Below are 57,671 nucleotides of genomic sequence, written 5' to 3'. Positions count from 1 at the left end.
CTGTTTATTGGGTCATTGCCCACATACGCATAGAGGTTGGTGTTGTCATCATAGCCAATCGGATCCGTCTGCAAGAACCTCCCCAGCGTCGCCGAATAGAACCTCGCCTTGTAGTGATACAGCTCCAGCTCCGCCAACCAAATTTGCCCCGTGTACTGAAATCTCCCTATGTTGCCGGCCCCAGGTCGGCCGGGCACGCCATAAGCATCATAGGCATTGACCCCAACCACCCCACCATTCGCGTCGGCCACCGCCACGATCGAACCCTGATGATTGGCGAAGAGACCGCGTCGTGTGGTGAGGCCCGCGCCTTCGTACCATAGCAAGGGCTCGTCGACTCCGGCGCCGTGCACATATCGGCGCATCAGGGCGCCACCGCTGTACTCGGCCACAAGCTTGTCACCGTCGTACAGAAACTGCGTGGTGCTACCTCCGCCCGAAATCTGAAATAACCTTCCCATCGGGTCATACGCCAACGTTGCGTTCTTCGCACCGCTCGCCGACACCAGCCGGTTCTCAGCGTCGTAGACAAAGTTCGTTACGCCCTCTGGGGTGAGATTGCCTGAGGTGAGATTGCCATTCAGGTCGTACGTGTGAACCGAACCAGCGACACTCGTGTACTGGTTGAGGCCATTGACGTTGTAGCTGCGAGCAGGCGTATCCGGCGTAATGTTCACGTAGGCATCGTTGCTCTCGCCTCGCGTGATGACCTGCGATGCTGGGTTGTAGCCGAACGTCAGAATCTGATCGGCCGCCGTGCCAGAGAGTTCATGCGCCAGCGCCGACAGACGTGAGATCGAATCGTACTCGTTGCTCATCACGGCGCCGCCGACCCACGCATCTGCGCGCCGGCCCAAGTCGTCGTAAAAGAAGTCGGCTACCGTCGTCGCGCCACTTTCGAGAATGCCGGTGAGCCGACCTGCCCCATCGTGGTTGAAAGTGAAGTAGTTGCTGTCGGGGAACGTCAACCGGTTGCGGCGACTGCCAGCATCGTAATCGGAGGTGAGCATGCGGCTGACGCCGCCCATGTTGTTGGTGGACGTCCGAAGCCGTCCAAATCCGTCATAAACATTGGTGATGCCGACTCCGGAAGTCGAGCCGAAACGGGCGAACAATTGCAGACCATCCACGTCGTATCCGTAGTGGACGGCATAGCCCGCCGCCCCGGTGGCTGAACTCGGAACAGTCTTCAGCGAGACTCGATTGCGGCCGTCGTAGTTATAGGTCAGCGTCTGACCATCGCGCTTCCTTAGCGACAGGCGATTGCCCGCGGCGTCGTACGTGTAACTTTCGTAGTCGCTCTCGTTGACGGACCCAGGTGTCGTCTTAGACGGGAACACCCAGCGATTCTGGCGATCATGCCCGTCGTAGCGCATTTCTGCGCGATTGCCGTTGGCGTCAGTAACAGTCGCTCGTTTGCCGTTCGCACTGTACGTGTACGTGGCGTAGTTCTGCTGGAGCGGAGTGCCGTAGGCTCGCTGCACAACGAGGAGTTCGCCCGCGGCGTTGTGAACTTTGCGCGTGATTCGGTCCGGACCAAAGCCTCCTTCAGTACCCAGCGTGCAAGCGCCAGGTAACGACGTGAAGGCGGCAGGATTCATGCGACGCGCTTCGCACTCGGGCCGCCCGGCATCGTCGAACGAACGCTGTATCAGGCTGTATGTCGTCCCGGAAGCGGAGATTGCCTCGCTCGACGGATTGCGACGGCTGTCATAGGTCACGTCAGTGCGGGTGTAGACGGTGAGCGATGTGCTTGAAGGATCGGTGACCGTACCTGACTCGGTGTAGAGCAGTTGGTCGTCCGAGTTGCGATACTCGAAGTAGCTTGCGTTGCGCAGCCCGTTCGAGCCAGCGGGCCCGATTTCCCACTTCTTGCGACCATGAACATCGTAGCGGAAGTACTTCGCATCCGAAGTTCCCGGCAAGGGGCCATCCTCGCTCAGCATTCGCCCCGCCGCGTCATACGAGTAATGGGTTTCGAGGCTCTCGCTGCGTGCCGCATCGATGCGGCGAACGACGCTCGGAAGCAGCGTGTTGCCCCAGTATTCGTACTCCGTGCGCGCCTCCGCTGGCGTACCGCACGTCGTCGTGTCACCGCAGACTCGAACTGCCTCCTTGCGGCTCACGCCTGTCGACGTCTCGTACTCGATATACGTCTTACGCCTGACCCCATTGGCGTCGGCCGGATCGGTTCGCTCCGTTAATTGACCAGCCGCGTTGTAAACGAAGTCGGTCTGCTTATTGCGGGCATCCCTGAACCACACCGGCCGATAGCACAGCGGGCCACCGGAGACGACGGCGCAGCTAGTCGTATCGTAGTAGGCGCTTTCCGATATAGCTGCCAGCCCGGAGCCAGGCTTCGCAGTCAAAGTGCGCGAAGTGATGTTCCCGTAGTCGTCATATGCAACGCTTGCTTCGTTGCTTTCCGGGTAGACAGCACGAATCACGCGATAGGCGAAATCGTAGTGGTAGGCCGTAGAGCGCCCGATCGAATCCGTGATGCTGCTGAGCGCGTTACGCTCGTGGTGATCGACCATGTTGTACGCAACGTTGTAGCCATTCGGACCGGTCACCGTCAGTCGGTCGTACAGATACGTCTGCAGCGTCGTGGCATTGCGTAGATTGGTATAGGTGTAGTTCCACGTAACGCCATCTTTCGTCACCGAGGACACGAGCGGCTTGCTCGGCACGTTGACGACTTGCCGCGACGCGGTTCCCTCGCCCGGGAGTTGGAACATGCCGCTGGCGGTCTCGAGGTAGGTGTGCATCGAGTTGATGCAGCCCTGGCAGTAGTACGTCCTGCCACCCAGATCGGTGATCGTAGTAGTCCCGTTGGAAGTGGCGTAAGTGAGTCGCCCCAGGGGCGTCGCGGGGTCAGCACTTGCATATATGGCCGCCACACTGGGGCTGTTCCAGTCGTCGACCCCTATCGTGTTTCCATGGTAGGCAATGGTGATGAAGAATCCGAGGTTGCTCGTGATCTGCGTCGGGCGGTAGTAAGTCAGCCCACCCAGCATCGCCGTGTCATAGGTGAAGGTGATCGTCTCGCCGTTCGGGTAGGTGATGCTCGAGGCGTAATACAGCACCGTGTTCGGATTCGAACCGGTCGTCTTGATGTGCTTCAGGTTGAAGAAGAAGACCGCACCGGTCTTCGTCTGGCGAAATCTGAAAGGACCGTTACCGACCAGCGTGGAGCCGGTTCCGGTGACGCTCTGGCACGCGTCATCGAGACACTGGAAGCCTTCTGAGGTACCCGTTCCTGTCTGAACCGAATAGTTGCCGTTGGCATATTCGCCGACGCTGCCCGACATCTTCCCTTTGACGTAGGGAGTCACGTTCTGGACCCGATCGAACTTCAGATTCGGTGCGCCCGGCACTGACAGAACCGGAACATCGATGGTCAGTTTGCCGCCGATCACATTCACGCCGTTGCGATCTGTCTCCTCCCGCAACGGCGAGATGACGTCAGGAACGTCGACGACCTGAGCGCGCAACGCCGTGCTGAACGCCATCGCAGCTGTAATGACTGCCAGGACTTTCGCAGTGTGACGATTCATCTTCTTGTCCATCCTTAGCCGCACCAAGCTTTCTTTGGATTCGAGCCCGAGGAACTTGCCGCTCATTGCAGCGTGTTCATCACGAAGTTCACCGTGACGTTGCTCTGCCCGGTGTTGCCACCACCGTCGGTCACGAGACAACGCCACACAGACGTGTACGTTGCGTTGATGTACGGGACCGTGCGCGACCAGCGAGTGTTGTTCGACGTCGGAGAGATCGCTGACGTCTCCGTGTCTCCAGAGACCCACTGCCACGCATAGGTGTAGCCGGAGCCGGTGCCGCCGGAACCGGTGCACACGACGGCCGCATCGATCTGCGTTGGGTTGGATCCGCGCTTCAACCAGCGCCAGGTGCTCGTGCTCAAAGATGCGACCACCGGCGGCAACGTCGTTGCACTGGCGGTATTCGACTCACCCGAGGCGTTGCCCGCGTTGTCGTACGCAGCAACGGTGTAGGAATAGCTCGTGCTGGCAGCGAGCCCCGTGTCGCTGTAGCTCGTCGCCGCAGTGCTCGTGACCAGCGAACCGCCGCGGTAAATCCGATAGCCCGCAAGACCAGAACCGCCCGTGTCGCTGGATGCGCTCCAGGACAGATTGATTCGCGACGGGCCCGCTGCTGCAGCGGACAATCCTGTCGGCGTCGACGGAGCAGTCACGTCCGGCGTCGCAATGTTCTTCACAGCGGACTGACCCGAAACATTTCCGGCTGCGTCATGAGCCGCCACTGTGTAGCTGTAGGTCGTACTGCCGACGACTGTCGAGTCCGCGTACGAAGTGGTAGCACTCGTGCCGATCTGGCTGCCGCCGCGATAGATTCGATAGCCAGTGACGCCTACGTTGTCCGACGAGGCCGACCAGCTCAGGTTGACTAGTGACGCGGATGCTGCCGAACCAGTTAGCCCTGTGGGAACGGAAGGAGCAGTGCTGTCAGGTGTCGTGGCCGACACCGTGCCCGACTGCGCGGATGCGTTGCCGGCGGCGTCGTAGGCCGCCACGCTGTAGCTGTACGTCGTGGCAGGCGTGAGCGAGGAGTTGGAGTACGAGTTGGTTGCACTCGTGCCAATCAGCGACCCATTGCGATAGATCCGGTAACCGGAAAGACCGGACCCGCCAGTATCGGTCGATGGCGACCACGAAAGGTTGATCTGCGTCTGCGATGCCGGCGTCGCGCTCAGTCCCGTCGGCACCGATGGCGCGATGGAGTCCGGGGTGGTCACATTCCTTGCGGCGGACTGCCCGGACAGATTCCCGACCGCGTCGTATGCAGCCACGGTGTAGCTGTACGCCACGGTGCCAGAGACGGTGGAATCCGTATAGCTGGTCTGACCCGTCGAAACCAGCAAACTGCCGTTTCGGTAGATTCGGTAGCCCGCGACAGCGACGTTGTCCGTCGATGCGGTCCAGCTCAGATTCACTTGCGTAGACGATGGAGCCGAGCCTGCCAGTCCCGTCGGCACCGTCGGAGCCGTCGCATCAGGTGTAGTCGCAGTCGCCGCGCTCGACTGTGCTGACAAGTTGCCCGCGATATCGTAAGCCGCGACGCGATAGGTGTAGGTCGTGGCGTCCGTCAGCGGCGAATCCGAATACGACGTGGTCGGGCTCGTGCCGACCTGCGATCCGTTGCGATAGATCCTGTAGCCGGCAATGCCGGAACCTCCGGTATCCGTCGACGCAGACCATGAAAGGTTGACCTGTGAGGCTGATGCGACGGTAGCGCTCAGGCCAGTCGGCGCGGATGGTGCAACCGATTCCGACTTCGACGTTGTCTGCGTGCGATTCCCCGCAGCGTCGTAGTCGTATGTAGCGACAGATCCCTTGGCGCTGCCGGTGACAGTCGTCAGGCGCCCCAGCGCGTCGTAGGTGTACGTCGTGGTGTTGCTGGCGAATACGCCAGGCGCGCTCATGAAGGCGACGAGCAGCGCGACGCCCCATGCTGCTTTGACAACAGACGCACGAGTGCGTGGAGCGCCACTCCATGAGGATCGCGAGATCATCAGAACCTCCCATCGATGCGCTGCACTTCCGTGAGCAGGACAGCGCTCCGTAGCTTATTCGTCTTGTTCCCTGGATAGCCGCACAGCGCGAGCTGATGGCGGCTACCAACTGTGGGCGCGAAAGTGCTATGGCGCGGACAGGAGTGTCAACGGAATTATTTTTCCTTCGCTCGTGAGGGAATTGCGCGTGAAGCGGGTTGCTCCGCTTCAAGGCATCGGGGTTCTCCTCAGGAAGAGGAATGATCAGGCCGCAATCCCCTGCGACCGCAAGTACTCATCGTAGCTGCCCTTGAAGTCGACCAGCGTGCCGTCGGCGCGGACTTCGATGATGCGATTCGCCAGCGAGCCCACGAATTCGCGGTCGTGGGACACGAAGACGAGCGTGCCGGGATATTTTTCGAGACCCATCTGCAGCGACTCGATCGTTTCCATGTCCATGTGGTTCGTCGGTTCGTCGAGCAGCAGCACGTTCGGTCGCGACAGCATGAGCTTGCCGTAGATCATGCGGCCTTTCTCGCCGCCGGAGAGCACGCTCACGGATTTGCGGATCTCATCGCCCGAGAACAGCAGGCGCCCCAGCGTCCCACGCACGACCTGATCGTCATCGCTCTTCGCGCGCCAGTCGCTCATCCACGTGAACAGATCGACCTTCTTGGCGAAGTCGGCCTGCGGGTCCTGCGGCATGTAGCCGACGTTCGCGTTCTCGACCCACGTGATGCGACCTTTTGTCGGCGTGAGGTTGCCGGCCAGCAGGCGCAACAGCGTCGTCTTGCCGACGCCGTTCGCACCGACGATGGCAATGCGTTCTTCCGCTTCGACGTTGAGAGTGACGTTGTTGAAGATCGGAGTACTCGCACCGGGATAGGTGAATCCCATGTGCTCGATCGTCACCGCGTTGCGATACAGCTTCTTGGTCTGTTCGAAACGGATGTACGGGTTCTGTCGTGACGAGGGCTTGACCTCCTCGACCTTGATCTTCTCGATCTGCCGCGCACGCGATGTCGCCTGTCGCGCCTTCGATGCATTCGCCGAGAAGCGCCGGACGAATTCCTGCAGTTCGGAGATGCGGTCTTTCGCCTTCGCGTTCGCAGCTTCGACTCGCGCACGTGCCTGCACGGATGCGAGCATGAAATCGTCGTAGTTGCCCGGCCAGATCTTGATCTGACCGAAATCCAGATCGGCCATGTGCGTGCACACCTGGTTCAGGAAGTGCCGGTCGTGACTGATGATGATCATGGTCGTGTCGTACTTGTTCAGCACGTCCTCGAGCCAGCGGATCGAATTGATGTCCAGGTTGTTCGTCGGCTCATCGAGCAGCAGCACGTCGGGATTCGAGAACAACGCCTGCGCCAGCAGCACGCGAACCTTGAGGCCGGGAGCGACTTCGCGCATCGGGCCGTTGTGATACGACTCCTCGATACCGGCGTCGACGAGAATCGCAGCCGCACGGGACTCGGCATCGTAGCCGCCGTACTCGGCGAACTTCGCTTCGAGTTCCGCCGCCTTCATGTAGTCCTCATCGCTCGCATGCGCATCGGCGTAGATGAGGTCGCGTTCCTTCATTGCGTGCCACATCTCCTGATGACCCTGCAGGACGACGTCGAGGACGCGCTCGTCTTCGTACGCAAACTGGTTCTGATTCAGCTTGCCGAGACGCAGGCCGGCCTGAAGCATCACTTCGCCGCTCGACTGCTCGAGCTCGCCGCTCAGAATCTTCATGAACGTCGACTTGCCGCTGCCGTTCGCGCCGATCAGTCCATAGCGATTGCCATCGCCGAACTTGACCGTGACGCCCTCGAAAAGCGGTTTCGCGCCGAACTGGATGGAGACGTTGGAAGTAGAAAGCATAAGGAGAAGCGGTTAGCGGTTGGCGGTTGGCGGTTAGTGGGAAAAGAGGAACTAACCGCTTTTGCGGCTGGTGTCTCAGCACAGGGGGCGCGGTCCGAGGGACGCGCGGGGGTGCGTATGCTACATGGAGCGCCGGCTGAGGTCAGCCAAGGAATCGGGGCCGGCGCCTGTATTGAGTATCGGCCCGTTTCCTATCTGTTCGGTCTCTTGCTAACCGCCAACCGCCAACCGCTAACCGCTACTCGTCGCCCATATATTCAGGCTCCCATCCAGCGCGTAGCGGTCGATTTCGGCCAGTTCAGAGGCGTCGAAACGCGTGTTTTCCAACGCGCCGAGGCATTCCTCGATCTGGGCCCAGCGGCTGGCGCCGATCAGTGCACTCGTCACGGTGGGTCGGCGCAATACCCACGAAATTGCGAGTTGCGCGAGCGTCTGCCCGCGGCGGCGCGCGATGTCGTTGAGAGCGCGAACGTTCGACAGGTTGCGTTCGTTCAGCAATTCCCTGCTGAACGAGCCGCCCTGCGAGGCGCGTGAGGCGTCGGGAACGCCGTTGAGATAGCGATCGCTCAGCAGGCCCTGGGCCAGCGGTGAGAACACGATGCAGCCGACGCCTTCCTCGTCGAGCACATCGAGCAGGCCGTCTTCGATCCAGCGATTCAGCAGTGAATACGACGGCTGATGAATGATGAATGGCGTCTTGAGATCCCGAAGAATCGCCGCGGCCTCGCGCGTCTTCTCCGGGCCATACGAAGAAATGCCCACGTACAGCGCCCGGCCGCTGCGCACCGCTGTATCGAGCGCGCCCATGGTTTCTTCGAGCGGCGTATCGGGATCGACTCGATGCGAATAGAAGATGTCGACGTAGTCGAGCCCCATGCGCTTCAAGCTCTGGTCGAGGCTCGAAAGCAGATACTTGCGCGAGCCCCACTCGCCATAGGGGCCGTCCCACATCAGATAGCCGGCCTTCGTGGAGATGATCAGCTCATCGCGATGGGACGCGAGATCGGTTGCGAGGATGCGGCCGAAGTTCTCTTCCGCCGAACCGGGCGGCGGACCGTAGTTGTTCGCCAGATCAAAATGCGTGATGCCGCGATCGAACGCCTTCAGCACCATTTCGCGGGCGTTGTCGCGCACCACGCTGCCGCCGAAGTTCTGCCACAACCCCAGCGAGATCCGCGGCAGTTTCAGACCGCTGCGGCCGCAGCGGGCATAGGGCATGCGTTGTTGATAGCGCTTCGGATCGGGGTGATGCATGGGAGAGTCCCGGCGATGAGTCCTTCAGACTCTGGCCGCAACGCCGGGACGGGTCAAGCAGGCTCAGCGCTCGTCGACACCCCCGCTGACGCCAATGCGCGTCATCCCATTGCGCTGGGCCAGGGCCAGCACTCGCGCCACGGTGTCGTACTGAGCGCGGCGATCGGGACGGACCTGTAGATCCGGCGGCGTGGCTTTGGCGCCTTCGTGCCGGAAGTAACTTTCGAGCTCGTTGAAGTCCCTGACGAGCGTGCCGTTCCACACGATCGCCCCGTCGAAGTCGATGTCGACGTAGACGGTCTCCGGAACAGGCCCTCCACTGATGCCCTGGAGCTGGAGCGATGTCGAATGCGTCAGGATCGGCAGCGTGATGATGAACATGATCAGAAGGACGAGCAGCACATCGATGAGCGGCGTCGTGTTCATCTCGATGATGGGATCGCCTTCGACAGCAGCACTTGCAGTCATTGCCATGATCGGTACCTCCGCATCTTGTTTCTGGAATCGGGCAGGTCACACACATGTCACTTGGGCTGTGACATCGGCGTGTCACCACTCGTTCATTTCGTTGCGGAATTCCCTGAGTACCGTCGAAATATAGTAGGCTTCCGCTCTTCATCCATCGGCGTACGGCTCGTACCTCCAGGACCAAAATGAAGGCACTGCTGGCCACGCCGCTGCACACCGGTAGTGCAGAGCGAGAGTTCATCAATGGACTGCTCGAAGCCCACGGCCTCTATGCCGGATGGACCTGCCTCGAAGGTCAGGCCAACATTTCACGCGCCCGCGACCTGCTGGCCGCACAGTTCCTGGCCTCGGACTGCACGACCCTCGTCTTCATCGACGGCGACATCGGATTCACCCGCGCCGACCTGGAGCGCCTGCTGGCCTCACCATTTGCCATAACGGGCGGTCTCTACCCTCGCAAGTCGGCCTCGCTGAAATGGGTGTGCGCGCCGCAGCCCGAAGATCTGCCGCCCGTGCCGGGCCACCCCGACTACAGGCGGGTGCGCCGGATGGGTACCGGCTTCCTTCGAATCGAGAGGAGCGCCTTCGAGAAGATGGTGGCGCACGGCCAGATCCCCGACTACCCGATGAACGAAGGCCGCATTCGTCACTTTTTCCCTACGGGGATGCTCAACGGCGAGTTCCTTTCGGAGGACTACTACTTCTGCGAGCTCGCCGCCCAAGCGGGGCTGGGTGTCTATTTGGACACTCGTATCCGCCTGAGACATGTCGGACGATCCGTTTATCGGCGTGCCGATGACGCTGAACGCTGATTGCGTTCGAAAAGAATCAATTCGAATCGATACGGGAGAACAGGAACAGTGGATAAGCCCAAGAAAGGTGCGGAGCTGACCAAGGCCATCCGCCGGACGCTGGTGGCTTCAGCGGCCGTCGCGCCGATGTACTTCATGTCCCCAACGGCTTCCGCCCAGGTCGCCGAAGCCGGCCCAGACCAGACCGTGCGCGACACCGACGGCCTGCCTGGAGAAGGTATAACGCTCGATGGCCGCGCATCGCAGTCATCGGTGCCGGGCCAGACCTTCATCAGCTCATACGTGTGGACGAACGCGCAGGGGGTGCAGATCGCCACGGGTGCCAACCCCAACGTGCGCTTGCCGGACGGCGTAAACCAGATCCTGCTGACCATTACCGAAGACGACGGCAGCTCCTCGTCGTCATCGAGCACCCTCACGGCGACGGATCTCGTAACCATCACGATCCAGGCCAGCCAGGCACCCACTGCCAATGCCGGTGCCGATCGCACGATCGTGGACACGGACAGCCAGCCGGGCGAGCTCGTGACGCTCGATGGTTCGGGGTCCACCGATCCCGACGGCACGATCACGACGTATCAGTGGTTCCGCGACGGCAACACGCCGCTCGGCACCAGCGAGAGCCCCACGCTTCCCAATGTCGCCCTGCCGGACGGCGTCAGCCAGATCACGCTGGTCGTTACGGACAATTCGGGCAATACGGCCAGCGATACCGCAGTCATCACCGTGGGTGCGGCCGCGCCTCCGCCCACCGATCCCGAACTCGCGGACCTGAACCTCAAGCCAAACGAGCGGGAGGTCGCCAAAAATCTCGATGACCTCTGCGTGCGACTGGAAGATCTCAGCATCGGCCAGGGCGAAGGCGGATCGGAACTCTCTCCGGAACAGGAAGACCTGCTGAACCGGTGCCGCGGCATCATCAACGACGAGAGCACTGCGAATCAGCAGCAGGCCCTCGAAGAGCTCGGCGCGCAGGACATCAACGCCATGCGCACGCAGGCGCTGCTGTTCTCGCAGACCCAGTACCAGGGTGTGATGGATCGCTTGCTGTCGCTGCGTGCGGGCGAGCGGGGAACGTCCGTTGCCGGCCTTAGCCTGCGCATCGGCGACAAGTACGTCTCCGCAGAGCAAGTCACCGAAAGCCTCAAGAAAGTTTTCGGCGGCGGCGCCAGCGCGGATGAGCCCGGCGGCCTCCTCGACAACCGCCTTGGTTTCTGGCTGCGCGGCAACTACGGCAGCGGCGAGAAAGACGAGACCGCCTCCGACGACGGCTTCGAGTCCGATCAGTGGGGATTCACTGGCGGCGTCGACTATCGTTTCGGCGAATCCGCAGTCGCCGGCCTGTCCATCGGCTACGGCCAGTCCGATCTCGATTTCGCCTCGGGCGGCCAGGGCAATCTTGAAACCAAGGCCCTGAGCGGCTCCGTTTACGGCTCGGCCTACCTCGGCAACTTCTACTTCGACGGCGTGTTCAACTACACGGATGCGGACTACGACTCGGTCCGTCGCATCGCCTATGAAGAAAGCGGCACGGACATCGATCGCAATGCGCTGGGCTCCACCAGCGGCCAGTCGTTGAGCGGCGGTGTCTCCGTCGGCTACGACATCATCGCCGGCGGATTCACGATCTCTCCGACGTTGGGCTACTTCTACGTCGACACGGATATCGATGCGTTCGCCGAGACTGGCGCAGGGGGTCTCAACCTGGCGTACAACGACCAGGACTACGAGTCGGCAACGGGTAACGCGGGATTGCGCGTGTCGTATGTCTTCAAGACGAGCTGGGGCGTCCTGATTCCGCATCTGCGCGGCACGTTCGTCCGCGAGTTCGAGGATGCGACCGAAGTGTTCAGCGTGCGCTTCGCGGCGGATCCGTTCGCGTCCTCCGCCGATCCGACACCGCCGATCATCGTGATCACGGATGAGCCGGACGATTCGTACTTCCGTATTGCGGCGGGCATGTCCGCGCAGTTCCCGTACGACATCTCGGGCTACTTCGAGTATCAGCGCCTGGAGGCGTACGACGCGGTCGACTTCCAGGATTTCACGATCGGATTGCGTATCCAGCATACGTTCCGCTGAGAACCTCCAGAACAACGAAGGCGGATTCGAGGGAATCCGCCGCATCAGGGATACCGACATGAAATACACATCGATCCACACGTCGATCAAATGGCTCGCGGTGGCGACGTTGTCCGTGCTGCTGAGCGGCTGCGGCGACGAAGGCGAGACGACTGAGAGCACCGGCGTCGACACAAGTACTGGGACAGGCAACGGCGGCGGTGGCTCGACGCCGCGCAACCCGGGGCAGCTGCAGTTCAGCGCGCCTTCCGTTTCGATCAACGAGAATGCCGGCAACGCGACCATCACCATCACTCGAACGGCCGGCTCGGACGGCGCTGTCAGCGTGACGGTGAGCAGCACGAACGGGACAGCGACCAGCCCGGCGGACTACGCCGCTGTGAACAGCACCGTGAACTTCGCCGCTGGCGACAGCGCCGCGAAGACCGTCACTGTCGCGATCGTCAACGACACGACAGACGAGCCGGATGAGACCCTGCAGCTCACGTTGTCGAGCCCGACCAACAGCGCCGTCCTCGGCTCGACGAGCCAGGTGCTCGTGACGATCGTCGATGACGATCTCTCTCCGCCTGCCGCTCCCCGCGCTACCCTCAGCAGCGAATACAAGACCCTGCGGGCTGACTGGACGTCGGTCACGGGTGCTACGAGCTATCGCATCATGAAGGATGCGACCGGGGGTGGAACCTTCGCGCAAGTGGGAGCGGATCTCCCGGCGAGCGCGAAGACAGCCAACATCGACATCGTAGTGTCTCTTGAGGACTGGGCGGATGCCGGTTACGCGATCGCCGCCTGCAACGCGGCCGGGTGCACTCAGTCCGCAACGATGACTCTGGCCGGCTTGAGTGTGCCTCTGATCGGATATCTGAAGGCTCCAGAGCAGCGGGACTACGCCTCGTTCGGAGTAGCTGTGGCCCTGAGCGCCGACGGCAATACACTGGCCGTGGGCATGCCATACAACGGCGCAACTGCCACGCCTTACTCGGGCATCGTGCTCGTCTACACCCGCACGGGCACGACCTGGTCTGTTCCGGTCACCCTGACTGCCTCCAATGCACAGGACTACGACGAGTTCGGTGGATCGGTGAGCATCAGCGCAGACGGCAATACGCTGGTCGTGGGCGCGGCCTTCGAAGACAGCGGTACGGGCAATGAGGCGGACAACTCCGTCGTGAGCTCCGGCGCGGGGTACGTCTTTGCGCGCAACGGGACGAGCTGGACGCAAACCGCGTATCTCAAAAGTGCAGCTCCCGCGATCTCAGATCGGTTCGGATCCGCGGTTGCGATCAGTCCGGACGGTGCCGCAGTGGCGGTGGGTCTCCCCTACTACAGCATTTCCGGCACGACGAGCTACTCCGGTCAGGCACAGGTATTCACCCTGGCATCCGGTAGCTGGAGTCGTGTCGCGACAGTTGCGTCGCCGACGCCCTCGGACTTCGCATACTTCGGCACGACGCTGGCATTGAGCAATCAGGGGACCACGCTGGTCGTGGGCGCGTCGGGCCAGGATGTGGGTATGGAAGTCGATATCGGCGCTGTGTATCGGTACACGCGATCGGGCGGAAGCTGGGCATACAGCGACACCATCACCGCCGATACCCCTGTGCAATACGCATCGTTCGGCTCTTCGGTGTCCATATCGCATGACGGAGCGACGCTGGCCGTCGGGGCCCCCAATCAGACTGTCCCTGGCGCGAACCCAGGCGATCCGGTGCAGCAAACAGGCGCTGTCTTCCTGTTCAATCTCGCGGCAGGCGCACCGGCGCTGTTGACCACGGTCGTCGGCACGGATGTCGGCGAGTTCAACTCGTTCGGCCAGGTGGTGGCATTGAGCGGCGATGGCTCGACGTTGCTGGTCAGCGCACCCTACGACGACAGCGGCACAGCCGGCCTGGGCACTGTGCGGGACACCGCGCAATCGGGATCGGGCGCTGCATACCTCTTCACTGGCAGCGGAAACGCCTGGACGCAGCGGAACTACATCAAGGCATCCAACCCCGAGCTCGGCGATCAGTTCGCCTATGACCTGGCCATCAACAGCAACGGCAGCTCGCTGGCCATCGGTGCACCGGACGAGGAAAGCGGCGCGACTGGACTGAACGGCAATCAGCTCGACGACTGCAACGGTGCCGGAAGCAACTGCAGTCAGGGCTCAGGAGCCGTCTACATCTACTGATGCGTAAAGGTGCCCGGAACGCCCGGTTCCGGGCACCTCGACCTGATCTCGAGTTGCAACGCATTCGGCGCACAATCCACGGCCAGTGCGTACTCGTGAGTGAACTCCGACACTCCGATCGAAGCCTCGTACAGGCTCCGCAGCACGCTCCCCTGCGGCGGCAGGACGTTCTTGTCGAACTGGATCCTGCGCAACATTTCGTTCCACAGGTGAATGCACGCCGCTGAACGCATGCGATTCAGCACATCGGCTGCGCGACGCGGATCGAGGACGGCCCAGTAGTGCTGCCAATCCACGGGATAGAAAACTTCCGGCGGAAAAGCAGTTGCATCGAGCCCATGCTGCCTCATGAGCCGGGTCAGCAGGTCGGGGCCGAGTTCACCCCATTCGACTTCCGAAGACTTCGTCTCGCACGCGGAACGAGCTGCCGCGACCACGGGATGTCCCGCCGGCGCCCGCAATATCGCGCTGTTGATGATCGTGGGTCCCTGACGACCCACGACAAAGCCTGCGTCGGGCAATGAATCGGTGAGACAGAAAACGTCGAGATCCACCCACCACCCGCCATGCCGGTACAGCAGTTCATAGCGGAAGCAATCCGAGAATGCTGCAACGCTTCCCCGCCCTACGCCGGCGCTATGAGCGAACACTCGCTCGCGCGGCAAAACCTCGGCAGCATCCAGCACGCGACAGCCGTCCGGCACACCGGGGATCTCCTCGTAGGTAAAGAGATCGAATTGATGTCCCCGGGTGAGGAACGACGCGATGCACGCTCGCTCGAGCGGCGACAACGGCGACCCAATCCACAACCCGCTGACTCGCGCCATCGTTGGACGCGCCTCAGCGCTGAATTACACGCAAGCCGAGTTCGTCTGGCGGGCAATCCGGCGCCAGCACGTACTCCTGCGTGAACCCATCCGTACCGATCGTCCATTCATAGAGATTCCGCAACAGGCTGCCTTCGGGTGGGAGAATCGACAGTTGCAGCGTCGAGCGACTGATCATGTTGTTCCACAAATGAATGCATGCGGCCCGGCGAATCATCTCAGCTGCCGTCGCCGTCCGCCTCGGATCGAACACGATCCAGAACTGCTTGTAGTGAATGGGATAGAAAACGTGCTTCGGAAAAACGGCTTCACCCAGATCGAAGCGCAGGGCGAGTTCCGATAGCAGCCTCGGCCCAGTGTCGCCCCATTCCACATCGTCGCCACGCCGCGCGCACTCCTCGTAGGCGAGGCGCAGGACCTCGTGCCCTGCCGGGAACCGCATGATCGCGCAGTTGAGCCCCTGGGCATCCTCCTGAGCCAGGACGATGCCAGCGTCCGGCAGCGCGTCAGTGAGACAGAACATGTCGAGATCGCTCCACCAGCCGCCGGACTCATGGAGCAGCTTGTAGCGAAACATGTTCGCAAAGAGGGCGACGCTGCCTTTACCCGGCCCGCGTGAGTAACGAATGATGCTGCTTTGGGGGAGGACTTGCGCGGCGTCGCGCAGCACGCACTGCCCGGGCACATTAGCGACGGACCCATAGCAGTACAGATGAAAGCCGTAGCCCTTGACGAGGAAGGACTGAACGCAAGCTCGCGCCAGCGGCGACAAGGCGTCGCCGATCCACAGGCCGTTGATGACAGTCATGCCGCCCGACCGGGCTTGCTGCCGCGTGCATCACTGCTGATGCACGCGACCTTGCAAACGATACGAGCCGGAACGCGGCCCACCATCACTCGAACTGGTATGCGAAATCTCCGTTCGCGACGCTGACAGCGACCTTCTTCGCCGCCGTGCCTTCCATCATGCGCGTCAGGAATTCCTGGCTGATCCGCGGCAGCATCGTGTTCGTGAGGATCGCATCGATCATGCGGCCGCCGCTCTCGAGCTCCGTGCACCGGCTCGCGACGAGCTTGAGCACCTCGTCCGTGTACGTGAACGGGATCTTGTGATTGTGCGCGATGCGCTTCTGGATGCGGCCGAGCTGCAGGCGAATGATCTCATGCAGCATCACATCCGACAGCGGGAAGAACGGAATCGTGACGATACGGCCGAGCAGCGCCGCCGGAAACACTTTCAGAAGATCAGGACGCAGCGCCTTCGCGATCGCATCGGGTTCCGGCACCAGCTCGGGATCCTTGCACATGTTCATGATGAGCTCGGAACCGACGTTGGTCGTCAGCAGGATGAGCGTGTTCTTGAAATCGATCATCCGCCCTTCGCCGTCCTCCATGACGCCCTTGTCGAAGACCTGGAAGAAGATCTCGTGGACGTCCGGATGGGCCTTCTCGACCTCGTCGAGCAGCACGACGCTGTACGGTTTGCGACGCACGGCTTCAGTGAGCACGCCGCCTTCGCCATAACCCACGTATCCCGGAGGCGCGCCCTTCAGCGTGGAGACGGTGTGCGCTTCCTGGAACTCGCTCATGTTGATGGTGACGACGTTCTGTTCGCCGCCGTAGAGCGCTTCCGCCAGGGCCAGTGCGGTTTCGGTCTTGCCGACGCCCGACGTGCCAGCGAGCATGAACACGCCGATCGGCTTGTTCGGGTTATCGAGGCTCGCCCGTGAGGTCTGAATGCGCTTGGCGATCATGTCGTGCGCGTGGCGCTGACCTATGACGCGCTGACTCAGGATCTCGCCGAGGCGCATGACCGTATCGATCTCGTTGCGGGCCATGCGGCCCACCGGAATGCCGGTCCAGTCCGCGACGACCGATCCGACCGCCTGATAGTCGACGCTCGGAAGGATCAGAGGACGCTCACCCTGCACTTCGGAAAGCTGCTTCTGTAGATCGTTGAGCTTCGCGAGCGCATCGGTGCGCTCCGCATCCGAGAGTGCGGGAGCTACGGCCGCTTCGGCTGCAGCTTCGAGTTTGCTGCCCGTGCCTTCGACCTTCGAAGCATCGCCGCGCAGGCGTGACCGGATTTCGAGAATCTGGTCGACGAGATCCTTTTCCTTCTTCCACGCCGCCTCGAGCTTCTCGAGGTTCGCTTTCTCCGCGGTCAGCTTGCCGCTCGCTTCCTTCTCACGCGCCTCGACGTTCACACCGACGGACTTCTCGCGGCCGATGATGCTGAGCTCAGTTTCGAGTGCGACGATGCGCTTGCGGCTATCGTCCACTTCGGCCGGCACTGCGTGCTGACTGACTGCCACGCGTGCACATGCGGTGTCGAGCAGGCTCACCGACTTGTCCGGGAGCTGTCGTGCGGGGATGTAGCGATGCGAAAGCTTGACTGCTGCCTCGAGCGCCTCATCCAGAACCTGGACGCGATGGTGTTTCTCCATCGTCGAGGCGACGCCGCGCATCATGAGAATCGCCTTCTCTTCGCTCGGCTCGTCCACCTGCACGACCTGGAAACGCCGGGTCAGAGCGGGATCCTTCTCGATGTACTTCTTGTATTCGGCCCACGTCGTGGCGCCGATGGTGCGCAGATTGCCGCGAGCCAGTGCGGGCTTCAGCAGGTTTGCCGCATCGCCAGTGCCCGCTGCGCCGCCTGCGCCTACGAGTGTGTGTGCCTCGTCGATGAACAGGATGATGGGCTTCGGCGAGGCCTGAACTTCCTCGATGACCTGACGCAGGCGGTTCTCGAACTCGCCCTTCATGCTGGCGCCGGCCTGCAGCAGACCAACGTCGAGCGTGCGCAAAGCAACGTCCTTCAACGGAGGCGGAACGTCGCCCTGAACGATTCGTTGTGCGAAGCCTTCGACGACCGCCGTCTTGCCGACGCCGGCTTCACCGGTGAGGATTGGATTGTTCTGGCGGCGACGCATCAGGATGTCGACGACCTGCCGGATCTCGTTGTCGCGCCCGACGATCGGGTCCAGCTTGCCTGAGCGCGCCTGCTCGGTGAGATCGATCGTGAATTGTTTGAGGGCTTCCTGCTTGCCGAGCTGGGCAGAAGGCACCGCGCCGCTCACTTCGCCCGGAGCGGCACCGCCACCCATTGCGAACCCATCGCTCGCCGTCTGAGCATCCTCCGGTGATCCGCCCACGACCTGGGCGAAGTTGTCGCTGAGATGCTCGAGCTTGATCTTGTCGAACTCAGCAGAGACCTGGCTGAGCGCATGACGCAGATGGCGTGTGTTGAGAATGCCGACGATGAGATAGCCGGTGCGCACCTGCGCTTCGCCGAACATGAGCGTCGCGTAGACCCAGCCGCGCTCGACTGCCTCTTCGACATTCGACGACAGGTCGACCATGTTCGCGCCGCGAGGCAACTTCTCGAGTGCGTCGGTGATGCCCTCGGCGATCCGCGACGGATTGCAGGCGTACTGCTTCAGGATCCGATGCAGATCGGAATCCTGAAGCTGCAGGATCTGATGGATCCAGTGCGTGAGCTCCACGCTGGGATTGCCGCGCAACTTGCAGAACACTGTTGCGCTATCGATGGCCTTGTATGCGACCTTGTTCAACTTTCCGAACAAGGCTCCACGACTGATTTCCGCCATTTTTCGCTCCCGATTGCTTTGATTCCGTGATGACGGGTCCCATCCGAACCAGTCACCATCCGCTATCCGCTATCTACTTCTCAATGCGGCTGTTCCGATACGTCGATGATCACTTCGTCGAGATCCGCGCCGTCATGCTCCGGCGCCATCCACGTCGTCCAGCCCAGGTGCCCGAACTGCCCGAGCTTCGCCCCGGGAACATGCGCCCGACGAACGATGAACTGCAGATCCCACGCATACTCGAAACCCAGGTAGTTCATGACTGCCGCGCGCAGCCGGTTCAGGCTCGGGCTGCCCGGTAGGTACTGCAGCAGGTCGCCGAGCTCGATCGGTCCGATCACGAGCCGAATCTTGTGCTGCACGCTCCACACACGGGCGCCGAGGACGCTCTGCCCGAGCATGCCCGTCTGCGGATCGCCCAGTCGCATCTGTTCAGGCCCCACGACCGAAAGCCATTCGCCGACGCATTCTTCGATGCTCACGTCAAGATTGAGGTATTCGGAAAGCAGCGACTCGAGTCCGGTCTTGGTCTTTGCTCCCGCCGCGAGCGAACCGGCGAAATAGAGCTTCGCTCGGTCTGGCCATGCATCGGCATTGCGCAGCGCCGGGCTCGCAAAACCCGCGAGTGACGCCACATAGGTCGCAAACTGGTCCGTATCGGGACGATCGAAGTGCACCGTCGGCCGCACGTTGGCCCACGCCCGATAAAACAGCTCGAGCATGCGGTGATGAAACACATCAGAGAACGCAGCAACGGTGTTGTCGCGCGAATTCGTGATGCGGTCGTGGATGTATTCGGTGAGATGCAGCGGCAGCGGACCGTTCGGTCCGTAGAGACCGAAGAAATAGCCCAGCACCTTGAGCCGGTTGCCGTGCGTCGTCTCGACGCTCGCGAGCATCGATGGAGGGAAATCGAGCGAAGGCTGCTGGCCCAGTCGAACGGGTTCGTCCGTGGGGCGCGTCGCCGTACCGAGACGTGGCATATCGCGCCACGCGCATTCGACGCGCCGCATCGCTTCGAAGAAGTCGAAGGCGTACGGTCGCTCCTGCAGCGCCGACAGGTCGCTCAGAGGATTTGACGCTGGCCCTGTCTCGCTGGCCATCTCATCACCTCGCCGCGATTGAGCGTCTTGAGCGTCAGACGCGTGAAACTGTTCAGCGCCACGTGCCGGCGCAGGAACTCATCCAGCACGGCACCGAGCACGAACGGGCCCTGCCCCTGAAACGCTGCATCCTCACAAGTCAGCTGGATATCGAGTCCTCGCACATAGGAGACCGGTCCGCCGGCCGGCAAGCGACCTGTCGTCGGCCGCGCATGGATCTCACGGACACCGTCGATCTGCCGCTGAACAGCAACGTCGTGCGGATCGCTGTACAGCAACAGCATCTCTCGCAGCGCCGTTGCGCCTTCCTTCGAAGCCGACTCGAGCAACGACAGGTAATTCAGTGACAAGTGACTGAGCACGCGCCACGCGTACTCACCATAGACAGTCGATTCGCGCGGCTTGGTCGGGCCCGCAATGCAACGGATCGAAGTCAACGGCGCACCGATATCGACAGTAAAGTCCGTCTGGCCTTTGCCGATCGGCATGTGCAGGGGCAGATCGCGATTCGTACACACGACCTCTAGGCCCAGCTGCCGCAAGTTGCTCGCATACGGCGCCTGATCGGCATCGACGAGGGAAATGAACACCTCGCTGCCGATGTAGCTCGACCGTGGCCCTTGTGCCCGCTGCTTCGACGAAAGGGCTCGCGGCTCGCGACGTATCGTGAAGAACGCTTTCTGGCGCCCGTGCCACGTTGCTTCGGTGCTCGAGTAGAACGGCTCGAAGAAGACTTCGGGCTCGGTTCCCGATCCATACCCTTCCGCGCGCACGACATCGTAGATCTCGAAGTCCACGGGCCGCGTGCGGTCCGCGACGATCTGATACTCGTGCTGCACGCCATCCAGATGGATGCGGTCGGCGCGTTTGTCGACGAGATTGATGATCGGCGTACAGAAGAGCCTGAAGTTGTCGCCTGAAACCGCCGCCTCGAGCCAGGCGAGCGCGCGATTCAGCAGGATGACGACTTCGAACTCATTGCCGGGCAACGCGCGAACCGCGGTGCCGAGCCCGTTGAGCGTGAAGAACAGGAACCGCTCCGGGAACGCGAAGTACTCGTGCAGCAATCGATAGCCCTGGAACGATCGCCGGCCGTAGGGAATCAGTGCTTCGGTATCCTCGAAGCCGCATCGCTCGAGCTTCGTTCGGTCCCGCGAGTGAATGCCGGTGCGGCTGTTGGGCGCGCGAACCGCGAAGCCCTGGTTGTTCGCGAAGATCGCTTCATACAGCGTGCCCGGCAGTTCGTCGGCACCGCTGATATGCAGCGTCAGGTTGTCGAGCGCCAGCGCAGACAGCGGTACACCAGCCGTTGCGCGGAACGTCAGGCGCAAACCGGCACGAACGCCCTCGGGTGGCGTGATGCCGATCGCGGCCAGACCCGCCGTCGAACTGAAGTACTTCGCCTCCTTCACCTCGAGCGGCCACAAATTCAGATCGTGCGCCGTGCGGTAGTCACAAGGAGTCCGGTCGTCCTTGCCGATGATCGACCGCATCGCCGTACCGCGCGGAATCTTGTAACCGAGCGCGAGGCCTGCTTCCTTGAGGTCGGGCTGGAATTGCGCGATTGCCATCGAAGGCGTCGGCGCAAGATAGTGCGGATAGATGATCTGGAGCAGGTGCTGTGTGAAGGTCGGAAACTCGGCATCGACTTTCAATTGCACGCGCGCCGCGAGATACGCAAAGCCTTCGAGCAAGCGCTCGACGTACGGATCGGCGCACTCGAAGCCTTCGAGCCCGAGGCGGCCTGCGATCTTCGGATACTCACGCGCGAACTCGGCGCCCATCTCGCGGACGTGCTGGAGCTCCCGGTTGTAGTAACGAAGGATCTTCGGGTCCATGGCTAGCGCGTCGATTCGGCGACCGTCACCGCTCCGGTTTCCAGATCGAGTTCGGTCTTGAGATAGAGACTGAGCGGCACGGGCTGCGCCCAGAGCTGCCCTTCGATGATGAACAGCATCGCGTGGCGCGTCATCTGTTCGGGCTCGATACGCACCGTCACCTTGAGCGTGTCGGGCAGGATTCGCGGTTCGAAATTGAGCACCGACTGCCGTACGGCTCGCTCCAGCGCCATCGTATTGCGGCCGACAGCCGACGTGCCAGCGAGGTCGGGGATGCCGTAATTGATGGTCGAGCTGGCGACTTCGGAGTAGTCGCTCAGATCCTGGCTCGCGTGCAGATGGACGGTATTGAGAAGCCACGCCACGTCCCGAAGGACACTCTGGCGCAACTGCGAAAGCCCGAGAACGCGCTTGTCGCGCCCCTCTTCCTTCGCATCGGGCGCATCGTCCGTCAGCCGGTCGAGCAGCGACGGTTGCAGTCGTTCTTGAGGAAGGAGCTCAGCCACCAGCCGCTTCTGCGTTGAAGACGATCTCGCGGACTTCGAGCAGCGGATACTCGCCCGCGTCCGTTGCGAACATGCGCTGGCCGAGTCCGAAGTACGTGTCCGCTGGATGCGCCGTCCAGTCGGTGCGGCGCGAAAGCTTCACGATGTCGTCGCCGGACTCACTGCCCACGTAGCGCGTGGGGATGAGCGCCGGCACCTGTCCCTGGTTGGTCCAGGTCACGATGGTCTGCAGCCAGACCGTGTCCTGCAGATCCGCCGGCGGCTCCATGCGCAGTGATTTGATCTTGCTGAACGGCACCCAGAAGTATTTGCCGTCGACGATGACTTCGAGACAGGGGCCGATGCGCGAGTCGGCGTCGGCGATCCACTCGAACTTCTCGCCGTTGATCGTGCCCGGCGTCGTCGGCGCGCCTTCGAGCGCCTGTCCACGCAATTCCGCAGCCTTTTCGTAGTGCCCTTCCGCCGAGAGTCGCAGCGCTTCGAGCAGCAGTGCGATCCAGCCTTCGGGTTCACCCATCAGCAGCGGCGTCGTGCCGCCTGCGAATACCCTCGCCCGCAACTGCTCAGCCTGAAGGGCCTGTCGACCGATCTGGGCGAGGATCAACGTGCTGGGATCGAGGTCCGAAGCCACCTTGAGCTGGGTGGCTGCCCGCTCCCATTGACCGAGAACGGCCAGGAGCTGGTAGAGAAAAATACGGCTCTTGAAGTCGCCAGGGTTGCCGCGAACCCGCTGCTGCAGGTCCTGCAGTGCCTGCGAAAGATTACCGGCACGGACGCTTTCTTCAGGCGACATAAGGAGGTGTCATTCAGTAATGCGCCCCTCAGTGCATTTAGCACTGAAGGGCGCAGGTGGATGGGCTTACGAAAAACGGGATCAGTCGTTCTTCGCGATGTCGTACTTGATTTCGATGGCGCCGCCCTTCTTGGCACCCTTGTTGTCCTGCGGCTGGTAGGAAACTTCGAAGGCCGCGAAATTCATCGTGACGTTCTCGGTCTGCTGATCTTCACCGCCGCTGCCGCCACCCGACACGGACGTGATGATGATGTCCTTCAGCTTGATGACCAGGTACGGCAGCGGATCGCCACCGGCCTTGCGCATCGTGAGGGTCGCTTCGGGATAGTGCGTGCCTTTGCAGCAGGCGAGCATCAGGGACGGGGAAGAAGCGTCGAGGAAGTGAGTGAAGCTCAGGTCCTGAACGTTCACTTTGCCGGCGCCGCCACCAGTGCCGTGATGCGTCGTACCGCTCTGCGACATGCCCCAGCTCCATGCGAGGACCTGGATCTGGTCTTCGAAACCCTTGACCTGGGATTCACCCTTCAGTGCGCCCAGCTTGAGAAATGTATCAATTGCCATTGTCTGTTTGCTCCCTTCGTCGGCTAGCCGTTGAACTTGTTACCACCTGACGCTTTGTTGAAGCGTGGGCGCAGATTAGAGGACCGAATCGAACGTAGTTGTGAAACTGATCGCCCTTTTTCTGTGTCGGATTATTTTCCACCCGACAACCTGGAAACGAGGCGCAGCGACACAGTCAGACCTTCGAGCTGGTAGTGCGGACGCAGGCGGAACACCGCTGAGTAATAGCCGGGCTTCCCTTCCACTTCCTTCACTTCGACTTCGGCGCCAGCCAGCGGCTTGCGCGCCTTGATGTCTTCCGAGGAGTTCTGAGGATCGCCGTCGACATAATTCAGGATCCAGTTCGACAGCCACTTCTCCATGTCGGCGCGTTCCTTGAACGAACCGATCTTGTCGCGAACGATGCACTTGAGGTAGTGAGCGAAGCGCGAGCAAGCGAACATGTACGGCAGACGCGCCGCGAGCGCTGCGTTGGCCGTGGCTTCCGCCGACTCGAATTCCGCGGGCTTCTGCAGCGACTGCGCGCCGATGAAGACTGCCTCATCCGAGTTCTTCCGATGCAGCAGCGGCATCATGCCGTTCTTCGCGAGCTCCGCTTCGCGACGATCCGTGATCGAGATTTCGGTCGGGCACTTCATGTCGACGCCGCCGTCGTCCGACGGGAACGTGTGCGTCGGCAGGCCGGCGACCGTGCCGCCCGACTCCACGCCGCGGATACGAGTGCACCAGCCGTACATGGCAAACGACTTGTTGATGTTGGTCGCCATGGCGTAAGCAGCGTTCGACCAGGTGTACTTCGACGAATCAGCCGCCGATGTATCTTCCTCGAACGCGAACTCTTCGACCGGCTCCGTCTTCGCGCCATAAGGCAGACGCGACAGGAAGCGCGGCATCGTGAGCCCGATGTAGCGCGAATCGTCGGAATCACGCAGCGAACGCCATGCAGCGTACTCGCCCGTCGAGAAGATCTTGCTGAGATCGCGGGGATTCGACAGTTCCTGCCAGGAGTCGAAGCCCATGAGCGTCGGAGCGGCCGCCGTGATGAACGGCGCATGCGCCGCCGAAGCGATCTGGCCCATGCCGCGCAGGAGCTCGACGTCCTGTGGCGAATGATCGAAGTAGTAGTCACCGACCAGACAGCCGAACGGATCGCCGCCGATGGTGCCGTACTCTTCTTCGTAGACCTTCTTGAAGATCGGGCTCTGGTCCCACGACGTGCCCGGGTAGCGCTTGAGCGTCTTGCCGAGCTCTTTCTTGGACACGTTGAAGATCTTGATCTTCAGCGTCTCGCTCGACTCGGTGTTGAACACGAGATGCTTGAGGCCGCGCCAGGTGCCTTCCATCTGCTGGAAGTCCGCGTGGTGCATGATCGCGTTGATCTGGTCCGTCAGCTTCTTGTCGATCTCGGCGATGATCGCGTTGATCGAGTTGACGGCGTCGTCGGCGATCAGGTCCTTGTCCTGGAGGACGTGCTCGGCAAGCGTCTTGACTGCCGATTCGACCTGTTCGCGCGCGCGATCGGTTTTGGGGCGGAATTCTTTCGTCAGCAGCGACTGGAAATCGCCCGCTTCGACGGTGCCGGTTTGTTGCTGTCCGGCGCTCTTGGCTTCGGCCATCGTGAAACTCCTCGAAAAATGTTAGATCAAGCGCCGCGTCATTCAGCGGGCTTCGGAGCCGAAGCGAGGGACTGCAGCAGTGCCGGATCCTGGAGCGCCTTGGTGATCAGCTTCTCGGCGCCGGCCTTGCCGTCCATGTACGTGACGAGGTTCGACAGCTGCGTGCGCGCTTCGAGCAGCTTCGCGAGCGGCTCGACCTTCTTCGCGATCGCCGCCGGCGAGAAGTCGTCCATGCTCTCGAACGTCACGTCGACGGCGAGCTGGCCTTCGCCCGTGAGCTTGTTCGGAACAGCGAACGTGACCCGAGGCTTCATGGCCTTCAGGCGGCTGTCGAAATTGTCCATGTCGATCTCGAGCGCCTTGCGCTGCTCGATCTCGGGCAGCTCCTCGGCCGACTTGCCGGAAAGATCCGCCAGCACTCCCATCACGAATGGGATCTGCTTCTTCTGCATCGCGCCGTTGGTCTCGAGGTCGTACTCGATCTGCACCCGCGGTGCGCGGTTACGCGCGATGAACTTCTGACCGCTTTCTTTAGCCACGCGAATCTCCCGGATTACCCCAGTGGGGAGTAAAAAATTTGTTGCATGAAAGTGCACCACGAATATCGGTGATGCCCCTTCCGGACCGCCCCGCCTGCGCCGCGGGTACTCTACGCTTCACTAATCCCTTTTCTCAAGCCCGCCAATGAGTTCCGCTTCAGACACGCCATTCGGCGTGAGGTCCCGGAGGATGTCCATGAAGTCCTTGTTCACCAGCCGCTTCGCCCGCTGCAGCAAAAGCGGGACCGGGCTGGAGGGCTCCACCCTGGCATAGTAGTCGCAGATTTTGTCGATGGTCGTTATGACGTCTGACCGATTGCGGATCGTCCCGCTGATCGGTTGAGATGCCTGAGTCTGTCCGCCTTCGCCAGCCTCCGCGCCGCCTTCGCCGGCAGCCTCCGCGTCCCCTGCGCCAACTCCTCGCTTGGCCAGCTGTGCATCCAGAAGACCCTTCATCTCGCGCAGATCGGCCGCGAGCGGCTTCAGGTCGTCGGGAATCCCGTCGGCTTTGTCCAGCAGCACATGCTGGATCCCGTTCAGATGATCGCTTGCGCTGTTGATCAGTCCCGCCGTCGCCGTCAGTGCCTCCGTCGGAATGTCGCTGAAGGCCCCTTCGATGCGCGCCAGCTCCTGCGCGGGGTCGACGCCCTCGGCAGCATCCACGTTCAACGTGCCTGTGGCTATCCGGTACGCCCGCAACGAGTGTTTGCCGAATTGGCGCGACTCGACGAGCGGCGCCAGGCGAAGCGTCGCCAGCGCGTCGTCGCTGACCAGCGCTGCGATGAGCGAATTCACCCGGAACGTCGGATCGTTGTCATCTTCCGCGTCGAGCAACGGGAACAGCGTGTCCCAGTAGCGCTCGAGCATGTTACGCATGAGTCCCAGGCCGGCATCGAGCCCGGCTAGGCCAGAAGTCTTGAGCAGTGCGATGTGCAGGATGCCTGCGGCGCGCAGGTCTTTCGTCGAGCCGAAGATTTCCTCCGCGGCTTCACGCACCTTGCCCCACGGCGGGTCCTGGGCGGGCCGGACCTTGTCGCCGATGACTTGTTCGGGTTTGCCGCGCGCGAGCTCTTGCAGCGCGAGAAACGGCGCTTCGTACTCCATGTCGGTGCCGCACGGAGCGCTGTCCGAGACCGGCTTCAACAGCGTGTCAAGATCGAGGACTGCCATTTTCGTTTGCTGCTCTTTTCGGCGCCTGCGGGAAACGAGTCGCGCGTTGTAGCTGATGTTCGTGAGGTCGGACCGTTACACAGGTCACAACGACCGCCACAGGGAGCCCACGCGTTGCGCGCATCGTACGCCGATACAGATTATGACGCGACAAACCGCGGCAAACCGGCTCAACCGGCGACGACATCGACCACGACCGCAGTGATGTTGTCGCGAGACCCGCCTTGGGCTGCGGCATCGAGCAGGCGCTCGGCAGTGGCTTGCGCGTCCATTCCGGCGCCAAGAATTTCCTGCAGCTGCTGATGACTCAGCGGACCGTGCAGTCCATCGCTGCACAGGAGAAAGCGATCTCCGGGATGCAGGTGACCCGCCCGGTGATCCAGCAACAACGTGTCGTGGCCGCCCAGGGCCCGCGTCAGTTCCCCGCCGCTCGGCGCTGGGTTGAGCTCATCGAAATCTTCCGGGGCTCCGGCGCCCACGGAATGGTCCCGCGTAACGCCCCGCAAAGTACCGTCACGAAGCAGATACGCCCGGCTGTCGCCCGCCCAGAGGACACCCCATTCCTGCTGACGCATGCATAGCACCACGATGGTGCTGCCGCTTCGGTCGGACGGCGATGTGCTCAAAGCCGATCGCACCAGGTCGTCGTTGGCGCGGCTAAGAGCGACTCGCGACGCCTGAAGTGCAGCACTGACAGTCGCAGTCGGCTCGAGCGACGCAAGCACATCAACGGCCAGCTGGCTCGCGTACTCGCCGCGGCTATGCCCGCCCATGCCATCGGCGACCGCCCAGAGTCCTTCTTCGGGTCGTTCCAGGAAGCGGTCCTGGTTCATCTTGCGCACGGGCCCGGTATCCGTAATGCCCGCCGAGGCAATCGAGTACTGGAACTCTGCCTTCGGCTGCAGCACGAGGTCACCGGCGTCGCCGGACCAGCCGCCCGCCTCCCAGTTGCCGTCGAGCATCGCAGTGAATCGAGCCGGCTCCGGTAGCGATTTCACGAGCAGGCAGCTCGCCGCGACATCCTCGGATCCATCGGTCCACCACAACGACATCGGCTGCAGATGGCGGCCGACGAGTTCCATCAACGGATCGATCAGCGACGCGGCGACCCGATCCACGGAGATCATCGGCACGCGCCAATGCGAAGCCGCGGCAGGAAAGGCATCGCCCAGGCTCATCGCAAAATACTGCTCCACGTTCGCCAGCGACTCCCCGCTGGCCTGGATCGCCTCGTCGAACTGGTCGACCTCGAACTCCTCGGATTGCAGTGCGTGCAACGCCAGCGCCTCGACCGTCTTGAGCCATTCACGGCCATGAATCACGACGGCCATCGGCGGCAGGTCGGCGGGAAGCTCGGCAAACACCGTCAGCGGAAAATAGCGACCTACGCGATCGACACTCGGCAACACGATACCGGCGTAGCTTGACGCGCTGATGACGCCGCCACCGAGGAAGAACCGCCACACCGGGCTCGTGAGATAGATGTCGAGCCATCCCTGCCCGAGCTGCTGGCGACTCTGCGCCATGCACTCCTGCAGCCACGGATCCCAGATGTTGATGAACTCTTCGGGCGCACGGCGCTGCAGGAAGTCTCCATGACTGGGCAGCTTGCCGAACCAGGCAATACGGGACATATGGAAGTGACTAGCGGATGGCGGATAGGGGGAATAGCGTGCCGGCAGGTTCTGTCTGTTCATGGCTCTATTCACCATCCGCTATCCGCTATTGCCTTCTTCTGATCAGCCCTGGCAGTTGAAGCCGTGGAGGACGTCGCGTGCGAACGGGTTGCGGGACGAGTTCGCTTGCACGATGAGGCGGATGGTCTTGCCGTTCAGCGTATAGGTCGCGAGGAAGCGCGTTTCCGTTTGTGCTTCGAATTGCGCCTTGCCGAGCAGCCGGTAGAGCGCCCAGGGGCCCTGCTCCACGATGTTTGGGCGACCGCCGCCCTTCTCTTCGAGCGTGATTGCTGCCTGGCCCGGCGAAGGTCCTGGCCACACCATTGCGATCGCGCGCTGCGGACCGTGTCGATACTCGAGTGTCTGGCCGTCGACTTCGAACGTCATGCGTGTTGCGCCGGCGTCGAGAGAGTCCGGCGTCACGGTGAAACGCACTTCCGGCATTCCACCCGCTGCTGGGAAGTACGTGAGGCCAATGCGTGAGGCTCGCTGGAACTGCGCCGGCACGCTTGCGCCGCCACCGATGGAGGCCGCTTCCGGCTTCCAACGCCAGACCGGGCGATTGGTGTCGACGAAACTCTGCATCGTGCCCTTGAAGAAGTTGTCGAACGTACCGCTCGGGGCGAAGAGGCGGCCGAAGTCGGCCAGCGGCAGATCGACTGCGCTGCCCTGCGCCAGCGGATATTTCCCTGCACCCAGCTCCTGACACTCAGCGACGACTTGCTGCCGATAGCGCGCTGAGAAATCGCTGCCGATGGTCGCTGTCGCCACCGAAGCGCCCTTCCCCGTTGCCCGCGAGACCAGCCCGTCGACCGGACCGGGCAGCGTCTTCGCATGCGTTTCGAGATCTTTGATCGCCATCGACAGGCGGCTAGCCGTTTCCAGCGGCGGCGGACCGCCGAGGGCATTCACTTCCGCCAGCACACCCTGGATCGAGGCGAACTTCTGCAGCGTCAGATCGATCGGCGCCGGCGAGCCAGTGACCAGCTTGTGAATCGATTCGAAATGCTTCGTCGTGCGCGTGCCGGGAGGTGCCGCAGCCGCGCCCTGCTGCGGACTGCCGAACACCTTGCCCAGCGTGCTGGTGAGAGCCGACTTGGCTTTGTCCGCCGCATCGGGCTTCTGCTGCGGCTCGATGAGCATCGTGTTGGCGGTCACGACTTCGAGCAGGCGACGCAGCGGCGACGTCGGTGCACCGAGCAATCCCCATAGCTGAGCCGCGTCCTGCGTGCTCGTCGTGCTCCGTAGCGTGAGGTCCTTCATCAACGTATCCCACGTGCTGATGTAGTCGTCCTCGTAGAGCTTCATGAACTGCGACATGAGCTGCGGCGAGCGAGCGGCATCCGCGATGTCGCCGCCGAACACCCAGTTGTCGGCAACGAAGCCGCGGACGAGCTCGAGCTGACCGGTGAGACTGATCTGCTTGAACGCCGCCTTCGTGTAGAGGCCCGGCATCGGTTCGGACAGGCTTCGTCCGCTCTTGCGGACGAAGACGGTGTCGCCGCCGAGACCGATCTCCCGGCCGAGGTCGATCGAGTCGGCCGTATCGTCGGCGTACGTCAGTTTCAGCCGGCTGTACATGAGCACGGGCAGCGAAGCCTGCTTCAGCGAATTGCGTGCACGCTCCACGATTTCATCGTCGAGTTTCACGGGCTGGATGCGATCTTCGTCGGCAATCAAAGCGTCGAAATGCTTCGTCACGCGTTCGAGCGTCGCCGGATCGCTGCCGAACTCGCGCTGCCACTCGAAGCGGCTGATGAATCCCAGCTGGTCGCGATCGAGATGATCCGGCATCCCGAGCATCAGATAGGCCTTCAGATACTCGTAGAGCTTGTCTGGTTCTCCCGCGAATCCCGCGAGACGATTGCGGAAATGATCGGCGACGCCCGGCAACATGCTCGCGTTGAGTTCGCGAACGTACGCGTCGTGCGCGGCGTTCGACACGGAGCGACCCTGATACAGGCCCCAGCGCATGCTGAGCGGCACATCCTGCTGATACTGATCCGCGACCTGGATGACCTTGTCCAGCATGTCCAGCCGGTCGAGACCCGCGGTGAACGGACTCATCGGTGGTGGCGGCGGAACCGCCTTCAACTCGTCCGTGACCTTCGCCACATCGGCGAGGTACGCGCGATTGCGCTGGTAGCTGATCGAGAACACGACGAGGCCGATCACGATTGCGAGCACGACACCGATGTAGATCGCGCCGTTCGTCAGCGCCTGGCGCATTTCCATGGCGCGGTTGACGCCGGCGAGTCCGGATTCCTTGAACAGGATTTCCTTCAGCAGCCGCTGGATGAAGTACGCACGCCCCTGCCCCGACTGGACGACAGCGCCGCGGACATTGAGCCCGAAAGCGCGCGCCAGCGTGCCGAGCATGCGATCGACGGGCGTGCCTTCCTGCGTGCCGCTCGTGAAATAGACGCCGCGCAACTGGATCTTCTGCTGGCCGCTCGATGCGAACGCATCCGTCGCGAAATCGTTGAGGGAACGGCGCAACGCCGCGAACTGGCGGGGGAACGAGAAGATCAGCGCACGACGGCGCACATCGCGCTCGCTCTCGAGACGCAGCATCAATCGCGAGTTGAGGCGCTCCGCGAGCAGGTCGAACTCGCTGGCGATTTTCGCAGCGGCGTCGCCGGAGCGGGACAGGTCGATCGGGAACGTCATGCCCCAGACCTGTGCCCGCCCTTCCTGGTTCAGGTCGTCGAAGAACTCGGTGAAGCCGGCAATCAGGTCGAGCTTCGTGAGGAAGAAGTACAGCGGCAGGCTGATCTTCAGTTCGCGGTTCAATTCCTCGAGACGGCGACGCACCGCCTCGACGTGACGACGACGATCGCTCTCGTTCATCGACAACAAGTCGGACGCGCTGATGGCGACGATCACGCCGTTGATCGGGCGACGTCCGCGATGCTTGCGAAGCAGGTTCAGGAACTCGATCCAGCCGGACTGGTCGGCTTCACTGTCCGAATCCTGCGTCGTGTAGCGGCCGGCGGTGTCCAGGAGAATCGCTTCGTCGGTGAACCACCAGTCGCAGTTGCGGGTGCCGCCCACACCGCGCAGCGCTTCCTTGCCGAACTTCTTCGACAGCGGAAAGTTGAGGCCCGAGTTGGCAATGACAGTGGTCTTGCCGGCGCCCGGCGGACCGATGATCACGTACCACGGCAGCTCGTACAGGCTGACGGACTTGCCTTTCGATTCGCGCAGCGCCGCGAGCGCTTCGTCGAATCTCGCACGCAGTTGCGCGGCATCCTGGGCGCCCTTGCCCTGCTTCTCCGCGCCCGCTGTCATGTCCTTCGCGAGCTGGTTCGTGGCGCGTTTCGCTTTGATCTGCTTCAACACCGTCCAGAGCACGATGAGCAGCACGAGCACGCCGATGGCGACCAGCCGCTCAGTGACAGTGTCGAACGGCCGCAGGGTACCGAACGCGAGATACGGACCGCCGTACCAGATCACCAGCGACAGCAGGATGATCGCCAGCGTCAGCAGGAACCAGCGCTTGGTGAAAATGCCGAAGATCGCTTTCATTGCGCCGCACCTTCATCGACGCTGACGATTTCCACGCGCCGGTTGCGCGCGCGGTTCTCAGCGGTGCTTGCTGGCTCGTAGCGCGGCTGCGTCGATCCGACTCCCACCCACTCCACACGCCCGAAATTGTTGATGGACTGCTTCAGCAGGTTCGCGACAGCGACCGCGCGCTCGCGCGACAGCTCGAAGTTGTCGGCGAACTGCAGCGAGCGCACCGGCTGGTCGTCTGTATGACCGACGATGACCACCTTGCCCGGCACCTGGTTCAAGCCGTTCGCGATCGCCGCGATCGTCTCGTTGTACTGGGGATTGAGTTGCGCGCTGCCCGAGCGGAACAGGTTGCTCGAGATCAACGTGACGACGGTCTTGTCCCCGAAGTCCTCGACCGTCAGCTGACCGGCCGCTTCCTGTGGGGCCAGCAGCTGTTTCAGCCTGTTCGCACGACTCACCGGGGCGGTGTATTCGACCTGCACGCTCGGCTGCGACAGCGCCGCCATCACGGGCTCAGCTGCGCTATTCAATCGGGCGACATAGATGACGAAGGCAATCACGAGAACCGCGAGACCGACGCAGGCAACGATCCACCAGGGGATGTAGCGGAAGATCGGGTTGCGCTTGTCTTCGACGCCGCGCCAATGGATGGAGAGCTCTTCGTCCTTGATCTGCCGCGCGTCGCGGACGATCTTGCCGATGCGATGCTGCAGCTCAGCGAGTCGCGCCGCGCCGCGATCATCGATGCGATACATGCCTTCGTAGCCGAGCGCGAGACACACGTACTGCAATTCGATCAGGTCGATGTAGCGGCCGGGCTGCGCACACAGCCGATCGAGGATCTGGAAGAACTTCTCGCCGCCCGACTTTTCCTTGTGGAACATCACCAGCAGCGACTGTCCCGACCAGTCGCTCTGCGCACCCCACGGCGTGTTGAGCACAGCTGAGTCGAAGAAAGTACAGATCACGTAGCGTGCGACGAGCGCATCCTCAGGGACAACACCCGCGGCTCTCAGCCGGTCGTCGAACTGACGCACGTCCTGCATTGCCTGGCTGCGAAGCGCGTTGATATCCGCGTTCGCGACGGTCGATTGCATTCGCGAAGCGACTGCAATGAGCGGACCCGCCGCCTGCAGGATCGGATTGCGTCCGCCCGATATGAAATCGGACACAGCGAGATTGCCACCACTGGGCGGCGGCGCGAACTCCTGGCGCGGCGCCGGCGCCCGGGGCGCATCAACTCCTGGTGCCGCCGGACGGCGGGGACCACCGGGTCGCGGCCGCATGACCGTGCCGTCGGCGGGTGCAAAAGGATCGTCGAAGTCGTTGGCCACGAAGTTTTCTCGAGAAACGGTTGCAGTTGGCGGCGGGCGTTGAATTGCAGATGGCGGCCTCGGATCTGCCTATCCGCTATCCGCTATCCGCTAACCGCTTCCTCTGATCGCCCACATCTCCATCGCCAGCCCCGGAAACGAGTCTGGAATGTGCAAGGCAATGCCGCCGCCTGCTTTCAACTCGCGGAAGAGCGCGCTGCCCCGGTCGAGCTCGAAGTAGGTGAACCCGGCGTGGAATGGAATCTGTCGCGGCGCCACAGCCAATGCTTGCAGCGGAATACCGGGAATGTGCTCGTTCACCAGCTTCGCGATCTTCTCGACCGACGCCAGCGTCACTTGCGCGGGGAAATCGCGACGGATCGATTCAGCCGCGACATCGGCACGCGCCGCGAGAATGAACGCCGCGTCGTCGAACAAGCTCCGATCCGCGACGACACCCACGGAGATGTTGAAGCGCTTCTTCTCGAGGGGAATCTGGACAGCGTTCTGCTTGAGCACCACCGCGAAGCACGCACGCAGCGCCGCCATCAGCGGTTCGTAACAGGCGCGCAGGTTCGTGTGCTGGTACTGCGGAAGCTTCGGCGGCCGCCGCGCTTCGGTCGTGAGCGTCGACAGATCACCGACGATCTCGAGACAGAGCCGGTACAGATCTTCGGGATGCACGAGGCCGCCTTGCGCGAGATGCGTGACGACGGGCTCGTAGCGATTGACGGCCTGCAGCATGAGGAAGTCCGCGATTTCCGCTGAACCGCTGCGGCCGCTGGCTACAGCGCGGGCGGCGAGCGCTTCACCGCGCTGATGCAGGAGTCCCTGCACTTCCGTCATGAACGTCGACAGGATCGATGCCTGCTTCGCGTTGGCGACCGTGGGAATGAATCGATCGTCGAGGACGACCATGCGATCAGCGCGGCATTCGATGATGTGCGCCACCGGAATGACGGCGTAATCCTCGTGCGGCTCGTCGGCGAGCAGCAGCTTCGCTCGCAGGCATGCCACTTCCAGTGAGTGCTGGCCACCCGAGTCGCCGGCGATGTCCTTCGCGTCGAAGTCTCTCGTGCGATACCGGACTACACCGTCGACGACATCGCGCCGGTCGGATTCGCGTGCACCTTCCTTGCGCACGGGGATGGCGAGCGACACGACTTTGTCGCGGATCTGGGCGTTCAGCTCGATGGGCGAAGGCAACGAATCGTCATCCGGCATCGAGAACGGCGTGCCGTCCGGGAAGATGCCGCTGGCGCGCTTGAGGCCCAGCTTGCCGATCGCGAGCAGATCGCGCTCGATCTGGATCTCGGTCAGGCCCCACGAATTGCTGCGAAGGCTCGCGGTGCGGCCCTCGATGAAGCGCTCCAGGTAGCGATCATGCTGCTGGAAGTGCTGCGGCCGCAGGAACAGGCCTTCCGACCAGACGACTTTGTTGTTGGATGACATGAGGAAGTGAGCCCATCAGTCGCCGACTGCGATGCCGACCTTGTCTTTCCCGATCTCGAACGTGACCCGGTCTTTCTTCACCAGGTCGAGCAACGTCTTGTTCGGTGCCTGCGCCACGACTCGCCACTGGGCGTTGCGATAGTCGGCGTATTCCGCCATCACTCCCAGCACGCGCGCGTCGGGCGATATCTTGAGCTCGAACTCCTTCGACTCAGAGGGTGTGAGATCGAACTCGAGGCGCTGCACGAGGGCCGGACCGAGCGTCTCCTGCTCCTTGTCGACCAACGCCCAGAAATCGGACCCCATGAAGGCGCCGTCCTCCTTGAGCTGGAAGATGCGCACATGCACCGGCGACGCGCGCCCTTCACGGTCGGGATTCACATCGGCCGACGCGGTGATCGTCGCCTTCGCCGCTGCCGGCTTCGGCGGCGCCGAACCACACCCGGCGGCCAGCATCGCAGCGGCGGCAACCACAACCCAGGACTTCCAACCCCATTTCATTTGGCGCTCTCCGCGTCTTGATTCTTGACCGTGAAACCCGCTGCTACTTGTTGCTGCTCATTGGCCGCCGGACGTGCGCGACGCCGCTTTCAGACGATCCATCTGCTCTTCATAGGCCTGAGCGAAATATTCGCCGAAGAGCCGCTTGAAGCTTTCATCGGGATCGTTGGCGATGCTCTGGAACTGCTCCACGTACTGATCACGAAACTTCCCGCCCTTGCCGCCCAGATTCAGCAGGCCGCCGCGCTTCGACTGCCTCTCGACTTCCTCGTCGATCTTCTCCGGATCGAACTGCTCGATCATCGAGTTGTACGCGGTGCGAATGCCCGAAAGCACTGCAATCTGGTGATTGCGGATGTCCGTCAGCGCTTCCTGGAACGCGCGGACCGTGGGCAAGTAGCCACGATTGCGCTCGACGAGCAGCGTGTGCAGCGCGGCTTCGACATTCGGCGAGAACTTCAGCGGATTGTTTTCAGTCGGCTGCATGCGTGTCATCGACATGCGCAGCTGCGACTTGATCTCCGCTCGCGACTGCAGGACTTCCATCAGGCCCTGCACGACGATGCGGACGACCTGGCCGAGTTCGCGCGCCATCTCAGGCGACATCTGCGATGCAGGCACGCCGGCAGCGCGCAGCAACTCTTCGAGATCGACGCTGCCCTGACCCGCCGCGGCGGGTTCCATTGGGGCGCGAACCGGAGGCGGCGCGACTGCTGGCGCAATTGGCAACGCCTCTTCGACGGGACGTCTCACGGTATGTGACACCGGCGGCGGTGCAGCTGGTGTCGGAATGCGGGGCTTCTGACCGAGGTGGGCAGTCTTCTGGGTCTCGGCAGCGTCCTGAACGAACTGCGCGATCGGCGGCAGCTTCTCAGTGGCCGAACCTGCAGTCTCGATGCGAGTGCGCCCCTTGTCCCAGGTATCTGGAATGGAATCGTCAGTGCGCTTCGGTTCGGATACGGGCGCCGGCGCTGCTGCTGTTCGTTGAGCAGTAGGTGGCGCCGGTCGGCGAACAGGTGGCGGGGGCGGCGGCGCTGCCGGCTGCTGCCCCATCTGGGTGAACCCGGACGAGTTCTCCCACGAATCAGGAATCCTGCCGCCGCCACCCGCGGCCTTCGGTGTGGGCGATGGCGGAGGCGCTGCCACAGGCGTCGGCGCGCTGAAACTGTCTTCGAGAACGGAACGCTGGCTCAGGTTGACCGGCGCAACGACGGGCTGTTTCGGTGCGGATCCACCGAGCAACGCCAGCGGGTCGAGATTCGAGTCCGCTTCGGCCGTGCCGTCGTTGATATTCAGGTCGAGAGAGCCGCCGCCGGCACTCCACGAATGAGGAACCGCGGCCGATGCGGATCCGGCGCCTGCGCCAGGCGAGAACGGGTCGTCGGGGATCAGGCCGGCAGCCGCACTGCCGCCCGACATGGTCACCTTGATCTCGTACTGGTCGAGAAAGAAGCGATCGCCGTTGCGCAGCAGGTTCGGCTCGTTGTTCGGGATCGTCTGTTCGGGATCGTTGATGGCGAGCGGATTTCGACCTAGGCCTTCGATGTAGAAGGCGCCGTTGACGTAGCGCACGCGGGCATGGATGCGCGAGATGTACTGGTCGTTGATGACCCAATCGCTCTCTTTGGAGCGCCCGATCTGTGCCCCTTCCGGACCCACGACCTTGCGGCGATTGCTTCCCAGCAGGTCGCCGTTCGGACTGATGACTTCGAGTGTGAGCTGCATCGGAAGTGGGTGGATTTATCGCAGAAAAACAATCGCCTGCAATGAGTTGGAAGACATCTCGTGACTGTACCGTTCCCTTCTCGTCCATCGCAACGGCCGATCGGACAGACCGGGCATGATAGACCAGAGTGTCGCGTGATTGGGCCGCGACCTAAGCGGCAGGTCACAAATCGAGAAACCACCGACTTAGGACTTCCGTGCATGCGCCATGCGCGCCCGAGCGGTTCATGCGTACATGAGTGCAGTTACCTTGACCGGTCACATTGGCGTGGTATTGAATCGGCGCGCTGCTGCTCGGTTCATCGAGGTGGCACAGTCAGAAGAACACCGGCGGGACTTCTATGCGCAAAAAAGGGACGAAAGTGACAGCCCTCTTCTCGGAGCGCCGGCGCGATCCGGAGCGGCTCGCCCGTCCAGTGCCGGCTCTGCCGGCCTCGATGCCCGCCACCATCGGCTGGATCGTCGCCGCGCATAGCGAGGACTCCGCGGCTTCCGTGATGGTGGACTTTCCGGCCTCCCCGCATGGACCGCGAGCCGCTCGACTGGCTACGCCGCTGACGCCCGATGCGATCGCAGCGGCCGTTTCGAACAAGCAGCCTGCCGTCCTGGTGTTCGAGAGCGGAGACCCGCTGCTGCCCATCGTCGTGGGCCTGATCAGCGCACCGATGCCTGAAACGAAATCGACCATCGTGGAGGCCGACGTCGACGGCAAGCGGGTACGCGTCGTGGGCAAGGACGAGATCGTCCTTCAATGCGGCCAGGCCTCGCTCACGCTCCGGCGCAACGGCCGCATCGTCATTCGCGGCACCTACGTCGAAACTCATTCCGAAGGCACCAACCGCATCAAGGGCGGCCAGGTCCAGATCAACTGAGCCGCACGACGCTGCATGTCATCAGTGCCTTCTGCACGCTCACCTCTGCCGGACCTGGTGGAGGAAAGTTTCGATGAAGCCACGTTTCTCTGGGCACGCTGGGAAAGCGAGCTCACGAGTCTCACGCGCAATCTCGACGAGATCTGGTCGTGGACCGAAGACCGGCTGCACGGATCGCTCGCGGGCGTGCGTGTTGCCGGCGACGGACTGGTCGCGCTCTGCACGCCTCATTTGCTTTCCGATGATCTCCGCCGGGTAACTGCGGCAACGGCAGCGCTTGCGGCCGGAACCAGCACGGAGATCTGCCGGGCTTTGACCGACGCGATCGGCGAAGCACAGGATGCGCGGCTGGCGGCAATGATCCGTGCGCTCGAGGTCGCAGCTTCCAATCCGGTTCTGAGCGCTGTGGCTGGCGTACTCGGCAGAAAAAGCGGAGCTCATACGGCCGCTTTGTGCCGGCTGAAGACGTCACGCAGTGCAAAGCCCGCCGAAGAGATGACCGCCGCCTTCGAAACGAACACTCCCGAGCACCAGGTCATTGCGCTGCGCGCTGCCCGTCATCTGCCCGAAGAACACCTCGAGGACTGGATCGCCGCCGGTCTGCGAGCAAAGGACGTGAGCGTTCGGCTGACCGCCATCGAGAGCGGGCTCGCTCGGCAATCTGCGACTGCCTGGAACGCAGCCGTCGATCTGGCGAACGCTCCCGGCGAACTCGGCGGCCCGATCCTGAGATTCGTTGCGATGCTGGGCACCGCCGAACACAGTTCAATGGTCCACGCCGCGCTGCGGGTGCCGCAGCTTCAATCGCAGGCCTTGTGGGCACTCGGGCACATCGGTACGCGACAAGCAGTCGAATACTGCCTCCAGGGAATGAAACACGAGAAGCTGGCTCGCGCAGCCGGCGAAGCTTATTGCCACATCACGGGCGCCGACCTCGTGCGCGATCATCTGGCCGCTGTCGAACCGCCCCCGGAAACGCCGGCGTTCGAAGCTGACGATCTGGACGTCAACCTCGTCCCCTCCGCCGAATCCGTGTGGCCGTTGCCGGACGAAACAGCAGTGCGGGCGCACTGGCAGAAGAACGCCGCGCGCTTCGAGCCCGAAGTGCGCTACATCGGCGGGCGACCGCTGAGTGTCGAAACGCTGCTGACCGCCATCGAGCGCGGTCCCATGCTGCGACGCCCCGACCTCATCCTGAATCTCGCGGCTCACTCGAAGGGCCAGTACGACGTCGAGCCTCGCGCCTTCGCTCAACGGCAGCGGGCAATGATGGCCCGTGGCCGGCAGTTGCTCGGAGCGCGCTGATCTTGCTGCAACTCCAGAACAACACTCCCTTCAAGGCCAGCCTCGCGGTACTGCCGGATCGTGCGGGAATCGACACGCTGCACATCGTCATCAAGGCGACGGTGCACATGCGACCCAGCATTGCACTCGCACCCGAGCAAGTGCCGGTCGCGATGGCGGACGAGTACTACGGCGACCCCGCTCTCTCGAGCCTGCGGGTCGCCTCTGAAATGCACATCGGCAAGCCGGGAACGGATGTTCTCTTGATCGGCCACGCGCGTGCGCCTGAAGGACGTCCAACGGCGAGAATGAAGGTGGCGATGTCTGTTGCCGAACGCCGGCGCGAGCTGCTCGTCACGGGCGATCGGACGTGGCAAGCCGACGGAACGCCGAGCGCACCGCAGCCGTTCGCTGCGATGCCGCTGACGTGGGAGCGCGCGTACGGTGGTTTTCATCGCCTGCCCGACCGCCTGCTGGCGGAGGAACGAAATCCCGTCGGGTGCGGTTTCGCTGGCGAACGCAGTGCCGGCGAGATGCGCCAGCAACCTGTTCCAAATCTCGAAGATGCATCCGCTGCGCTTCAGAAGGTCGGGCAGCTTTCGTCTCCGTGCTGCTTCGCTCCGGTTTCAGCGTCGTGGCTGCCGCGCCGATCCTTCGCTGGCACTTACGACGAGAACTGGCAGCGCACGCGTGCTCCCTATCTGCCCTCCGATTTCGACCCGCGCTTTCTTCAGAGCGCCCCGCCGGAGTTTGCATTCGATCGTTATCTCCAGGGCGGCGAACCCGTCGAGATCCATGGTGTGCTGCCCGACGGACCGCTGTCGTTCGCCGTGCCGCAGTCACCGCTTCAGATCGAGGTCGTGGTTGCAGGCTCGCCTCAGCACCCGACCGCCAATCTGGAAACACTGCTGATCGAGCCCGATGAGAATCGGCTCTGCATGAGCTGGCGCGCAACTGTGCCTTGCGACCGGCAGGTGCTCAAAGTCCAGAAGGTCATCGTCGGACTGACAGGACGTTCGCGCGCATGAAGGCAGTGATCACTTCGACGAACGTTCTTTGCGCCATCGGCCGCGGAAGTGCGCAGACGTGGGCCAGCGCACGCGCCGGTATCGCGCGCATTTCAGATTCTCATGTGATGGATCGGAATTTCGATGCGATCCAGATGGGGCTCGTGCCCGAAGACGCGCTCGGTCCTTTGTCGCCTGACATCGATCAATTGCCGCTCCCCAGTCGCGGTCGGAGGTTGCTGCGACTGGCAACACCCGCGCTGCAAGGACTCGACTGCGACAAGAGCGCACCCCTGCGTTTGTTTCTCGGTGTGCCGCGACTGGCACCGACTGAAGCGCCTTGGCTGCGTCACCTGCCGCAGTATCTGCACTCTCTGACGGGCGTTCCCATCGACCACAGCCGCAGCCTCGTCGTCCCGCAGGGACGCGCTGCCGCACTGCTCGCACTCGAAGCCGGGTTGCAGGCATTGGCTAGCGATCCTTCGACGCCGGTGATCGTCGGCGGTGTCGACACCTTCCTCGATCTCAAACTGCTCAGCCTGCTGGTCGATGAAGGCCGGGTTCTCGGCCCGCACATCATGGATGGGTTCATCCCTGGCGAGGGTGCCGCGTTCCTGCTCCTGCAGGCGCCCGATTCAGCCGCAGCCGGGATCGCGGTCCGGGGCGTCGCCAGTTTCAACGATCCGGGACACCGATACGGAACTGCGCCTGCGCGCGGCGAAGGCCTGGCGGAAGCGCTCGCCGCATTGCGCAACCAGGTCGGCAAGAGCCCGCCCGTCGGTGTGACTTTTGCTGGATTCAACGGCGAGGGCTTCGACGCCAAGCTCTGGGGCGTGGCCCACATGCGTCATCGGGATTTCTTTGCCCCAGCGATGCTCATGGAGCATCCCGCCGACAAGTACGGCGATGCCGGTGCCGCTACGGGAGCGATTCTGATGGCGCTCGCCGCCCAGTCGATGGGCGACAGCAGCCGGAGCGGACCTGCATTGGTGTGGGCTGCGTCCGATCACGAACCGCGAGCGTGTGCTCTACTATCGACAACGGCCTGAACCGAACCAGGAAGACCTTTAGTCATGCCAGGTACCGTATTCGCCAATCTGCGCGGTGTTGCCCATAAGGGCAGCAGCGGCATGAGCCCGATCTTCCCGGACGTGTGCAAGACGCCGACCCCGGCGGGTCCCGTTCCGATTCCATACCCCAACATCGGCAAGTCGGCGGACACCTCGTCGGGCCCGACCTCGGTGAAGACCGACGGCCAGATGCCGATGACCAAGGACGCGAAATACATGATGTCCACCGGCGATGAAGCCGGGTCCGCCATGGGCGTGATGAGCAACAAGATCAAGGGCACCTGCGAGTACATGATGTACTCGTTCGACATCAAATTCGAAGGCAAGAACGTCTGCCGGCTGGCGGATCCGCTCTTCCACAACGACAAGAACGGCATGGGCTGAAGCCATGGAAATCGGCGAACTCGTCACGGTGGTGATTCCCGACTCGGCCGAAGAGGCGAAGTGCCCGTTCTCGCACAAGCCGCCCGATCCGAAAGAGAAGAACGAGCTCGGCGGTATAGGCACGACGCTCGGCGACAACATGACGGCCGGCATCGGCATCTCGCACGAGTCGAAGTCGGACGGGCCGCTCCGCAAAGGCACCAAGGAAGGCGACCCGCGCAAGCGCCCAAAGAAGCGCCGCCTCGTTTCGGTGCTCATCAAGGTCAATGGCGAATACGCCAAGCTCAGCGAGGACGGCGATCCGCTGCCCTACCCGCTGACTTGCGCCGCGCATCACCTCGTCCCTGCGCAGGAATCGCTGAAGGGCCACGAGATCCTCAAGTACATGTGCAAGAAGGGCGAGCAGCAGGACTTCCGCAACGGCAAGAGCGCCGCACCGGCGGCTGTCAGCGGCTCCAAGGTGTGGGGCAACGTCGCTTACAACGTGAACGGCAGCCACAACGGTGTCTGGCTTCCGGGCAACTACGCAGTCGGCGGCGGCAAGGTCGGCGTGCAGGTCTGGAGCGACAAGGTCACCGCCCGACGCAACAACGCCAAGGCCAACCAGTCATGGGTCGACGCGCTCGATCTTTCACCAGACGCGTGGGACTCAGGAGACGATGACGACGAAGAAGAAGCGTCAGAGGCCTTGAAGCGCGCGCTCGGCCGCGCGAAGAAGAAGGCCTTCATGCTCGCCGGAAAGAATCACAGCGTCGCTGCAGGCAATCCGAAGTGGGCCTACGTCAAGGCCGCCATGGATGCGAGCGGCGGTCAGTTCCACGACCGCCACGAGGACTACAGCAACGAAGTGCAGGACTATCTGCGGAAGATGGCCGCGGCGTACAAGAAGATGCACTCCGGGGCCATCAAGAACTGCAAGCAATGCGAAAAGGCCGCGCGTCCGTCAGGCATGTCCAAGAACGAAGTCGGACCGCCCTACGGCATCGTCGGCCGCCTGAAGAATGCCAGCGACTTCTTCAAGGGCTACCTGACGCGAACGAACAAGACACTCGGTACCCGAAAAGGCAGGAAGATCGTCACCGCGGCCAACATCTATACGTCGGGTTGGGTGCACGCCTGGTTCAACGACCACACTCCGTGACCCGCGACGAAGCCGAGGAAGGAAAGCCCAGTGTCGAACCCAGTGTCGAACTACTTCGTTCTCAAGTGCATGGCGGGAGCGGGACCGCTGCAGTTCAAGCTCGAGTCGGATGCCGACAACAAGGAATGCTGGCAGATGGGCATGGCCTTCTCGCCGGACCACGAGGACAGCGACTTCCACCCGCCGACCGACGTGCTGGAGCTGCAGACGAAGATCGACAGCAAGGCGCCGGAGCGCATCTACCCCGAGCTCACGTGGAATCCCCTGCCCCTCATGAGCCGACGACTGGTGACGGCATTGCAGTCCGCCGGCGTGGACAATCTGCAGGTCTATGAAACACGGATCGCGAATCCACAGAACGGCGCACCGGCCGACTTCTACCTCTGCGTGAACATCGTGGGAGCGGTCGCCGCCGCGAACATGGCGGAATCGCAGTTCAATCCTGACGTCGAGGATCGGCTGATCTCCGCGGACTTCACGTCGCTGACCGTGCAGCCGGAGAAATCGCGTGATCTGCTGATCTTCCGGCTCGCGGAGAACACCAGCGCAGTGCTGGTTCACGAGCGCGTCCGGCGCTTCATCGAGAGCCGGGGGATCGATAGCCTGACCTGGTTCGAACCCGAATCCTGGGCCGGCTGACGTCGCTGATCGCCGCTGATCTTCGTTGGGGCGATCAGTTCTGCGTGATCTTGCTGCCCTTCACCACGACGTCGCTCGACGCCTTCACGTTGATCTTGCCGCTGCCGTCGAGGGTGATGTCCTTGCCCTTGATGACGATCGTGCCGTCCTTCTTCATCGTGATGCTGGCCGAGCCCGTCTTGATGACGATCTGATCCGCGACGTCGATCACCAGCTGCTTGCCGACCGAGAGGCCGTCGTTCTCGCCGATCGAAACGGTGCGCGATTTGCCGACCGACACTGACTCGTTCTTCGCCACCGTCTCGTCGCGATTGCCGCCGACCGTGGTCGTCTCGTTGCCGCCGACGTCGAGCGTGCGGTTGCTGCCGACCGTGATCGACTGATTGCTGCCGATGCTGACGGTTTCGTTGGAACCGACGGACTCAGTCCGGTTGCTCCCGACAGTGATCGATTCGTCCGCGCCGACGTTCTCCGTTCGATTGGAGCCGATCGTGATCGATTCGTTGGAGCCGACGTTCTCCGTGCGGTTCACACCGATGGTGATGCTCTCGTTGTTGTCGACGGTCTCCGTGCGGTCGTGCTTGACGTGCGTGGTCTCGTCATTGTCGATCGTCTTCGCGCGGTTGTGGCCGACCCAGTGCGTTTCGTCGGCCTCGACCTCGATGTCCTGGTTCTTCTCCGCGTGGAGATACACCTGCTCCGAGCCCTTCTTGTCCTCGAAGCGCAGCTCGTTGAAGTTCGCCGGCGTGCCGTTCAGCGTGCTGCGCGTCCGCAAACCCGACTGGGTCTTGTTGGCCGGCAGCTCGAACGGCGGCATGTTGTCCGCGTTGTAGACGCGGCCCGTGATCAACGGCTGGTCCGGATCGCCCTCCAGGAAGTCGACGACGACCTCCTGTCCCATGCGCGGGATCGACATCCAGCCCCAGTTCTTGCCCGCCCAGATCTGCGATACGCGCACCCAGCACGAGCTCTTCTCGTCACGCTGGCCTTCGCGATCCCAGTGGAACTGCACTTTCACGCGGCCGTACTTGTCCGTGTGAATCTCTTCGCCGCCCGGCCCGGTCACCGTGGCCGTCTGCGGCCCACCGACGATGGGCTTGCGCGTCGTGATCGGTGCGCGGAAGGGCTCCTTCGCATCGATCGATTCGAACGAGCAGGTGTAATCGTCCGCCGTGCCGCCTGTCCCCGACTGATAGTCGCCTGCATGGACGCGATGCGTCGCGCTCGTGATCAGATACTCCTTGTTCTGATCCTTGCGCGGATAGCCGCTGAGCTTGAACAGCGAGCCCGTCGCGAGTCCGCGAGCATTGCCCACGCCGTTCATCCGCTCGTACTGCGACTGCAGCGATTCGAGACGCGCGCGAGCGTAGTGATCGCCATCGGTGCTGACGATGAAGCCGCCCGGATAATCGAACACCTCTGAATCGGACTTCGGGAAGTTGCGCTTCTGTACGTACTGCGTCTTGAGCACCGCACGCGGCTTCTGGAAGTCATAGTCCATGACCACGTACTTGCCGGGCTGCACGTTGCGCTGGCGCTGCCAGTCGTGGATGTGATCCTTCTCGCGGATCGCGTTGTCCGACGGCGGGAAGTATTCGATCGTGCCGTAATCGGGATACTGGCTGTGACCGCTGTAGGAATCGGCCAGCACGAGCGTGTGCGTGCTTTCGGTGTGAGTGAAGAAGTAGTAGATGCCCTCTTCTTCCATCAGGCGCTGCACGAAGTTGAAATCGGTCTCGCGGTACTGCACGCAGTACTCACGTGTTCGATACGTCTTGGTCAGTGCGTCCTTGATGTTGGTGTAGCCGCGATCGCGGAACACCTGCTTGATGATCTCGGGGACGGATTTGTTCTGGAAGATGCGGCAGTTGGCCGTGCGGGTCAGGAACCACAACCACGGCACGGCACGCGCACGATAGGTTGCGTATTCACCGAGGCGGCCCACCTGTCCGAATTCGGCGATGAACGCATGGAAGTAACGGCTCGATCCGCTGTCGAGACCGACACCCAGCGTGATCTCCTTGCCCAGCAGCTTGTCGAAGTCGATGTTCTCGTCCGGGCTCAGCAGTTCCAGGTCGATCTCGAACGGCTGACCGAGCTGTTCGGTCACAGTCGCGGAGCGGATCAAGAGCTGGTCAGCGGCCAACGGACTCTTCAGCGTTATCTTTCTGCTCACGGTGGTCGCCTGCGGATTTCCTACCCGGGGTGGGCGCTATCTAACACAAAGCCGGCGCGTCCGGCCAATGACACAACTCTCCAAATTGAGGTGTCGGCCGTTCTTACGATTGCCCGTTCAAGCCAGGGCGCTTTCCGCTTATTGTTCTGGCGGCCGCTCCCAGCGCAGGACCACCTCCTCCGCCGCGGACCACATGTAGTAGCCGCCCCAGGGCGGGCCGGCATCGATGATCACCGCCTCCAGGTTCTCGTACTTGCCGCGGGCGTAGGCCTGGAAATTGAGCTCGCGAACGCGGTTCGCAGCGACATAAGCCTCCCAGCGATCCTTCTCGCGCGGGATGATGCGCGTTCCCTGCGCGACGGCGTTTTCCAGCGCCTTCTTGAACTCCTGGAAATTCAGCTGCACGACCGTAGGACGGGACATCTTCAGATACCTGCAAGAGAACCCATGGACGCGTTCAATATTACCCGACGCGCTACCCGCAAACGCGGAACGCGCCGAAACCCCAGCGGCCCGGCGCAAGCGTGGACCAAAGGGCCTAAGCCCCCATTGTGACCAGCCTCCCGCGCCAATCGCGTGAACTGCGTCACCGATAAGGTCGCCTAACGGCCCTTGAAAGCGGCCGGACGCTTCTGGAGGAAGGCTGCGACGGCTTCCTTGTGATCCTCGGTCATGCGCGTCCGAGTCAGGTGCTGGGCCTCGAGATCCAGCAGTTCTTCCAGGGAGCCTTCCTCCGCCGCATTGAGATTTCGCTTCATGTAGCGATAGGCAACGCGGGGGCCATTGCCGATCTGCCCCGCCAGTGTTGCTGTGGTCGACTCCAGTTCAGTCTCGGCGACAACACGGTTCACGAGGCCGATGCGGAGCGCTTCGGATGAAGCGATTTTCTCGCTCAGGTACATCAGCTCGCGAGCGCGCGCCGTTCCGACGAGCCGGGTCAGGAAGTACGTGATGCCGAAGTCGCCGGAGAAGCCGACTTTGACGAAAGCGGTCGTGAACACCGCCGACTCCGAGGCAATCCTCAGATCGCAAGCCGCAGCCAACGCGAGACCTGCGCCAGCCGCGGCGCCACGAACCATGGCGATCGTCGGCTTGGGCATGCGGTGGAGGATGCGCGAGCATTCCATGACGGCACGCAAACGATCGGACCAATCCTCGAAACCGCCGGCGCCTGATGACTCCGCGCCGGCGGGTCGACTCGTCGCCCCTTCACGCAGATCTCCGCCGGAACTGAACGCACGTCCAGCGCCAGTGAGCACCACCGCTCCGACGTCTTGCGTCTCCGCGGCTTCCTCCAGCGCAGCGCGCAACTGCTGCAACAACGGACCGTTCAGCGCATTCAGGCTGTCGGGTCGATTCAGCGTGAGCGTCAGAACCCCTGCGTCACGCCGGGCGATCACCAGAGTTGCATCGCTCATTCGTCCCCCTGTTCGTCGTCTGCGTATTGCGACTGATCCGGCGAAGCTCGCACGAATGCCCGCCTACGGCAACCGTGACGCATTCCTGTACTGCCCCTCGGACCGGGGCTTACACTGCTGACTGAACTGAAAACGCGTTGACGTTCACTTACCCAGCAGGCTTGCGTCATCGGATGGAATCATGCGGGCGCTCGTAAGATCTTTTGCTGTCACCCTGCTCGCCGCCTCCGCGCTGCAGTGGGCGCCGTCTGTTCTTGCGGCCGAGGAATACAACGGCGTGTTCTCACGTTCGAGCCGGCCTGCTTCGTCAGCTGCGGACCGGATCATCGTCCAGCGCAAGCGCTCCGCAGCGACGCTCGCGTGGCGACAGAAGCTGTCGACAGAACTCGGCGTCGCAGTGACCGCGGGTCAATCGATTGGCCCGGCGCTGGAAGTCCTGCAACTGCAGCGCGCACTCGAAGGCAACGACCTGCAAGAAGCACTCGAGCGGATCGAGAGCGATCCCGACGTGCTCTATGCCGCGCCCGACATTCGTCGGCACGCTCATGCGCTCACCAACGATCCGCTCCTCACCACTCAGTGGTACCTGCTCGGCGATCAGCCGTCGGCGACGCGCACCGATCAGGCCTGGGACATCACGACGGGCAGCAGCGCCATCGTGGTCGCCGTCCTCGATACCGGTGTGCGCTTCGAGCATCCGGATCTGGGGCGAGTGGAATCCGGTGGCAAAGTGCTTGCGGGATACGACTTCATCAGCCGGGTCATCGTCGCGAACGATGGCGACGGTCGCGACGCCGACCCCAGTGACCCGGGCGACTGGATATCGACGCAGGACCTGGCGCAACCCGAGCTCAGCAACTGCGAAACGAGCGACAGCTCCTGGCACGGAACGCGTGTCTCAGGACTCATTGCCGGGTCCACGAACAACGCCATCGGCGTCGCGGGCGCCGGCTGGAACACGCGAGTGCTTCCAGTGCGTGTGCTGGGCAAGTGCGGCGGCTTCGATTCAGACATCATCGCCGGCATGCGATGGGCAGCGGGACTGGATGTCCCCGGCGTTCCGACGAACCCCACACCCGCAAACGTCATCAACATGAGCCTTGGCGGAGATGGCATCTGCACCCAGGCCTATCAATCCGCCGTCGATGAAATCACTTCGCGAGGCATCCTCGTCGTCGCCTCAGCGGGCAACGAGGGTGGACCTGTCAGCGTACCGGCGAACTGCGCAGGCGTGCTCGGCGTCGCCGGCATTCGCCACATCGGCACGAAGGTGGGATTCAGCAATCTCGGCACCGAGGTCAGCATCGCGGCACCGGGCGGCAACTGTGTGAACACAGGCTTCGGACAGCCCTGCCTGTTCTCGATCGTCGTCGCTTCCGACAGCGGCGACACGGCGCCGCTCGCACCGAACTTCACCGACCAGCTCAACTACAACGTCGGCACGAGCTTCTCAGCGCCGCAGGCTGCATCATCCGTTGCGCTCATGAGATCGATCAACAGTCAGCTCACGCCTGCACAACTGATTACGTTGCTGAAGCAGACAGCCACCACCTTCCCCGTCAGCGGCGACAGCAGCATTCCGACCTGTCACGTTCCGATCGGCGCGACCGATCTTCAGGCCAGCGAGTGCAACTGCACCACCCGGACCTGCGGTGCCGGCATGTTGAACACAGCCGCAGCGGTCGCCGCCGCCCAGCGACCCTTCGCGATCCTGCGCAGGGACGGAACTGTCGCAACGAACACGACGATCTCGATCGATGGCAGCCAGAGCTTCGCGGCGAACGGTCGCAGCGTCGCGTCCTATCAATGGTCGATCGAGAATCTCAGCGGCGCGGCACCAACGATCATCGCACCCACGCAGGCCAGCACGACGCTGCAGATCGGCGCAGCCACCCAGTTCACCCTGAGGTTGACGGTAACGGACGATACAGGCGCTCAGGACATCGAGGACGCTGCGCTCGCGACTCCGGCTCCGCCGCCACCTCCCACTCCGCCTCCTCCCAGCTCTGGAGGTGGTGGTGGCGGTGGAACGATGGGCTCGGAAATGCTCGTGCTCGCCTCCCTCCTGGCGAGATGGCGGCGCGCTCTTCGGCGAACGTCGCGCGCCGCGAACGTCTAACTCAACCGACGATCTCTCGCAGCGAGCGCTCGAGGATGTCGAGCCCTTCATCGATGATCGCGTCCGACGCCGTCAGCGGCATCAGGAAACGAATCACGTTGCTGTAGACGCCGCACGACAGCAGCACCAATCCATTCTGAGCGGAACGCTGCACGAGCGCCTTTGCGAGATCCGCATCGGGAGAGTGCGCATCGCGATTCTTCACCAGCTCCATGGCAATCATTGCCCCGGGCCCGCGCACATCGCCGATGCACGAAAGCGACTTCTGCAGCGCGCCCAGCCGCGCCTTCACGCGGACACCGATCTGCTCGGCCCGTTGGCAGAGATTCTCCTTCTGCATCACATCGATGACGGCAAGCGCAGCGGCACAGCCGACGGGCGATGCAGCGTACGTTCCACCCAGACCGCCGGTGACCGGCGCATCCATGAGGTTCGACTTGCCGACGATCGCCGCGAGCGGGAACCCGCCCGCCAGGCTCTTGGCCATCGTCGTGAGATCCGCTTCGATTCCGTGATGTTCCATCGCGAACATGCGACCGGTGCGCCCGAAACCCGTCTGGATCTCGTCCGCGATGAACACGATGCCATGCTGATCGCACAGCTTGCGCAGCTGCTGGAGGAACTCCTTCGGAGCTGCGTAGAACCCACCCTCGCCCAATACCGGCTCCACGATGATCGCTGCCACGCGCGATGGTTCGACGACATACTTGAACAGCTGATCGATAGCGGCGAGGCTCTCCTCGACGCTGACGCCGTGATACTCGATCGGAAACGGCGCATGGAAAACGTCACCAGGGAACGGGCCGAAGCCCACCTTGTACGGCGTGACCTTGCCGGTCAGTGCCATCGCCATGAAGGTTCGTCCATGGAAGCCGCCGCCGAACGCGATGACCGCCGGACGACCGGTATGGGCGCGTGCGATCTTGATTGCGTTCTCGACCGCCTCCGCACCCGTCGTCACGAACATGGTCTTCTTGGGCGATGGACCCGGGACGAGTGAATTGAGTTTCTCCGCCAGCTCCACCGCTACGCGATACGGCGTGATCATCACGCATGTGTGCGTGAATGCGTCGAGCTGCTCCAGCACCGCTTCCTTCACGCGCGGATGCACGTGACCAGTGTTGACGACGGCGATGCCGCCCGCGAAGTCGACGTAGCGCCGGCCGTCCTCATCCCACAACTCGGCGTTCTGTGCGCGCTTCACGTAGACCGGAAGCATCGTCGACATGCCGCGTGAAATGGCGGCATTGCGACGCTCATGCAGCGCCTGGTTCTGGGGCGAGGGTTGGCCGGACATGTCAGCCTCGGAGCGAATAATGGGAGATGAATTTATCGGCGCGATGGATTATCGGCGCGGACCGGGGTTTTCCTGCAAGCGGAAAACCGCGTAGTGCCGCTGAGGAAGGTCGCGAGCGCCGCTTGTCAGCGCACGCGGACCTGAACGGTGCGAGGGTTGGTGGCCGCGCCGATCAACGGCCACCGATCTGGATCCTACTGCTTCGCGCCCGGCAACCCGTTCGCAAGCTTCACCAGGTACTCGCTGAACTTCGCGCCGAGTGCCTCGTGCTTGAGACCGTACTCGACCGTCGCCTGCAGATAGCCGATCTTGCTGCCGCAATCGTAGCGGCGTCCTTCGAATTCGTAGGCGTACACCGGCTCGTCGGCCAATAGGTCCGCGATGGCATCGGTGAGCTGAATCTCGCCGCCGGCACCACGGCCGGTGCGCTCGAGCTTGTCGAAAATCGTCGGCGACAACAGATAGCGACCGACAACCGCGAGCGTCGAAGGCGCATTCTGGGGACGGGGCTTTTCGACGATCTGCTTGACCCTGCTGATGCGGCCGTCGGCTTCGTCGGTCGCAACGATGCCGTACTTGTCCGTCTCGTTGCGCGGCACCTGCTCCACACCAAGAACGCTGCCACCGCGCTCTGCATGCACCGCAGCCATCTGCCTGAGGCAAGGCGTCGCGGCGTCAATCAGGTCGTCAGCGAGGTGAACGAAGAACGGTTCGTTACCGACGACAGGCTTCGCGCACCACACTGCGTGCCCCAGACCCAGCGGCGACGGCTGACGGATGTAGATGCAGCTCGCCCAGGACGGAACGATTTTCTTCAACGCCTTGAGCAGTTCCATCTTGCCCTGCGCCTCGAGCGCCTCCTCGAGTTCGTGGTCGCTGTCGAAGTGGTCCTCGATGGCCCGCTTGGAGCTGCCCGTGATGAAGACGAGCTTGCGAGCACCCGCAGCAAGGGCTTCTTCGGCTGCGTACTGGATCAACGGCTTGTCGACGATCGGCAACATCTCCTTCGGGCTCGCCTTCGTTGCCGGAAGGAATCGGGTACCACGACCTGCGACCGGAAATACGGCCGTTCTGATGTCTTTCGCCTGGGTCACTGCCACGCCTCCGTTGATATCGACGCGGCATCATATCGCAAGCGTCGTTCTGGCCGGATGACGCCCATCTCACATGGACGTCATCCGGTCTGCAACGATCTTGCGGCGCAGAAAGTTGCCTGCAGCGGCAGAAAATCAGCCCGGTTTCTTGTCCGCGCCGTCCAGCCGGATATTGGCCCGGTTGCGTTCCAGCGTCTTGGCACCGATGCCCTTGACCTTGGACAGCTCATCGACACTCTTGAAGGCACCGTTTTTCTCCCGGTAGGAGACGATGGCCTGTGCCTTGCTCAGGCCGATGCCCTGCAGCTCCCTGGCGATGGTGGCGGCATCCGCCTTGTTGATATCGACCGGCCCCGCCCACGCGAGGATCGGGAACAGACTGGCGATCAGAACCTGGATCGAGCGGCGCGTTGCCTGCGAGATAGAACTGGAAGTGAACATGGCGTCTCCCTGCCTGGATTTTTCCTGAAGTTGAATCGAACCACCGGAGCGTTTCGCAACCGGCAGCGGGAGTGTGGCGGAGTAGGAAGGGGGCGCGGTTCTGAATTACTGAAGGAAGGGAGCAGAAAAGCGGTTAGTCAGCTAGACACCAGCTCGGACTGGAAGGCATTGCCGTTCAGTCGGACTCAGATGCTTATTCCGCGCTGTCTTCCGCCGCTGCGTTCGAGCGGGCGCTCGCTTCGGCCATTCGCAACGCACGCCGCAGGCGACCGCGTTCGGTGAGGAGTTCGGCAACCCAATACATCCGGCCCGCGAGGCCGCAAAGCAGTCCCAGCGTGAAGGCGATGACCAGTGCGAGTCCGAGGGGAGAAACGAGCCGGCCGAAGGCGAGCTCGATTTCAACGCGACTGGGATTGGTCGCGCTGATCAGCAGCGCGAGCAGCGCTGCAAGACAAAGGGAGCCGATGAATAAGACGCGTCGCATGGGGCCACGACCGGTGTCGCCGGCGATCAATCGCGGATTGCGTTGCCCGCTCCGTCGTTCACGCGTTCACGCAGGTCCTTGCCGGGCTTGAAGTGAGGAACGTTCTTCCCCGACAGCGCAACGGTTTCGCCGGTCTTGGGATTGCGTCCCTGACGCGGCGGACGGAAATGCAGCGAGAAACTGCCGAAGCCGCGAATCTCGATGCGCTGACCCTGAGCGAGTGCATCGCTCATGATCTCGAGCACCTGCTTCACCGCAAGTTCGACGTCCTTCGCGGGCAGATGCTTTTGTTTTGCTGCAATGAGCTCGATGAGTTCCGATTTGGTCATGCTCGGGCCCGTTGTTGTTCTTCCACCGTCAACGCCCCGGATCGACGGACCCAAGGGACGCGGCGCAGATGCACGGTTCGCGTACACCTGCGCCGACGGCGTGATCAGTTGTCCTGACCGCCGATGTGCTCCTTCAGCAGGTCGCCCAGGCTCGTTCCACTCGAAGACTCCCCGGCGCGATAACCTTGCACCGCCTCGTTCTCTTCGTGAATTTCCTTAGCCTTGATCGACAGAGCAATCGTGCGGCTCTTGCGATCGACGTTGGTGAACTTGGCTTCCACCTCGTCGTCGACCTTGAGAACCGTGCGCGCGTCTTCGACGCGGTCACGCGACAGCTCGGAAGCGCGCAGATGGCCTTCGACGCCGCCGCCGAGGTCGATGATCGCACCCTTGGCGTCGACTTCGCGGACTTTGCCCCTCACGATCGTGCCCTTCGGATGCTCGGCGATCCAGGTCGAGAACGGATCCTTCGCGAGCTGCTTGATGCCCAGCGAAATGCGTTCGCGCTCCGGATCGATCGACAGCACCATGGCTTCGACCTGCTGACCCTTCTGGTAATTGCGCACCGCTTCCTCGCCCGGGATGTCCCAGGAGATGTCGGAGAGGTGCACGAGACCGTCGATGCCGCCGGACAGACCAATGAAGATACCGAAGTCGGTGATCGACTTGATCTGGCCGCTGACGCGGTCGCCGCGGTTGAAGTTGTCCGAGAAGTCCTTCCACGGATTCGACTGGCACTGCTTGATGCCGAGGGAAATACGACGGCGCTCTTCGTCGATGTCGAGCACCATGACTTCCACTTCCTGGCCGATGTGGACGACCTTGGACGGGCTGACGTTCTTGTTCGTCCAGTCCATCTCGGAGACGTGCACGAGACCTTCCACGCCTTCTTCGATCTCGACGAAGCAGCCGTAATCCGCAATGTTCGTCACCTTACCGAACAGCCGCGTGCCGGTCGGATAGCGGCGGCCGATCTGCTGCCACGGATCGTTACCGAGCTGCTTGATACCGAGGCTGACGCGCTGGCGCTCGCGATCGAACTTCAGGATGCGCACATCGATTTCGTCGCCGACGTTGACGACTTCCGACGGATGCTTGACGCGCTTCCACGCCATGTCGGTGATGTGCAGCAGGCCGTCGATGCCGCCCAGGTCGACGAACGCACCGTAGTCGGTGAGGTTCTTGACCGAGCCGCGCACCACTGCGCCTTCCTGCAGCTTCTCGAGCAGCTCCGAACGCTCGGCGCTGTATTCCTGCTCGACGACCGCACGGCGCGAAACGACGACGTTGTTGCGCTTCTGGTCGAGCTTGATGACCTTGAATTCGAGGACCTTGCCTTCGAGGTAGGAAGGATCGCGGACGGGACGAACGTCGACGAGCGAACCGGGAAGGAACGCGCGGACGAAATCGATCTCGACCGTGAAGCCGCCCTTGACGCGGCCATTGATGATGCCCTTGACGACTTCCTGCTTCTCGAATGCCTGTTCGAGGCGCGACCACGTGCGTGCACGCTTGGCCTTCTCGCGCGACAGGCGGGTTTCGCCCGAACCGTCTTCGACGCTGTCCAGTGCGACTTCAACCGTGTCGCCGGCCGCGACTTCGACTTCGCCGCGTTCGTTCTTGAACTGGTCAACGGAGATGACGGCCTCGCTCTTGAGGCCCGCGTTCACGATGACGTAGTCGGATCCGACTTCCATCACCTGCGCGTTGAGGATGGCACCCGGCTTGATCTTCTGGGAGGCCAGGCTTTCTTCGAACAGTTGCGCAAAACTTTCGGTCATGAGTACTTCCGGGGTCACAAAGGACCCGCTGATCCTTGCCGTGATCCTTCACCAGCGAGGGGTTGTTGAATCGAACCGCACATCCGGCGCGGCACCTACGAAAACAAGGGCGTGAGGCTCAAGGTACGAGGCTTGAGCCAGAAGTCGCCAAGAACTGCTGTCTCAGCTGTGGACTGGAGCTTCCGCTCGACTTCTGGCTCACGCCTCGAGCCTCGCGGCTCAAGCCTTCTTCTAAATCTTTCCCGGGAACCGCTCTGCTGCCAGCTCGAGCACGCGTGCGACGACCGCATCGATGCTCATAGAAGTGGAATCTATGATCTGGGCGTCGTCGGCGGGCCTGAGCGGGGCTATCGGGCGGCTTGCGTCGCGCCGATCGCGCTCGGCGATCTCCTGCGAAAGGGCGGCGAGGTTAGCACCGAGACCCTTGTCTTTCAACTGGTTATAGCGACGCCGGGCCCGTTCTTCGGCGCTTGCCGTGAGGTAAATCTTGAGCGTCGCCTCCGGGAAAATGACCGTGCCCATGTCCCGACCGTCGGCAACCAGCCCCGGAGCTTGGGCAAACGCCCTCTGACGCGCCACCAGAGCCGCTCTGACCGCCGGGATGGCGGCCACGCGGGAGGCCCCGTCCCCCGCCCGCTCGGTCCGGATCTCCCGGCTGACCTCGCTGCCATCGAGCCAGATCTGCTCGTTTCCACCGGCATCCGCGCCGAACCGGACCGCCAGGGTCCGGGCAATCTCGGCCGTCCTGGCCTCATCGTCCAGGGGGACTGACCGGGACAGCGCGGCGTATGCCACCAGCCGGTAGAGGGCCCCGCTGTCCAGCAGGTGCCAGCCCAGTTCGTCGGCTACCCGCCGGGCGACCGTTCCCTTACCGGACCCGCTGGGTCCATCGATCGTCAGAACGGCGGCCGGCGGCGTCATTGCTCAGGGCCGGGGTCAGGGCCGTTCGACCAGATCGAGCCCGGCCGACCGGGCGGTCTGAAGGAAGCCCGGGAATGAGGTCGCGACATTCGCGACGTCTGCGATCTCGATCGGGCCCGCCGACCGCAGGCTGGCCACCGTGAACGACATGGCGATGCGATGGTCGCCATGGCTGTCGATCTTGCCGCCGCTGAAGGCATGCCCTTCGGGCCGCCCCTGGATCCGCATGCCGTCGGGGAGCACTTCGCAATCGACCCCCATCGCGCGCAGCCCCTCGGCCATGACGGCGATGCGGTCGCTCTCCTTCACGCGCAATTCCTCGGCTCCCGTCACGACGGTTTCACCGTCGGCGCAGGCGGCTGCGACGAACAGCGCCGGGAATTCGTCGATCGCCAGCGGCACGAGATGCTCGGGCACGTGAATGCCTTTGAGCTTCGCCGGGCGCACTTCGATATCGGCGACCGGCTCGGCACCGGCAGTGCGGTGATTGACGACCCGAAGGTCCGCGCCCATCAGCGCGAGGATGTCGAGCATGCCTGTGCGCGTCGGGTTGATGCCGACACCCTTGATCGTGAGTCCCGATCCGCGGCTGATCGAACCGGCGACGAGGAAGAACGCGCTGGACGAGAAATCGCCGGGCACTTCCAGCGAGCAGGCGTTCAGGCGAGCGGGCGGCTCGAGACGAATCTCGCCGTTCGCGACGTCGATCGCGCAGCCGAATCCCAGCAACATGCGCTCGGTGTGATCACGGGTTACGGCCGGCTCGATGACCGTTGTCGTGCCCTTCGCATAGAGCCCCGCGAGAAGCACCGCGGACTTCACCTGGGCGCTCGCCACCGGCAGTTCATACCGGATGCCGTTGAGATTCGATCCGCCGGAAATCTTCACGGGCGGCCTGCCATTGAGGGTCGCGATTCGCGCGCCCATCTGGCGCAGCGGCGTCGCTGCACGCTCCATCGGCCGCTGCATCAGCGACGAATCGCCGATCAGTTCGCTGTCGAATGCCTGGCCGCTCAGCAGGCCGGTCATCAGACGCATCGCCGTTCCGGAATTGCCCATGTCGAGTGCATGCGTCGCGGCGCGCAGTCCCTTCATGCCCACGCCGCGCACGCGAACTTCCTGCACGCCCGGTCGCTCGATGACCACGCCCAGCGCGCTCATGGCTTTCATCGTCGCGAGGCAATCCTCGCTTTCGAGAAAGCCCCTGACTTCGGTGACGCCATCGGCAATGCCGCCGAGCATCAACGCACGATGTGAAACGGACTTGTCGCCAGGGACGCGAATCGAACCCGCGGCGCCCTGCACGGGCTGAACAATGTAGTGGGACATCTTCGGAAAGTTTTCAGGAACCAAGAGCTTGTCGCAGCGCGCCGAGCATACGCTCATTCTGGGAGTGCGTTCCGATCGTCAGACGCAGGTGCGTCGGCAGCTGATAGTTGCCGACCGGACGCACAATGACTCCCTGGCGCAGCATGGATTCGTACACGGGGCCGACCGGCCGAGCGCAATCGACGAGGACGAAGTTGCCTCGCGATGGATAGCGGCGAACCTTCATCTGATCGAGGCCCGCCTCCAGTTGATGCATGCCGTCCCGATTCAACTTCGCTGACTTCTGCAGATGCTCTGTGTCGTCGAGCGCAGCCACGGCGGCGGCCATGGCGATGGAGTTGACGTTGAAGGCCTGGCGCACGCGATTCAACAACCCGGCAATCGCAGGACTCGAGAGCGCATAGCCGACGCGCAGTCCAGCGAGCCCGTATGCCTTGGAAAAAGTCCGCACGACGACGAGGTTCGGAAATTCCTGGAGCCAGCGGCTCGTGTCCGGGAAACCGCCGTCCTGGTCACATTCGTCCTGGGCATACTCGATGTATGCCTCGTCGACGACGACGATGACATTGGCCGGCAGCCCCGCAATGAATTGCTTCAGCGGCGCGGCCTCCACCCAGGTTCCGGTCGGATTGTTCGGATTGGCGACGAACACCAGGCGCGTACGGTCATTCACCAGTGCGGCCATGGCATCGAGATCGTGTCCCAGCGCCATCGGATGCGATTCGGGAAGCGCCGGCGCCACGCGCGCGGTTGCTCCCGTCGCCTGAACCGCGATCGGATAAACAGCGAATGCGTACTGCGAGTACACAGCTTCGACGCCCTGCGTGAGGAACGTCTCCGCCAGCATCACCAGCACATCGTTGGAGCCGTTCCCCAGCGTGATGCCGTCGTTCGCGCAACCCAGCTTCCGGGCAAGTGCCTGCTTGAGCACAAACCCGCCGCCATCG

The 57,671-nt window shown here is 62.7% G+C and carries 45 protein-coding genes (2 of these 45 running past the window's edge); 11 read left to right on the top strand and 34 right to left on the bottom strand.

Going from position 1 to position 57,671, the window contains the following annotated elements; translation table 11 throughout:
* The 5 genes from HNQ60_RS04205 to HNQ60_RS04185 all read right to left on the bottom strand — a co-directional run.
* Window positions 1–3,557, bottom strand: partial view of an RHS repeat domain-containing protein gene (locus HNQ60_RS04205; protein WP_184329745.1) — the 5' portion only. It extends 541 nt beyond the left edge of the window; only the first 3,557 of its 4,098 coding nucleotides appear in the window; the start codon lies at window positions 3,555–3,557; the stop codon falls past the left edge of the window.
* Window positions 3,558–3,619: 62 nt separating this feature from the next.
* Window positions 3,620–5,551 (bottom strand): fibronectin type III domain-containing protein, encoded by a 1,932-nt coding sequence (locus HNQ60_RS04200; protein WP_184329744.1) that lies wholly within the window; start codon window positions 5,549–5,551, stop codon window positions 3,620–3,622.
* A gap of 243 nt (window positions 5,552–5,794) precedes the next feature.
* On the bottom strand, window positions 5,795–7,399 hold the full coding sequence (locus tag HNQ60_RS04195; protein WP_184329743.1) for an ABC-F family ATPase: 1,605 nt from the start codon (window positions 7,397–7,399) through the stop codon (window positions 5,795–5,797).
* A gap of 231 nt (window positions 7,400–7,630) precedes the next feature.
* Window positions 7,631–8,653 (bottom strand): L-glyceraldehyde 3-phosphate reductase, encoded by a 1,023-nt coding sequence (mgrA, locus tag HNQ60_RS04190; protein ID WP_184329742.1) that lies wholly within the window; start codon window positions 8,651–8,653, stop codon window positions 7,631–7,633.
* Window positions 8,654–8,716: 63 nt separating this feature from the next.
* A complete protein-coding gene (locus HNQ60_RS04185; RefSeq protein ID WP_184329741.1) occupies window positions 8,717–9,127 on the bottom strand; it encodes an ExbD/TolR family protein in 411 nt (136 codons plus the stop codon).
* 179 nt (window positions 9,128–9,306) lie between these two features.
* Here HNQ60_RS04185 and HNQ60_RS04180 point away from each other — a divergent pair, with 179 nt between their 5' ends.
* The 3 genes from HNQ60_RS04180 to HNQ60_RS04170 are packed head-to-tail and all read left to right on the top strand — an operon-like array spanning window position 9,307 to window position 14,188.
* Entirely contained in the window at window positions 9,307–9,933 is a 627-nt protein-coding gene (locus HNQ60_RS04180) for a hypothetical protein (RefSeq protein WP_184329740.1), read from the top strand.
* 48 nt (window positions 9,934–9,981) lie between these two features.
* The gene (locus tag HNQ60_RS04175; RefSeq protein WP_184329739.1) at window positions 9,982–12,015 is read left to right on the top strand and encodes an autotransporter domain-containing protein; all 2,034 of its coding nucleotides are present in this window, start codon (window positions 9,982–9,984) and stop codon (window positions 12,013–12,015) included.
* A gap of 58 nt (window positions 12,016–12,073) precedes the next feature.
* Entirely contained in the window at window positions 12,074–14,188 is a 2,115-nt protein-coding gene (locus HNQ60_RS04170; RefSeq protein ID WP_184329738.1) for a Calx-beta domain-containing protein, read from the top strand.
* Here the strand turns inward: HNQ60_RS04170 and HNQ60_RS04165 are convergent.
* The 17 genes from HNQ60_RS04165 to tagH form a co-directional block, all read right to left on the bottom strand.
* The gene (locus tag HNQ60_RS04165) at window positions 14,182–15,015 is read right to left on the bottom strand and encodes a capsular polysaccharide synthesis protein (RefSeq protein ID WP_184329737.1); all 834 of its coding nucleotides are present in this window, start codon (window positions 15,013–15,015) and stop codon (window positions 14,182–14,184) included. The two genes, HNQ60_RS04170 and HNQ60_RS04165, sit on opposite strands and share 7 nt — an antisense overlap.
* A 13-nt stretch (window positions 15,016–15,028) precedes the next feature.
* Window positions 15,029–15,823, bottom strand: coding sequence for a hypothetical protein (locus tag HNQ60_RS04160; RefSeq protein WP_184329736.1), 795 nt, complete (start codon window positions 15,821–15,823; stop codon window positions 15,029–15,031).
* An 85-nt stretch (window positions 15,824–15,908) separates the two neighbouring features.
* Window positions 15,909–18,626 (bottom strand): type VI secretion system ATPase TssH, encoded by a 2,718-nt coding sequence (gene tssH / locus HNQ60_RS04155; RefSeq protein WP_184329735.1) that lies wholly within the window; start codon window positions 18,624–18,626, stop codon window positions 15,909–15,911.
* Between the two features lie 80 nt (window positions 18,627–18,706).
* Complete coding sequence (tssG, locus tag HNQ60_RS04150; protein WP_184329734.1) at window positions 18,707–19,729, bottom strand: type VI secretion system baseplate subunit TssG; 1,023 nt, start codon at window positions 19,727–19,729, stop codon at window positions 18,707–18,709.
* Window positions 19,693–21,567 carry a type VI secretion system baseplate subunit TssF gene (gene tssF, locus HNQ60_RS04145; RefSeq protein WP_184329733.1) on the bottom strand — a complete coding sequence of 625 codons (1,875 nt, stop codon included), beginning with the start codon at window positions 21,565–21,567 and terminating at the stop codon, window positions 19,693–19,695. The genes tssG and tssF overlap by 37 nt, the downstream gene beginning before the upstream one ends.
* A gap of 2 nt (window positions 21,568–21,569) precedes the next feature.
* Window positions 21,570–22,073 carry a type VI secretion system baseplate subunit TssE gene (tssE, locus tag HNQ60_RS04140; RefSeq protein ID WP_184329732.1) on the bottom strand — a complete coding sequence of 168 codons (504 nt, stop codon included), beginning with the start codon at window positions 22,071–22,073 and terminating at the stop codon, window positions 21,570–21,572.
* Window positions 22,066–22,866: a type VI secretion system accessory protein TagJ gene (locus HNQ60_RS04135; protein ID WP_184329731.1), complete on the bottom strand. Its 801-nt coding sequence runs from the start codon at window positions 22,864–22,866 to the stop codon at window positions 22,066–22,068. Before HNQ60_RS04135 ends, tssE begins: the two co-directional genes overlap by 8 nt.
* A gap of 81 nt (window positions 22,867–22,947) precedes the next feature.
* Entirely contained in the window at window positions 22,948–23,427 is a 480-nt protein-coding gene (locus tag HNQ60_RS04130; protein WP_184329730.1) for an Hcp family type VI secretion system effector, read from the bottom strand.
* 131 nt (window positions 23,428–23,558) lie between these two features.
* Window positions 23,559–25,043, bottom strand: coding sequence for a type VI secretion system contractile sheath large subunit (gene tssC / locus HNQ60_RS04125; RefSeq protein ID WP_184329729.1), 1,485 nt, complete (start codon window positions 25,041–25,043; stop codon window positions 23,559–23,561).
* Window positions 25,044–25,081: 38 nt separating this feature from the next.
* Window positions 25,082–25,582 (bottom strand): type VI secretion system contractile sheath small subunit, encoded by a 501-nt coding sequence (gene tssB, locus HNQ60_RS04120; protein WP_184329728.1) that lies wholly within the window; start codon window positions 25,580–25,582, stop codon window positions 25,082–25,084.
* A gap of 120 nt (window positions 25,583–25,702) precedes the next feature.
* Window positions 25,703–26,752 (bottom strand): type VI secretion system protein TssA, encoded by a 1,050-nt coding sequence (gene tssA, locus HNQ60_RS04115; protein ID WP_184329727.1) that lies wholly within the window; start codon window positions 26,750–26,752, stop codon window positions 25,703–25,705.
* Window positions 26,753–26,922: 170 nt separating this feature from the next.
* On the bottom strand, window positions 26,923–28,449 hold the full coding sequence (tagF, locus tag HNQ60_RS04110; protein ID WP_184329726.1) for a type VI secretion system-associated protein TagF: 1,527 nt from the start codon (window positions 28,447–28,449) through the stop codon (window positions 26,923–26,925).
* Between the two features lie 42 nt (window positions 28,450–28,491).
* On the bottom strand, window positions 28,492–31,956 hold the full coding sequence (tssM, locus tag HNQ60_RS04105) for a type VI secretion system membrane subunit TssM (protein ID WP_184329725.1): 3,465 nt from the start codon (window positions 31,954–31,956) through the stop codon (window positions 28,492–28,494).
* Window positions 31,953–33,281 carry a type IVB secretion system protein IcmH/DotU gene (gene icmH / locus HNQ60_RS04100; RefSeq protein ID WP_184329724.1) on the bottom strand — a complete coding sequence of 443 codons (1,329 nt, stop codon included), beginning with the start codon at window positions 33,279–33,281 and terminating at the stop codon, window positions 31,953–31,955. The genes tssM and icmH overlap by 4 nt, the downstream gene beginning before the upstream one ends.
* Before the next feature lie 90 nt (window positions 33,282–33,371).
* Complete coding sequence (tssK, locus tag HNQ60_RS04095; protein ID WP_184329723.1) at window positions 33,372–34,712, bottom strand: type VI secretion system baseplate subunit TssK; 1,341 nt, start codon at window positions 34,710–34,712, stop codon at window positions 33,372–33,374.
* Window positions 34,713–34,727: 15 nt separating this feature from the next.
* Window positions 34,728–35,213 carry a type VI secretion system lipoprotein TssJ gene (gene tssJ / locus HNQ60_RS04090; RefSeq protein WP_184329722.1) on the bottom strand — a complete coding sequence of 162 codons (486 nt, stop codon included), beginning with the start codon at window positions 35,211–35,213 and terminating at the stop codon, window positions 34,728–34,730.
* Between the two features lie 57 nt (window positions 35,214–35,270).
* Window positions 35,271–36,938, bottom strand: coding sequence for a type VI secretion system-associated FHA domain protein TagH (gene tagH / locus HNQ60_RS04085; protein ID WP_184329721.1), 1,668 nt, complete (start codon window positions 36,936–36,938; stop codon window positions 35,271–35,273).
* 362 nt (window positions 36,939–37,300) lie between these two features.
* Between tagH and HNQ60_RS04080 the strand changes: the two genes are divergently transcribed.
* The 7 genes from HNQ60_RS04080 to HNQ60_RS04050 are packed head-to-tail and all read left to right on the top strand — an operon-like array spanning window position 37,301 to window position 43,335.
* Window positions 37,301–37,810, top strand: a complete 510-nt coding sequence (locus HNQ60_RS04080; protein WP_184329720.1) for a DUF6484 domain-containing protein — start codon at window positions 37,301–37,303, stop codon at window positions 37,808–37,810.
* Between the two features lie 15 nt (window positions 37,811–37,825).
* The gene (locus HNQ60_RS04075) at window positions 37,826–39,115 is read left to right on the top strand and encodes a TIGR02270 family protein (RefSeq protein WP_184329719.1); all 1,290 of its coding nucleotides are present in this window, start codon (window positions 37,826–37,828) and stop codon (window positions 39,113–39,115) included.
* A 2-nt stretch (window positions 39,116–39,117) separates the two neighbouring features.
* Window positions 39,118–40,122 carry a DUF2169 family type VI secretion system accessory protein gene (locus HNQ60_RS04070; RefSeq protein ID WP_184329718.1) on the top strand — a complete coding sequence of 335 codons (1,005 nt, stop codon included), beginning with the start codon at window positions 39,118–39,120 and terminating at the stop codon, window positions 40,120–40,122.
* Window positions 40,119–41,150, top strand: coding sequence for a hypothetical protein (locus HNQ60_RS04065; protein WP_184329717.1), 1,032 nt, complete (start codon window positions 40,119–40,121; stop codon window positions 41,148–41,150). Before HNQ60_RS04070 ends, HNQ60_RS04065 begins: the two co-directional genes overlap by 4 nt.
* Window positions 41,151–41,174: 24 nt before the next feature.
* Window positions 41,175–41,555 (top strand): DUF4150 domain-containing protein, encoded by a 381-nt coding sequence (locus HNQ60_RS04060; protein WP_184329716.1) that lies wholly within the window; start codon window positions 41,175–41,177, stop codon window positions 41,553–41,555.
* A 4-nt stretch (window positions 41,556–41,559) separates the two neighbouring features.
* Window positions 41,560–42,696 carry a hypothetical protein gene (locus HNQ60_RS04055; protein ID WP_184329715.1) on the top strand — a complete coding sequence of 379 codons (1,137 nt, stop codon included), beginning with the start codon at window positions 41,560–41,562 and terminating at the stop codon, window positions 42,694–42,696.
* A gap of 30 nt (window positions 42,697–42,726) precedes the next feature.
* Window positions 42,727–43,335: an imm11 family protein gene (locus HNQ60_RS04050; protein ID WP_184329714.1), complete on the top strand. Its 609-nt coding sequence runs from the start codon at window positions 42,727–42,729 to the stop codon at window positions 43,333–43,335.
* Window positions 43,336–43,369: 34 nt separating this feature from the next.
* Here HNQ60_RS04050 and HNQ60_RS04045 read toward each other — a convergent pair whose 3' ends face one another.
* The 3 genes from HNQ60_RS04045 to HNQ60_RS04035 form a co-directional block, all read right to left on the bottom strand.
* Window positions 43,370–45,511, bottom strand: coding sequence for a type VI secretion system Vgr family protein (locus HNQ60_RS04045; RefSeq protein ID WP_184329713.1), 2,142 nt, complete (start codon window positions 45,509–45,511; stop codon window positions 43,370–43,372).
* 138 nt (window positions 45,512–45,649) lie between these two features.
* Window positions 45,650–45,934 (bottom strand): hypothetical protein, encoded by a 285-nt coding sequence (locus tag HNQ60_RS04040; RefSeq protein ID WP_184329712.1) that lies wholly within the window; start codon window positions 45,932–45,934, stop codon window positions 45,650–45,652.
* 179 nt (window positions 45,935–46,113) lie between these two features.
* The gene (locus HNQ60_RS04035) at window positions 46,114–46,929 is read right to left on the bottom strand and encodes an enoyl-CoA hydratase (RefSeq protein WP_184329711.1); all 816 of its coding nucleotides are present in this window, start codon (window positions 46,927–46,929) and stop codon (window positions 46,114–46,116) included.
* A gap of 181 nt (window positions 46,930–47,110) precedes the next feature.
* On the opposite strand from HNQ60_RS04035, the gene HNQ60_RS04030 reads away from it, so the two are divergent.
* Entirely contained in the window at window positions 47,111–49,048 is a 1,938-nt protein-coding gene (locus HNQ60_RS04030; RefSeq protein WP_184329710.1) for a S8 family peptidase, read from the top strand.
* Window position 49,049: 1 nt separating this feature from the next.
* Here HNQ60_RS04030 and gabT read toward each other — a convergent pair whose 3' ends face one another.
* The 9 genes from gabT to hisC all read right to left on the bottom strand — a co-directional run.
* Entirely contained in the window at window positions 49,050–50,345 is a 1,296-nt protein-coding gene (gene gabT / locus HNQ60_RS04025) for a 4-aminobutyrate--2-oxoglutarate transaminase (RefSeq protein WP_184329709.1), read from the bottom strand.
* A 194-nt stretch (window positions 50,346–50,539) separates the two neighbouring features.
* The gene (galU, locus tag HNQ60_RS04020; RefSeq protein WP_184329708.1) at window positions 50,540–51,439 is read right to left on the bottom strand and encodes a UTP--glucose-1-phosphate uridylyltransferase GalU; all 900 of its coding nucleotides are present in this window, start codon (window positions 51,437–51,439) and stop codon (window positions 50,540–50,542) included.
* A 135-nt stretch (window positions 51,440–51,574) separates the two neighbouring features.
* Window positions 51,575–51,880: a ComEA family DNA-binding protein gene (locus HNQ60_RS04015; protein WP_184329707.1), complete on the bottom strand. Its 306-nt coding sequence runs from the start codon at window positions 51,878–51,880 to the stop codon at window positions 51,575–51,577.
* A gap of 193 nt (window positions 51,881–52,073) precedes the next feature.
* Window positions 52,074–52,364, bottom strand: a complete 291-nt coding sequence (locus HNQ60_RS04010; RefSeq protein WP_184329706.1) for a LapA family protein — start codon at window positions 52,362–52,364, stop codon at window positions 52,074–52,076.
* Between the two features lie 26 nt (window positions 52,365–52,390).
* Window positions 52,391–52,693, bottom strand: coding sequence for an integration host factor subunit beta (locus tag HNQ60_RS04005; RefSeq protein ID WP_184329705.1), 303 nt, complete (start codon window positions 52,691–52,693; stop codon window positions 52,391–52,393).
* A gap of 104 nt (window positions 52,694–52,797) precedes the next feature.
* Window positions 52,798–54,474 carry a 30S ribosomal protein S1 gene (rpsA, locus tag HNQ60_RS04000; protein ID WP_184329704.1) on the bottom strand — a complete coding sequence of 559 codons (1,677 nt, stop codon included), beginning with the start codon at window positions 54,472–54,474 and terminating at the stop codon, window positions 52,798–52,800.
* Window positions 54,475–54,705: 231 nt separating this feature from the next.
* The gene (cmk, locus tag HNQ60_RS03995; RefSeq protein ID WP_184329703.1) at window positions 54,706–55,395 is read right to left on the bottom strand and encodes a (d)CMP kinase; all 690 of its coding nucleotides are present in this window, start codon (window positions 55,393–55,395) and stop codon (window positions 54,706–54,708) included.
* 15 nt (window positions 55,396–55,410) lie between these two features.
* Window positions 55,411–56,724 carry a 3-phosphoshikimate 1-carboxyvinyltransferase gene (aroA, locus tag HNQ60_RS03990; RefSeq protein ID WP_184329702.1) on the bottom strand — a complete coding sequence of 438 codons (1,314 nt, stop codon included), beginning with the start codon at window positions 56,722–56,724 and terminating at the stop codon, window positions 55,411–55,413.
* 13 nt (window positions 56,725–56,737) lie between these two features.
* Window positions 56,738–57,671: the 3' portion of a histidinol-phosphate transaminase gene (gene hisC, locus HNQ60_RS03985; protein ID WP_184329701.1), read on the bottom strand. 200 nt of this gene lie beyond the right edge of the window; only the last 934 of its 1,134 coding nucleotides appear in the window; the start codon falls outside the window, past its right edge; it ends in the stop codon at window positions 56,738–56,740.

The sequence above is a fragment of the Povalibacter uvarum genome (assembly GCF_014202975.1).
GTDB lineage: Bacteria > Pseudomonadota > Gammaproteobacteria > Steroidobacterales > Steroidobacteraceae > Steroidobacter > Steroidobacter uvarum.
Note: the sequence above shows the minus strand (reverse complement) of the source record. Positions and strands in the feature narration are given on the sequence as shown.

Bases quoted from the DNA above. Each gene is read 5' to 3' on its own strand.
- HNQ60_RS04200 (WP_184329744.1), bottom strand. From the start codon at position 5,551: ATGATCTCGCGATCCTCATGGAGTGGCGCTCCACGCACTCGTGCGTCT.
- HNQ60_RS04195 (WP_184329743.1), bottom strand. From the start codon at position 7,399: ATGCTTTCTACTTCCAACGTCTCCATCCAGTTCGGCGCGAAACCGCTT.
- mgrA (WP_184329742.1), bottom strand. From the start codon at position 8,653: ATGCATCACCCCGATCCGAAGCGCTATCAACAACGCATGCCCTATGCC.
- HNQ60_RS04185 (WP_184329741.1), bottom strand. From the start codon at position 9,127: ATGGCAATGACTGCAAGTGCTGCTGTCGAAGGCGATCCCATCATCGAG.
- HNQ60_RS04180 (WP_184329740.1), top strand. From the start codon at position 9,307: ATGAAGGCACTGCTGGCCACGCCGCTGCACACCGGTAGTGCAGAGCGA.
- HNQ60_RS04170 (WP_184329738.1), top strand. From the start codon at position 12,074: ATGAAATACACATCGATCCACACGTCGATCAAATGGCTCGCGGTGGCG.
- HNQ60_RS04165 (WP_184329737.1), bottom strand. From the start codon at position 15,015: ATGGCGCGAGTCAGCGGGTTGTGGATTGGGTCGCCGTTGTCGCCGCTC.
- HNQ60_RS04160 (WP_184329736.1), bottom strand. From the start codon at position 15,823: ATGACTGTCATCAACGGCCTGTGGATCGGCGACGCCTTGTCGCCGCTG.
- tssH (WP_184329735.1), bottom strand. From the start codon at position 18,626: ATGGCGGAAATCAGTCGTGGAGCCTTGTTCGGAAAGTTGAACAAGGTC.
- tssG (WP_184329734.1), bottom strand. From the start codon at position 19,729: ATGGCCAGCGAGACAGGGCCAGCGTCAAATCCTCTGAGCGACCTGTCG.
- tssF (WP_184329733.1), bottom strand. From the start codon at position 21,567: ATGGACCCGAAGATCCTTCGTTACTACAACCGGGAGCTCCAGCACGTC.
- HNQ60_RS04135 (WP_184329731.1), bottom strand. From the start codon at position 22,866: ATGTCGCCTGAAGAAAGCGTCCGTGCCGGTAATCTTTCGCAGGCACTG.
- HNQ60_RS04130 (WP_184329730.1), bottom strand. From the start codon at position 23,427: ATGGCAATTGATACATTTCTCAAGCTGGGCGCACTGAAGGGTGAATCC.
- tssC (WP_184329729.1), bottom strand. From the start codon at position 25,043: ATGGCCGAAGCCAAGAGCGCCGGACAGCAACAAACCGGCACCGTCGAA.
- tssA (WP_184329727.1), bottom strand. From the start codon at position 26,752: ATGGCAGTCCTCGATCTTGACACGCTGTTGAAGCCGGTCTCGGACAGC.
- tagF (WP_184329726.1), bottom strand. From the start codon at position 28,449: ATGAACAGACAGAACCTGCCGGCACGCTATTCCCCCTATCCGCCATCC.
- tssM (WP_184329725.1), bottom strand. From the start codon at position 31,956: ATGAAAGCGATCTTCGGCATTTTCACCAAGCGCTGGTTCCTGCTGACG.
- tssK (WP_184329723.1), bottom strand. From the start codon at position 34,712: ATGTCATCCAACAACAAAGTCGTCTGGTCGGAAGGCCTGTTCCTGCGG.
- tssJ (WP_184329722.1), bottom strand. From the start codon at position 35,213: ATGAAATGGGGTTGGAAGTCCTGGGTTGTGGTTGCCGCCGCTGCGATG.
- tagH (WP_184329721.1), bottom strand. From the start codon at position 36,938: ATGCAGCTCACACTCGAAGTCATCAGTCCGAACGGCGACCTGCTGGGA.
- HNQ60_RS04075 (WP_184329719.1), top strand. From the start codon at position 37,826: ATGTCATCAGTGCCTTCTGCACGCTCACCTCTGCCGGACCTGGTGGAG.
- HNQ60_RS04065 (WP_184329717.1), top strand. From the start codon at position 40,119: ATGAAGGCAGTGATCACTTCGACGAACGTTCTTTGCGCCATCGGCCGC.
- HNQ60_RS04060 (WP_184329716.1), top strand. From the start codon at position 41,175: ATGCCAGGTACCGTATTCGCCAATCTGCGCGGTGTTGCCCATAAGGGC.
- HNQ60_RS04055 (WP_184329715.1), top strand. From the start codon at position 41,560: ATGGAAATCGGCGAACTCGTCACGGTGGTGATTCCCGACTCGGCCGAA.
- HNQ60_RS04040 (WP_184329712.1), bottom strand. From the start codon at position 45,934: ATGTCCCGTCCTACGGTCGTGCAGCTGAATTTCCAGGAGTTCAAGAAG.
- HNQ60_RS04035 (WP_184329711.1), bottom strand. From the start codon at position 46,929: ATGAGCGATGCAACTCTGGTGATCGCCCGGCGTGACGCAGGGGTTCTG.
- HNQ60_RS04030 (WP_184329710.1), top strand. From the start codon at position 47,111: ATGCGGGCGCTCGTAAGATCTTTTGCTGTCACCCTGCTCGCCGCCTCC.
- gabT (WP_184329709.1), bottom strand. From the start codon at position 50,345: ATGTCCGGCCAACCCTCGCCCCAGAACCAGGCGCTGCATGAGCGTCGC.
- HNQ60_RS04015 (WP_184329707.1), bottom strand. From the start codon at position 51,880: ATGTTCACTTCCAGTTCTATCTCGCAGGCAACGCGCCGCTCGATCCAG.
- HNQ60_RS04010 (WP_184329706.1), bottom strand. From the start codon at position 52,364: ATGCGACGCGTCTTATTCATCGGCTCCCTTTGTCTTGCAGCGCTGCTC.
- HNQ60_RS04005 (WP_184329705.1), bottom strand. From the start codon at position 52,693: ATGACCAAATCGGAACTCATCGAGCTCATTGCAGCAAAACAAAAGCAT.
- rpsA (WP_184329704.1), bottom strand. From the start codon at position 54,474: ATGACCGAAAGTTTTGCGCAACTGTTCGAAGAAAGCCTGGCCTCCCAG.
- cmk (WP_184329703.1), bottom strand. From the start codon at position 55,395: ATGACGCCGCCGGCCGCCGTTCTGACGATCGATGGACCCAGCGGGTCC.
- aroA (WP_184329702.1), bottom strand. From the start codon at position 56,724: ATGTCCCACTACATTGTTCAGCCCGTGCAGGGCGCCGCGGGTTCGATT.